The organism is Actinomycetospora chiangmaiensis DSM 45062 (assembly GCF_000379625.1).
GTDB classification, from domain to species: domain Bacteria; phylum Actinomycetota; class Actinomycetes; order Mycobacteriales; family Pseudonocardiaceae; genus Actinomycetospora; species Actinomycetospora chiangmaiensis.
This window is the reverse complement of sequence record NZ_KB903224.1, coordinates 56,972-106,974: the sequence shown is the minus strand read 5'-3', so window position 1 is coordinate 106,974 and position 50,003 is coordinate 56,972. Positions and strand designations below refer to the sequence as shown.

The window sequence follows — 50,003 nt, the reverse complement described above, 5'->3', positions numbered from 1 at the left end:
TGGGCTTTGGCCCAGCGGCGGGCGATGCGGCCGGCGCGGATGAAGCGCCCCGGCTGTGGTGGAGGCTCTGATCCCACGGGAAGGTGGGGGTCGTGCCGGCGCCGAGGAAGTTCACTGAGGAGATGCGGGAGCGGGCGAAGCGGATGGTCCGCGAGGCCCGCCAGCAGGAGCCGGGGTTGTCGGTCAACGCGGCGTGCAAGCGGATCGGGCCGCAGCTCGGTATCACCCCGGACACTTTGCGCGGCTGGTTCCGCCAAGCCCAGGTCGACGACGGTGAGGTCCCGGGGACGACGACCACGGAGTCCGAGGAGCTCCGCCGGTTGCGGCGGGAGAACGCCGAGCTCCGCCGGGCGAACGAGATCCTCAAGACCGCGTCGGCGTTTTTCGCGGCGGCGGAGCTCGACCGCCATATCCGCTGATCGTCGCCTACATCGANCAGCACAAGCACCGCTTCGGGGTCGAGCCGATCTGCCGTGTCCTGACCAGCGAGGACATCAAGGTCGCCCCGTCGGGCTACTACGCCCACAAGGCGCGCCTGCCCTCGCGGCGGGCGCTCTCGGACGCGGCGCTCGAGGAGATCATCGAGGCGACGTTCTTCGACCGGGACAAGGGACGCGGGGTCTACGGGGCCCGCAAGATGGCTGCTCAGCTGCGCCGCGACGGGGTCACCGGCGTGTCCGGCGGCCCGGTCGCGCGCTGCACCGTCGAGCGGCTGATGCGCTCCCGCGGGCTGCGCGGGGCGCGCCGCGGGCAGTCGGTGATCACGACCCGGTCGGATCGACAGTCTCAGCGGGCCCCGGACCTGGTCGACCGGGACTTCACCGCNCAGCGCCCGAACCAGCTCTGGGTCGTGGACATGACCTACGTCCCGACCTGGTCGGGCATGGTCTTCACCGCGTTCGTCTCCGACGTGTACTCGCGGCGCATCGTCGGCTGGCGCTGCGCGGCCCGGATGCCTACCGAGCTGCCCCTCGACGCCTTGGAGATGGCGCTGTGGACCCGGGAACGCGCTGGTCAGACGACTGATGGGCGGCTCGACGGGCTGATCCACCACTCCGATGCCGGGTCGCAGTACACCGCGATCCGCTACGGCGAACGGCTGCTCGAGGCCGGCGCCCTGGCCTCCATCGGGTCGATCGGCGACTCCTACGACAACGCCCTCGCGGAGTCGCTGATCGGGCTCTACAAGACCGAGTGCGTCACCCGCGACGGCCCGATCCGCACCGTCAACGACCTCGAACTGGTCACCGCGTCCTGGGCTCACTGGTTCAACACCAGCCGCCTGCACTCGAAGCTCGGACACGTTCCGCCGGTCGAGCACGAACAGAACTACTACGCTCACCAAGCAGCCCGAGAAGATCCACTCTCGGGAGAACCCAGCCTCCACTGAACCCGGGGCGCTTCACGGATGCCGTACTGGGCGCTGACGTGCACGGTGCGCACGGCTCGGTGGAGATTCCAGACGCCCCAAAACCGACCAGGGCCGGTGCCGGGTTCGGACCACTCGGGTGGGACGTCGTGCTGGTACTCCTTGGCCGCCATGAGGCCGTGCTTGGTGAAGTACGCCGCGACCCGGCGCGGGTCGGTGGCCCGTAGGCCCTCGGCGTAGTCCAGGGCGGTCCCGGCGCGCTCGTGGCGGAGGCGCTGCTCGGAGTCGGGATGGTCAACGACCTCGGCCCAGGACCGTGAGAGCCACACCGCGAACTGCTCGCCGGTGGTGCGCGCGAGGCCGTGCGGCGGGGTGCAGAGCATGTGGACATGGGGGGCTCCCCGGCGTTGAAACTCCAGCTTCCACACGCAGCGCCACTCCTCGCCCCAGGCGCGGGCGTAGCGCTTGCGGAGTGCCTTCATGTGTCGCTTCAAGTCGGCCCCGTTGGGGGCGACGGTGACCCAGTCGCCGGGGTAGGTCAGCGTGACCATCGCCGGCAACCGGCCCGAGGCGTACAGGGGTGTGTAGTCCAGCTCGCACAGCCGCTTGGTCATGTTCGCCCTGCTCTTGCGCGACCACGACGTGATCGCCGACCGAGGCGGTGGCGGAGCGGGCCACTCGCCGGTAGCGACGAACGCGGCCACCAAGGCGTCCACGTCCTTCACGCGTGCCGATCGGGCCCGCTCCTCAGTGCGCTCGCGGCGGGCCCAGTCCCGGCACGCGACCTGGAAGATGCCCGGTCCGACGGTCAGCTCCCATCGTGGCCCCTCGGCGAGCGTGCCGGGTTCCTCGCGAACGGCGGGCAGTATCGCGGCTGCGGCGTCGACCAGTTCGGGGGAGGGGAACGCCGGGGTCCACAGCCCAGCGGCGGTGTTCGGGACCTCGGTGCCAGCCGGGGTCTCGTCTAGGTCAGCGGTGGTGTCGGTGGGCTGGCGGCCCGATATGGCACATAGAACAAGCCCAGGCGCGCGGCCCTCCGCTGACGCCGGGGCAGCGGCCGGGTCGGACGCGGCCGGCTCCCGCCGGCCGCTCCTGTCTTCGACCCGGGCCGGCGGGCCGGCCACGCCTCCCCCGGCCGCCACCGACGAAGCCGAAGAGGCAGGCGCAGGGGTGTACGAGCGCCACGGATCAGGCAGAACAGCCCACGACGACCGCGCCGACCTGGACGAGGACGGGCTGGTCGCGTTGCTCGAGCTGGGGGAGTGGGACACGGCGGGACCTCTCGGGGAGGCCGTCTCGCCTGGCTGACCGGATGCGGACGCGCGGCATCGCCACAGGACCCGTCGGGGCCTTGCGGTGGGCGCGTCAGAAGGGCCGTCGTCTCGCGGCCCTGGCGGTCAGAGCAGCGAGACGGCGGCGAACGGGATCAGCGAGTCGAGGAACGGCCTTCGGCGACCAGGCGCTCCGCCCTGGACCAGGACACCGTTTTCAGGAGAGGGGGACCCGGCAGCGCGGCGGTCGGGAGTGCAGTGGTGGTCGGGACGGGGTCTCGCCCTCGTCGGCGCTTGCGGGGTCTGACAGCCCGCTCGCACCGCCGCAAGGGCCAGCTCGTGCAGGAGCCTTGAGGGGGTCGACGTGGTGGCCCTTGCCCCGGCACGATCGACCTGTCCGAGGCGACCCCGTGCCGCCGAGGCAGAGACCCCGAGCACGAGCCGTGCGGTGAGAGCCGTGTAGCAGTCGTGTAGCAGCCGCCTCGGGTTCACGGCCGTCTGCTGGTGTTCGTCCAGGACAGCGCCCCGAGTCAGACCGAGAGGATCGACTCCTCTAGACGAGCCGCGTGGCCCTTGTAAGCGAAAGGTCCGGGGTTCGATTCCCCGCGCCGGCTCCAGGTCCGCTCTTCCCGACGCCGAGTGTGGTTGCGCTGCTCAGGGCGGTCGCCCGCGTCCGCGGCGCAGCAAGATCGCGACTACGTGAGCGTGTCTCAGCACAGCTTGCGCGTGTCGGTCACGATCTTCCGATCATGGTCGTGAGGCCGGCGTTTGCGCGCCGCCACCCTCCCTACGCGCCGGCGGCCGCCGTGGAACGCACCTGACGGCGCAACGACGACACCTGGTTGCCGCATAACGAGATCCCCGGACAGCGCGACAGTCCAAGCAGTTCCGCCTCCGGACGGGTCGGGACACCGCCACGCTGGACCGAGACTGTCGGGGGACCCACGGATGACCGTCGCGCCTGATTCAACGCCCCGCCCGACGAGCGGGGGCCGGCACGCCACGCCGCCGCGAGGTCAGGCGCGGACCATGACGGCGTGGTCGCCGCAGCCGCCCGAGGCGTCGGCGGTCACCGACCGGCTCTACATCCCGGCGCAGTACCAGCAGCCGGCGGTGAGCCCGGCCGGCGGGCTCCCACAGCAGGTGCCGACGGGGCTCGCGATGAAGCGGCGCAACCCGGGCGGCGTCTGGCTCGGACTGCCGTTCATCACCTTCGGCGTCTACAGCTACGTCTGGTACTACAAGATCCACCGCGAGATGGCCGAGTTCGACCGCCGTCGGGTCGTCCCGGTCGCCGGGCCGATGCTGGTCCTGCTGTTCCTCGGCTGGACGGTCGTCGCGCCGCTCGTGTCGCTCTACAACACCGGGAACCGCATCGCCGCCGCGCAGCGCGCCGCCGGCCTCCGCCCCACGTGCAGCGCGGGGATCGGCCTGCTGCTCTGCTTCGCCTTCGGCCTGGTGTCGCTCTACTACCAGAGCGAGCTCAACAAGGTCGTCGACTCCTACCCCGGCGCCTGGGCGGGTTCGTCGGTGCCCCTCCGCGGCTGACGGACACCGCGGCGCCGCATCCCGCCGACGACGGGTGGCGCCGGCGTGCTCGTCCGAGGGTGGGATCATCCGGCGGGTCCTCGGCGTTGTGGACATTCCCGAACGCTCACGCCCGAGGAGCCATCCGTGCCCGAGATCGAGACCCTCGTCGACGCCACCCTGCGCGTGTTCAACGAGCGCGACCCGGACGCCCGGCTGCGAGTGATGGCCGAGGTCTACCGCGACGACATCGTCTTCACCGACGCCGAGGGCTCGTCGCGCGGGCACGAGGCGATCAGCGAAAAGGTGCAGGGCCTGCTCGACTCCGCACCCGGGTTCGTCTTCGCCCCGTCGGGCCCGGCGCACGTGCTCGACGACCTCATCCACGCGCCGTGGACGTTCGGCCCGCCCGACGGGGAGCCGGTGGTGCGCGGGGTCGACATGAGCCTCGTCGTCGACGGGAAGATCGCGCGGCTCTACACGGTCCTCGTGGGCCAGGACGGCTAGTTCCGACACCGGCCTGGATCCGTCACCGGAACACCTCTACGTTCCGATCACGTGACCCTGTGGGAGCTGGCTCAGGTCAACGTCGCGACCCCGTCGGCCCCGCTGACCTCACCGGAGCTCGCGTGGTTCACCGACGCGCTGGAGGCGGTCAACGCGGTCGCCGACGCCGCGCCGGGGTTCCGGTGGCGGCTGCAGACGGAGGACGGCGACGCGACCGCCCTCCGCGTCTTCGACGACGACGACGACGACATGATCATCAACATGTCCGTCTGGGCGTCGCTCGAGTCCCTCGGCGACTTCGTCTACCGCGACCCCACCCACGTCGCGGTTCTACGACAGCGGCGCCGGTCGTTCCCGCGGATGGCCGAGGCGCATCAGACGCTGTGGTGGGTGCCGGTCGGCTACCGCCCGACGGTCGCCGACGCGGAGGAGCGCCTGAGCCGGCTCCGTGACCTCGGGCCGACGGCGGATGCGTTCACCTTCCAGCAGCCGTTCCCCGCACCGGACGCGATCGACCCGGCCCTGATCGACACCGGCTGGTTGTGCCGCGCCTGACCCGCACCGACCTCGAACCCGTGGGGCCGGCAGCGCTCGCTCCGCTGATGAGAACGCGCGTCACGACGGTTCCTCCCCGGGCACGAAGCGCTGGAAGTGCTCGTCGAGGTCGTCGAACGCCAGCCGGGCGGTCTCCTCGAGCGCCTTCACGACGTCGGGTGGGAAGTCTCCGCGCACGACTGCGCCGCCGATGGTGTCGCCGACGAGCTGCAGTGCCGCCACGAGCGCGGCTGCGTGCACGTGCGCGAGTCCGGGATGCAGGCCCGGATCAGTGGCGGCGAGCGCGGCGCGGACCATCGCCACCTGCTCGTCGCGGACCGCCAACCCGAAGCGCCGGACGACGTGGCTGCTGACGCACAGCGCGAAGAACTGTCCGCGCTGCTCCGCGAGGTCGTCCGTCTGCGCGCGCTCGATGTCCTCGAACGCCACGACCTCCAGCGCCTTCGCCGGGCTGGTGTCCGGGGGCCGGTGGAGGACGAGGTCGTGCAGGCGCTGCCGAATCGCCTCGGCGCTATCGAGGACGAGGTCGGTCTTCGCGGGGAAGTAGTTGTAGACGGTCTGCTCGGAGACGTCGGCCGCCCGTGCGACGTCGGTCATCGCGACGTCGTCGAACCCGTGCTCGGCGAAGAGGTGTCCGGCGACGTCGGCGATCCGCTGCCGCGTCTCGGCCTTCTTGCGCTCACGAAGTCCCTGGTCGGTCACCGGCCTAGGGTAGCTCGAAAATTTGGGTAGCTCTAGTTGACGTCGAAGTCGTCCGCGATCGCCTCGTTGAGCTCGGCTGAATCCCAGGAGCTCGGGGGGCCGAGCTTCCCGGCCAGCGATCCGCGGGCGGTGCGTCGCGGCCCGGCGAGCCGACCGACCCCGGCGTAGAGCAGGGCGGGTTCCGTCCCGGGTTGCTCGGTCGGCCAGTCCACGACGTCCACCAGGCCAGGCGGGACCAGCTCGAACGTGCCGAACAGGGCCGCGATCTCACGTCGGTCCCGGAGGAACAGCGGCGTGCTGGTGTTGCGGTAGGCGTCGCGGGCGGCACGGACGCCGGCCGCGAGGGCCTCGTTCTCGTGGTCGTCCGTGCCGTGGCTCAGCGCGAAGACACTGCCCGGCGCCAGCCTGGCCTGGTACTCCGCGGTGATCCCGACGACGTCGTCGTCCACGAAGTGCAGCGCGGCCATGGCGAGCACGGCGATGGGGCGGGTGAAGTCGAACAGGCCGCCGACGCCGGGGGCGTCGAACACAGTCTGCGGCCGGCCGATGTCGGCCTGCGTGATGGTGATGAGGGGGTTCCCGAGCTCGTCGAGAATCTCGGCGGCGTGGGCCACGGCCACCGGCTCGATGTCGACGTACGCCACGCGGGCCGAGGGCGCGGACCGGAGAGCGACCTCGTGGACGTTGCCGACCGTCGGCACGTCCGACCCGAGGTCGAGGAACTGGTCGATGCCCTGCTCCAGGCACCATTGCACGACGCGCCGCAGGTAGGCGCGGTTGGCGCGGGCGATGTGGCGCATGGCGGGGTGCGCCAGCAGGGCGTCCTCCGCCCGCTCGCGGTCGACGGCGAAATTGCGGGAGCCGCCGAGCAGGTAGTCGTACATGCGGGAGACGTTCGCCCGCTCGGTGTCGGCGTCCATCGTTCGTCCGTCCCCCCCCTCGCCGTTCCACACCGCACGGCTAGCCCCGCCGGGAGAACGCGCCGATGTCGCCCGGAAGGCTGACACATCTCGAAATCGTCGCGCTTCGGTAACGGCAGGGTGGCGCTGTGCGAGAGAGGAGCAACAACCGCACGGAATTCGGGGGCACGGGAATGACGCAGGGAATTGCAGGTCCGCGGCACGGCCGTCACGTCGGACAGAGCGCGTCGTCGCCGTTCGACGACGCCCTGACGGCGCCGATTCGTCTGGCCCACCCGGCAGCTCCCGCAGCCCGCCCGCTGGTCCCGATGCAGCGCGGTGCCGCGCCGCAGCCGCCGGTCCCCGTGCCGCCGCAGGCGCCCGTGCCGCCGCTCCCGCCTGGGACGAACGGCCTGGCCACGGCCGGTCTCGTCGTCGGGATCATCGCCGCGGTGCTGTCCTTCATCCCGATCGTGGGCACCGTCTCCTGGGTGCTCGCGCCGATCGGGCTGGTGCTCTCGCTCGTCGGACTGCTGAAGTCACGCACGGCGCGCAGCGGGCGCGGGAAGTCGATCGCCGGCCTCGTGCTCGCTGTCGTGGCGCTGTTCATGTGCATCCTGTACACGGCGGTCCTCGTCGGGAGCGTCAATTCCGTCGCGCAGCAGAGTGCGGCGGTGCACCAGGTGACCTACGAGGTCACGACGGCCAGGAAGACGAATGTCGCGGTCACCTACAGCCAGTCGCAGAACGACAACCTCGCGATGGCGTCGGTCGCCGACGCGGCGGCGCCGTGGAGCGCCGACGCCCAGGTGTCCGGGCTGATCGGCCCGACCATGACGGCCACGCTGACCCCGGACCTCGACCACATGGGCCGCTCCGACACGATCACCTGCACCATCCGTGAGGACGGCGTCCAGGTCGCGCAGAACTCCGCCACGGGCCCGAACGCCACGGTGACCTGCGCGAAGTAGTCGGGCTGAGACGCCACGCGCGGGCCGCTCGTCACGGAGGACCGTGACGGGCGGCCTGTTCGTGCTGTGCGGACTCAGGTCCAGTACAGGACCCGGGCGTGCGGCAGGTGCTCGTCGATCTGGTCGGTGATCGTCGAGCGCAGGTGGTCCATCACGTCGTTCGGATACACGTGCTTCACCGACCCGAACTTCCCGCGCTTCTCCTTGCGCTGCTCGGGGTCCATCTCCAGCTTCGACGCCGGGTACCAGGTCTCGAGCGTCTCGCGGCTGCCCGGCGTGAAGCGGTGGGTGATGCACTCGATCGTCAGGTCCGCGTCGGCCGGCACGGCCGCGGCGACGTCGGCGAGCAGCGTCGAGTACGCGACCTCCCACCCGCCGTCGGGAATGATCGGCGCCAGCGTGACCCCGACCGGCCACCCGGCCGACGCCAGCGTCCCGAGCGCGGCGACGCGGGCGGCGACCGGATCGGTGCCGCCCTCGTAGCGCGGCCACGGCGAGAGGGAGAAGCGCAGGCGGGTGCGGCCGTGGTGGGGGAGGTCGAGCAGCGGGTCGACGTCCGCGAACTTCGTCGTCGCCCGCAGCTGCACGGGGCCGGGCCATTCGTGTGTGCCCACGTGCGCGATCGCCGCGGCGAGGGATCCGGTCGCCGGCTCGATGCCGAGCGGATCGGTGTAGCAGGACGCCTCGAACGTCGTGCCCTCGTGCGCGCGGGCCTGCGACCTCGAGGTCACGTGGCCCCGTCCGACGTAGCGGTCGAGGTTGGCGAGGATGCGGTCGAGGTCGGCGTAGACGCGGGTGATCGGCGGGCCGGTCAACGACCCGGCGAGGTAGCAGTACTGGCAGTGCGCCGGGCAGCCGCGCGCGAGGTCGACCCGCCAGTCCGCCGACGGCGGGATCGGGTCCAGTTTCCGCGCTGAATCCGGGCTCACGACGACGGCCAGCGTCGCCTTCGCCCGCGCGTACGTCTCGCGTTCGGTCTCGCCCTTCACACCGGTGATGCGGTCGACCTTCAGCAGCTCGATGTCGTCGCACCCCAGGGCCTCGCACCGGCGCACGATCTCGTCGGCGTGCGCGTGCTCCTGCGCGGCCCGGGTGACGCGCACGTGCTTCGGCACCCACGGCTTGTGCGGACGCGGCGTCGCGGGACGAGCGGGAGCGGCCATCCGGGCGGATACCCGGCGTCGGGTCGCTCGCCCCCTCTTTCCGGCCCACGCTGCTCGGGTGCGTCCCGCGCAGCGCGCCCGCCCCGCCGTCCTCGCGATCTTCCTGCTGCACGCGCTGCTGTTCGCGTCGTGGACCGCGCACATCCCCCAGGTCAAGGCCGGCCTGCACCTGTCCGACGCCGAGCTCGGGCTCGCCCTGCTCGGCGCGCCGCTGGGGTCGGTGTTGGCGATGGCCGCGACCGGCTGGCTGCTCCCGCGGTTCGGGAGCCGGCTGATGGTCCGGGCGACGCTCGTCGGCTACGCACTGACCGGGCTGCTCATCGGGGTCGCGCCGTCGTTGCCGTGGCTGTTCGCGGCACTGCTCGTGTGGGGCGGGTTCCAGGGCGCGCTGGACGTCGCGATGAACACGCAGGCGGTGACGGTCGAGCGGGCCCTCGGCACCCCGATCCTGTCCGGGCTGCACGGCGGCTGGAGCCTCGGCGGGTTCTGCGGGGCGCTGCTCGGGACGGCGGTCGCGGCGACCGGGACCGGGGTGACGCCGCAGTTCGCGGTGCTCGGACCGGTCGTGCTCCTGCTCGGCGGAGTCGCCTCGCGGCGGCTGGTCCCCGACCCGCCGGAGCCGACGACGGAGGCCGGGCACGACCCGACGTCGGGAAGGGTGCCCCTGCGACCCGTGGTGCTGGTCCTCGGCGGGATCGCGCTGGCGAGCATGCTGGCCGAGGGCGCGTCGGCGGACTGGTCGGCCGTGCACCTGCGCGACGACCTCGCCGCCGGGCCGGGCGTCGCGGGCCTCGCGTACGCGGCGTACTCCGCGGCGATGCTAACGCTCCGGCTCGCCGGCGACCGGCTGCTCGCCCGGTTCCCGGCGCACCGGCTGCTGCCCGGGCTGGCGCTGGTGGCGGCGGTCGGGTTCGGGGCCTCGCTGCTGGTCGGGCACCCGGCGGCGGGGATCGTCGGGTTCGGGCTGCTCGCGGTCGGGCTCGCGCTGGTGGTGCCGACCGCGTTCAGCGCCGCCGGCCGCCTGCCGGGCGTCCACCCGGGGCGGGCGATCGCGGCCGTGTCGGCGCTGGGGTGGGTGGGCTTCGTGGCGGGGCCGCCGGTGATCGGGCACCTCGCGTCGGGCGTGGGGCTGCCGGTCGCGCTGGGACTGCTGCCGCTGCTGGCGTTGGCCATCTCGGTCGGCGCGCGGCACCGGGCGCTCGACCGCCCGGCGGCGAAGGTCCCGTGACGAGGGGCTTTGCAGCGATTACGGTGTTGCGCGTGACGCCGACGCTCTTCGAGTGGGCCGGTGGGGCCGAGGCCTTCCGCCGGCTGATCGACGCGTTCTACGACCGGGTGGAGGGCGACGAGCTGCTCTCCCCGCTCTTCCCCGGGGGCGTGTCGGAGGAGCACCGCGCGCACGTGACGCTGTGGTGGATCGAGGTGTTCGGCGGCCCCGCGGACTACACGGAGCAGCTCGGCGGCTACGAGCGGATGCTCGCCCACCACCGGGAGCTGCACATCACCCCGGAGCAGCGCCGACGGTTCGCCGAGACGATGAGCCGGGCCGCGGACGACGCCGTGCTCCCGGACGACCCGGAGTTCCGCGCCGCCTTCGTCGGCTACGTGGAGTGGGGCACGCGCCTGGCGATGCACAACTCGCAGGAGGGCGCGGAGGTCGTCGAGCACGCGCCGGTCCCGCACTGGGGGTGGGCGTCGCCCCGCCCTACCAGCCGTCCTGAGCCCGTCGGGCGCGCGAGGCGGACGCGTCCGGGCGGGAGCCGCCGGGAGCGCCGACCGCATCGATGCGACGCGGTCTCCCCGCGGGGGACCGGCCCTGACCGCGTCGGTCGGACCGAGTCACCGCGACCCGGATGCGCCGCCGCGCTTCGGCCCGGTCCCGCCGCCGACCACGTCGGTCGGACCGAGTCACGGCGACTCGGATGCGCCGCCGCGCTTCGGCCGGGTCTCCTGTCGACCACGGGCGCCACACCGTGTCCGACGGGACCTGCTCGCCTCGAACCGCCGCGGTCGACGACGCAGGCTTGCCCCGACCCGTCGTCGGGAAGTCCGGGGCGTGGCGATCATGGAGAAGGACGACGTCCGCATCCGCTACGAGGAGCGCGGCGAGGGGTTCCCGGTGCTCGCGTTCGCGCCGGGTGGGCTGCGTTCGGCGATCGAGTGGTGGTCGGCGGCGCCATGGGACGTGCCGGACGCGCTCTCCGGCGACCATCGCGTGGTGCTGATGGACCAGCGCAACGCGGGGGAGTCGTGGGCGCCGGTGCGGGCGGACGACGGGTGGGACCGCTACACCGACGACCACCTCGCCCTCCTCGACCACCTCGGCATCGAGCGGTGCCACCTCGTCGGGATGTGCATCGGCGGGGCGTTCATCGCGAACCTGATCCACCGGGCGCCGGAGCGCGTGGCGGCCGCGGTCGTGCTGCAGCCGATCGGGCTGGAGGGCAACCGGGAGCTCTTCCACAGCACGTTCGCCGACTTCGCCGCGAAGCAGGCCGACGAGCACCCGGAGGCGACCGAGCAGGACTGGACGTCCTTCCGCGACAACCTCTACGGCGGCGACCACGTGCTCTGGAGCGTTCCCGACGAGGCCGTGGCCACGTTCGACGTCCCGCTGCTCGTGTTCGCCGGCGGCGACGAGCCGCACCCGGCCTCCGCGTCGGCGATGCTGGCGGACGTGGCGCCGAACGCGACCCTCGTCGAGCGCTGGAAGGCGCCCGAGTACACCGACGCCGCCCGCGAGTCGGTCGCCAACTTCTTCGCGCTGCACACGTCGTCCTGATCGGGTGAACGAAGGTGCTGTACACGGAACGTAGCTCTAACGTCACTCGACGTGAGTGTCATGACTGACGCGACCCGTATTCGGATGGTCGCTCGCACCGCCCTGGTCCAGATCGACACGCTGGTCGACGAAGGGCTGCAGGGCGACGCTCTCGACGCCCTCATCGATCACGCCGAGGCCCTCGCCGTCGCGCCGTACGCGCGCGTGCGCCGTGACCCCTTCCCGCACCTCTGCTGCCTCCGTGACGTGCTCGAGGGGCTGGTCGGGTGCACCTCGGACACGCTGCTGGTGACCCTCGACGACCTCATCCCGCGGTCGGTGTCGCTGCCCGTCTGAGTCTTGACGGTCACGACAGACTGTTTCGCATGACGGCCGTCGAGGACTTCACCACCCTGCTCGCCCGCACGCCCGTGACCACCGACGAGGCGCTGGCGTTGTTCGACTCGCTCGACCCGGTGTCGGTCGAGGAGATGTTCGGCCAGTGGTGGGGCTCGGAATTCCCGACCGGCCACCCCATGGACGGCCTCCTCGCCGCGACCGGCTGGGCGGGCAAGCGGTTCGACTCGGCCGACGAGGTCCACCCGCTCCTGTTCTGGAACGCCGACCGCACCGACGTGTTCGCCGTCGACCCCGCGCTCGTGCCCATGAACCTGCCGCTCCCGACGGCCGCGCGGAAGCCGTGGCTGCACAAGGTCATCACGCTCGGGCGTCCCGTGATGGGCACGTCGAAGTACACGGCCCGCCTGCGCATGACCGAGTACCGCGGCGTCTCCAGCGCGACGATGATCTACGACGCGCGCCCGATCAACGACGTGTTCCACCGCGTCGACGCGACGACGCTGCTCGGCTGCATGGACCTGCGGGACTCGCCGCCGTACTTCTTCGTGCTGCGCCGGTGAGGTGCTGTGCTCGTGAGCACTAAGTGGGGCTATAGGCCCACCTAGTGCTCACCTGGGCGCAGCCCACACCGCGGCGAGGCGAGCCGCCCACTGCGGCGCGGCGTAGGCCTGCGCGTCGATCCGCGCCCGGGCCCCGAGGGCGAGCCGGCGCTCGTCGTCGTCGAGCAGCGCCCCGAGCGTGCGGGCCAGCGCGGCCGGGTCGCCGACGGGGACCAGCGCCCCGTTGATCCCGTCCGCCACGAGCTCGGGCAGCGCGCCCACCGGCGTCACGACGGGCGCGACCCCGAACGCCATCGCCTCCAGCACCGCCATCGGCAGACCCTCGTGCGAGCTCGGCAGGACGAGCAGCTGGGCCCGGCGGAGCAGCTCGTCGCGCTCGGCGCGGTCGAGCCACTCGACGACCTCGACCACGTCGTCGACGCCCGCACGCGCCACCGCCCCGCGCACCTGCTCGACCTCGCCGTCGCCCGCCGCGACGAGCCGCAACCGGGACCGCTGCGCGAGGGTGAGCCGCGCGCAGGCCTCGACGAGGTCGTAGATGCCCTTGCGGGCGCCGAAGCGGCCGAGGAAGAGCGCCGTCACCGTCCCGTTCCCGACGGCGGGTGGGGCGGGCTCGGTGGGCCACTCCACCGGGTTGGGGAGGGCGACGACGTTCTCGGCAGGCACGCCGAGCCGCTCGCGGTAGGGCGTGCGCAGGGTCTCGGAGAGGACGACGAGCCGGTGCGGCCGCAGCAGGCCCCGGACGACGGCGCGGGCCGGCCGGGGGAGGGCGTCGAACCAGTCGAGGAACTGCGAGCCGTGCAGGTGCATCACGACGCGCGCGCCCGCTCGGCGGGCCACGACGCCGAGCAGGCCCTTGCGCAGCACCGACGCCCGCTGGGAGACGTGCAGGTGGACGACGTCGGGTCGGTCCCGCCGGATCCGCCGGGCCGCGTCGAGCGTGCCGCGCAACATCGTGGCGAGCCGGTCGGGCCCGTCGGAGTGGGTGGCGACGACGTCGAGCTCGGCGTGGGCGGGAAGGTGCCGCTCCAGGACGTGCTGCACGCTCCCGATGCCCCCGCGGGCCTGCGCCCGCGGCCCGACGACGAGGGCGCGGGGTCGCGCCGCCGTCGCGGGATCCTCGGTGGGGCTCGACAGCACGTCCGTCACCGTTCGGTCTCCTCGCGTCGCTCGTCCCCCGGTTCCCGTAGATGATCGTCTTCACGTGTCGTTCACGTGTCGGCGAGGTACGGGACGGATGTCGGACGCCCACCGGTCAGCACCACACGCCGATCGGTTGTGCGCCAGGGCCGGAGGTCGCAAGATCGGTGGTCGTGACGTCCCTCCTCGAATCCGGTGACCCCACCGGCGAGGTGGGCACGGGTCGCCCCCGTGCCACCCCCGCCATCGACCTCCTCGAGGGGCGGCGCTCGCTGCGCCCCCTGCAGGGCGACGGGCCGGAGCGGTGTCGTTACGAGGGCTTCGCACTGACGCCGGTAGGGGTGGCGCTCGGCGCCGAGGTCCGCGGGGTGGACCTGGCGCGGCCGATCGACTTCGAGCTGCGCCTCGAGCTCAACCGCGCCCTGCTCGACTGGAAGGTGCTGTTCTTCCCCGATCAGCACATCTCGTCGGCCGAGCAGCGGGCGTTCGCCCAGCAGTGGGGCGAGCTCGAGACCAACCCGCTGCTCGAGGCGGGCGAGGACCCGAGCGTCGTGCGCTTCGCCAAGGGCGGCGACGGCCCGCAGACCTACGAGAACATCTGGCACGTCGACACGTCGTTCCGCCGCGCACCCGCCATGGGGGCGGTGCTGCGGATGATCACCACGCCGCCGTACGGCGGGGACACGATGTGGGTCGACATGGCCGCCGCGTACGACAACCTCTCCGACGAGGTCCGGGCGCGGATCGACGACGCGGTCGCTGTGCACGACATGGTGCCCGGGTTCGCGCGGTTCCTCGACGGGGCGAAGCTCCGCACGCTCGAGGAGGCCTTCCCGCCCGTGACCCACCCCGTCGTCCGGATCCACCCGGAGACCGGGCGGCGCACGCTGTTCGTCAACGGCGCCTTCACCACGCGGATCCTGGGGATGGACCGGGCCGAGTCCGACGCGCTGCTGCGCCACCTGTTCGCGACGGCGCACACCCCGGAGTACCAGGTCCGCTACCGCTGGGCCGAGGGCACCGTCGCGTTCTGGGACAACCGGGCCACCCAGCACTACGCGGTGGGCGACTACGGCTCCCACACCCGGATCGCCGAGCGCGTGGCGATCGTGGGCGGCAAGCCGTTCTGAGGCCCACCCCCTGACCTGACGAACGGGTCGTTCGTGCGCACAGAGCGCACGAACGACCCGTTCGTCAGGTTCCGGGCGGCCGGGCTCAGAGCAGCCCGGAGCGCTTCCAGACGTACTCGGACGGCCCGCCGATCATCCCGACCTCGTCGAGGAAGGCGAGCACCTTCTCCGTCATGAACCGCCTGGTCTCGCGGTGCCGCTCGTTGGCGAGCGCGGCGCGGCGTCCGGTGCGCCCGGAGAGGCCGACGCTGCGGTAGAGGCGGGCCTGCCAGAGCGAGTTGACCACCTCGGTGGACACGAGCGCCGTCGTCCAGCGCTCCTTCTCGAGCTCGGCGCGCGACAGCGTCGGGACGAGGCGGGCCAGTTCCTCGCGGGCGAACCGGACGTGGCGGGCCTCCTCGACGACGTGCACCCGGGCGACCGCGCGCATGAGCGGGAGGACGCGCTCGTCGTGCATCGACTCGCGTTGGAGCCGGTCCGTGGCCTCCTCCGCGACGAGCACCGAGGCGAACATGGAGGCGCCGGCGCCGATGTGCCCGTAGACCCCGCCGAGGCGGTGCAGCCGGCCGTGCGGCCGGTAGTCCGGGCAGCCGAGCGCGTCGACGGCGCGGGCGAACATCACCGAGTGCCGCGTCTCGTCGCCGACCTCGGTGAGGGCGTACTGGGAGTGCGGGCGGCGCAGGTCGAGGTCGTAGGCGTGGCGCACCAGCATCTGCATGAGGATCACCTCGAACCACAGGCCCACCGAGAGCAGGCTCGCGGCCTCGTGGCGGGCGAGGGTGCGCCGCCGGTCGTCGTCCAGGTCGTCCCAGAGCGGTGTCCCGTACAGCGAGACGCGCTCCGGTGGCACCGCCCAGCCCGCGGGGTCGACCGGAGCGTCCCAGTCGACCTCGATGGTCGGGTCGAGGGTGTGCCGGGCGCTGGCGCTCAGCAGGCGGGTCGCGGTGGCGTCCCGGTCCAGGATCGTCATGCTGACGAACTGTACCCCGTACACGGTGTTCCGCATAGTTGTCGTTACTCGCGAGTCGGCGGCACCCTGGGCGAATCATGGATGGCAGGACCCGACGCTGGGCGGGGCATCGGGAGGCGCGACGCCTCGAGCTGGTCGACGCTGCCGTGGTCGCGATCGAGGAGCACGGGCCCGACGTGACCACCGAGCAGATCGCCGCCCAGGCCGGCGTGTCCCGGCCCGGCCTGTACCGGCACTTCGACGGCAAGGACGACCTCCAGGCGGCCATCGCGGCGCGGTCCGTGGAGCGGCTCGTCACCGAGCTCGAACCGGTGTGGCGGCCGTCGGGTCGGCCCCGCGAGATGCTGGAGCGGGCGCTCGCGGCGCACCTGCGCTGGCTCTCCGAGCACGCGAACGTCTACCTCTACCTCAAGCGCAACTCGCTGCCGTCGGGCGGCGACTCGGTGGAGTCGGCGAGCACGAACGTCCGCAGCGTCGTGTCCGCGCACGTCGCGCAGATGCTCTGCGACGGCTCGCTCGGCGCGGAGACCTCACCCGCGATCGCCCACCCGCTGGCCTACGGCCTCGTCGGGATGGTGGACGCCGCGGCGGCGCACTGGCTCGACGAGCCGCACGGTGCCACCGTGGAGGCGCTCGGCTCGCAGCTGACGGAGGCGTGCTGGGCGGTCATCCGCGTGACGGTGGGTTCCCAGGTGATCGACGCGCTCGGCTCGGTGGGGGCGGACACGGCCTGATCGGCTCGATCACCCATGATGGGGGCGGACCACCCGCTCGCCAGGAGGGCTGCCGATGGCGCTGCGCCGCGCGTTCCCGACGATCCTCTCCGACCGCCTGCCCGAGACCCGCGACTTCTACGTCCGCCTGCTCGGCTTCGAGGTCGCGTTCGACAGCGACTTCTACGTCGCGCTGCGCACCCCCGAGGACGACGACGGGGCGGTCTGCGAGCTCGGGGTCTGGGCCGTCGGGCACGAGATGGTGCCCCCGCCCTACCGGGCCGACCCGGCGGGCATCGTCCTGACGTTCGTGGTCGACGACGTCGACGCGCTGCACGTCGAGGCCCGCCGCCAGCAGATTCCCGTGGTGGCCCCGCCCCGCGACCAGTTCTACGGCCGCCGCCGGATGCTCCTCACCGACCCGAACGGCCTGCTCGTCGACGTCTCCTCGCCGTCGACACCCTCGCCGGAGTTCCGCTCGATGGGCGCGGGGGTCCTGCGGGACTGAGGTCTGCCTAAGCTGGGACGGTGCTGCGCCACCGGGACGACCCGCTCCGGGAGATCCTCGCCGCCTCCGGGCGAGGCGTCGTCGACGCGGTGCTGCCCTCCGCGGCCTTCGTCGTCGTGTGGCTGGGCGCGTCCGCGCTGGGCTGGTGGGAGCCGATCCTGCTCGGCGGGCTCGCGTCCGTGCTGGTGGCGCTCGTGGTCGCCGTGCTGCGCTGGCGCGGCGGGGAACGGCCGCGGGCGGCGGCGATGGGCCTGCTGATCGCGGTCGGCGCGACCCTGATCGCCCTCTACACCGGGCGTGCCGAGGACTTCTTCCTGCCACGGATCGTGGCCAACGCCGGGTCGCTCGCTGCGTGGCTGGTGTCGATCGCCGTCCGCTGGCCGCTCCTGGGCCTCGTCGTCGGGGCGGCGCTCGGGAAGCCGAAGGCGTGGCGCGCGGACCCCGACCTCGTCCGCGGCTACTGCCGCGCGAGCTGGCTCTGGGCCGCGCAGTACGCGCTCCGCCTCGTGGTCCTCCTGCCGCTGTGGGCCGCGGGCGCCACGGTGGCCCTCGGGATCGCGCAGGTCGCCCTCACCTGGCCGCTCGTGCTCCTCTGCGTCCTCGGGTCCTGGCCGCTGGTGCGCTCCGCGCTCCCGCCCGGTCACCCCGGCCCGCGGCACCCGGTCCCCCGTCCCGACGACGGGTCACGCGAGTAGCCCGACCGGCGGTGGTGAGCCGGGTCACGGCCCGCGTAGCGTCGGCGTTACCCCATTCGAGTGACGCGTCGGGAGGCGTGTCCCGACGAGAGGCCCCGCGCCATGCACATCGGCCGGCCCGTCCGTGAGCTCATCGCCGAACCCGTCGTCGACCCGGTCCCCGCCGTCGACCCGGCGGACGAGTCCGTCGCGGTCCGGCTCGACCACGGGGCGTTCGGCCCGGTCGGTGGCCCCGACGACCCCGGGGCCGCGTCACCGGCCCGGCTGTGACCGAGGACCCGGACCTGGCCCCCGACCCGACCCCGGACCTCGCGGAGCCGGTGGCCGGGTGGCGGGTGTGGCGCGTCCACACGGGCGCCGGTGGGCCGGAGATCGTGTCGCCGGTCCGCCCGGTCGGGTGGCCGGCGCGGCGGCGGATGACCGCGGCGTGCGACCGGGGGTGCGCCACCGTCCCGACCCCGACGTGCGGGTGCGGGCTCTACGCCCTCGCCGACCCGGTGGGTCTGCCGCCGAACACCGCCGGTCAGGGGCGCGTCGTGGGCTGCACGGCGCTCTGGGGCCGGACGATCGAGCACACCGGGGGGTTCCGCGCGGAACACGGCTATCCGCTCGTGCTCCTCGTGCGGACGGATCTGCGCAGCATGTTCCGGGGGCGCGCCCGTCTCCGGGAGGGCGTGCTGAGCGGCTCGGCGGGCCGGCAGTCGTCCGGGGGTCTGTTGGCCCGGGACCTCGCGTCCCGCTACGGCGTGCCGGTGGGCGTGATCCCGGACCACGCCGCCCTGCCCGGCCGCATCGACGTCCCGGGGGCGCGTGTGGTCGCCCTCGAGGCGACCCGGGGACTCGCCGCCCGCCGGGCCGGGGACCTCGGGGCGCACGAGCGGCTCGCCGCCGCGGCACGCGAGGTGTTCGGTCACGGCGACTGGTTCGCCCCCGCCGCCTGACCCGGCGACGCACCCGACGTCGAGCAGGCTCAGCGGACCGGGGACGGCTCCGGGCGCTTCGGCGGCCGGCCGTCGCCGGTGGACCGGCCCTGCAGCCGCCGGCCCACCCACGGCACGAGGTGCCCGCGCACCCAGCGGAGGTCCTCCTCGCGGCGACGCACCCAGGGCGTCGGGGCGACCGGCGGCCACGGCTCGCGCCAGTCCTCGCCGGTGGGGACCCCGAGGACCTCGCACACCCGCACCGCGACACGGCGGTGGCCCTCGGCGTTGAGGTGCAGCCGGTCCTCGGCGCGGGCCCGCGGGTCGGCCAGCGTGTCCATCGTCCAGAGGTCGACGAGCCTCGCACCGCGGCGCGCCGCGATCTCACGGATGTGCTCGTTCATGGTGGCCAGCCGACGGCCGACGAGGTCGACGACGGGCGTCGACCGGGTGTCGAACCCGGTGAACACCAGGACGTCGGCGCCGGACCCGACCAGCCGGCCGACCGCGGCGTCGAGGCGCTCGGCGAGCTCGGCGGGGCGGGCGGTCGGGCGCAGCAGGTCGTTGCCCGCGGCGCAGATGCTGACGAGGTCGGGCGACATCGCGAGGGCCGGGTCGACCTGCTCGCGGACGATCTGCTCGAGCAGCTGCCCGCGGACGGCGAGGTTGGCGTAGCGCAGGTCGGGGTTCTGCCGCGCCAGGTGCTCGGCGACGCGATCGGCCCAGCCGCGTTCGCTGCCCGTGGTCTGGTCGACGTCGCCGACGCCCTCGGTGAAGCTGTCGCCCACGGCGACGAAGGTGCTCCAGGACATGCCCGCATTCTCGCGTGTGCCGGACGCGCCGTCGGCGCAGGCCCGTCCGGCCCAATCGGTGCATCCCCTCGCGGGGGTGGCCCGGCGACGGGGTGAACGTTCTCACCCCACGACCACGCTGGCATCGTGGTCCACGTCCTGCGACGTGGGTGAACCTGGAAGGGGTCACCTCAGCCCTGCACCCCCGACGTACCGCGAGCCCTGGGAGCCATGCCCGACGCGACGACCCGAACCAGCGCCGCCGAGCCGGAGACCACGACGAAGGCCTCCGCGACCGGACTGACACTGCCGCAGATCATCGCCGGAGCCCTCGCCGCCGCCACCGCGGCGATCCTGGGGTCCTTCCTCGGTGTGATCGGCACGATCGGAGGGGCGGCGGCCGCGTCGGTGATCTCGACCGTCGGGTCGGCGCTCTACCAGAAGTCACTCGAGCGCACCCGTGACGCGGTGAAGTCGCGGCTCGTGGTGAACCCGATGTCCGGGACCAGGGTCGCGCAGGCGGCGGGTCCTGCTGGCCAGAGCGGCGCGGCCGCTCGGGCCGGTGGTCCGCCGCAGGCTGGTCGTCCGGGGCCGAACGGACCCCGGCCGGGCGTGGCGCCACGCCCCGGCGTGCCGGGACAGGGGGGTCCGATGATGTCCCCGCCCTACGGCGCGCCGATCCCGCCGGGCGTCCCCACCCGCCGCCTGGCCAACGGGGCCGTGGTCCCGGTCGCCGCCGCGCAGCAGCTCCGGGCCGGCGGCCGCACGGTCGCCACCCGGCTCGACGCCGCCGGCCGCCCGACCGCCGAGCCCGCCGACCCGACCCGGCGCATCCCGAACAGCCGCACCCCGGGCGGCGGCAACCCGACGCAGGTCGTGCCGCCGCTGGGTCCCGACGGTCGCCCGCTCGCGGGCCCGACCCGGCAGATGCCGATGGGCGGGCCGTTCCCGCCCTCCGCGGCCCAGCCGACCGCGCACCTCGTGCACGGACCCGGCGGGGACGACCCGACGGCCTTCGCGCCGGCGGTCGAGGAGCGGACGCCGTTCTACCGCCGGTTCGGCTGGAAGACCTGGGTGACCCTCGGCGGGGTCGCGGCCAGCGTCTTCGCCATCGGACTGCTCGCGAGCTTCGCGGTCGAGTCGGCCACCGGCCACCCGCTCTCCGGCGGCACGTCCGGCACCTCGGTCGGCTCGATCTTCGGGCAGAACACCCAGGCGCCCGCGACGACCCAGTCCTCCACCACGCAGGACCCGGGCAGCTCCGACGCCACGACCACGACGTCCTCGGACCAGGGGTCGGGCCAGGACGGGGCGGGGGCGACCACGACGACCCGCGCGCCGTCGACCACCACCTCCCAGGCCCCGCAGGACCCGCTGTCGAGCCTGGTCCCGCGCTTCAACGACCAGGGCGGCTCGACGGGGAACTGACCCCACCACCGACCGGACGGCACTCCCGCGCGCGCTGCGGGGTGTCGTCCGTCGTGTCAGGGGAGGGTCGCCGCGAACTCCCGGACCCGCGCCGCGAAGCGCTGCGGCGCGCGCAGGTGCGGGTGGTGCCCGAGGTCGGCGCCGTCGTCGTCGGTCCAGTGCTCCACGGTCGCGGTGGGGATGCGGGCGGTCAGCCAGTCCGCGTAGTCCGGGCCCGGGTCGAGCCCGTGTAGCGAGAGGACGGGGACCGTCACCGCGGCCGCGGTGCGTTCGACGAACGCCGCGAGGTCCTCGGGAGAGCCGTCGAGCAGCGGCGACCAGATGCCGGTGACGACGTCCTGCCGCGGCCGCCGCCGGGTGGCCAGCGCGGCGGCCTCGTCGTCGGGGGTGCTGCCCTTCATCGACTCGAACAGGCCGGCCATGAATGCCTCGAACTGCTCGGTGGTGCCCCGCAGCAGCGGGGCGGCCTGCTGCACGCCGGCCTGCAGGCCCGCCAGTGCGAGCGGCTGGTCGACGTCGATCACGCCGCGGGCGGGGTGCCGCGCGGCGAACACCACGGCCAGCAGCCCGCCCAGGGAGTGCCCGACGACGAGCGGGGGCTCGTCGACCCCGATCGCCGCGGCCACGTCGTCGGCCATCGCGTCGAGGTCGTAGTCGTCGCCGTCGGGGGAGGCGCCGTGCCCGCGGAGGTCGACGGAGATCACGGTGGCCCACGAGCTCAGCAGCGGGACCACCGGTGTCCAGAAGGAGGCGTCCTCGGTGATGCCGTGGAGCAGGACGAGCGGCGGGCCGGACCCCTCGACGGTCGTAGCGAGTTCGATCACGGTCCGATCGTGCCCGACCGGTGGTCGGCCGGGCTACGGCCGGAGCGCCGAGGCCAGCGACCGGGCGGCCGCCTCCGGGTCGTCCGCCTCGGTGATGGCCCGGACGACGACGACCCGCGTCGCGCCGGCTCCGAGCACCTCGGGGAGCCGGTCGTGGTCGATGCCGCCGATGGCGAACCACGGCCGGTCGGTCCCGGAGGCGGCGGTGTCGCGCACCAGGTCCAGGCCGGGGGCGGGACGGCCGGGCTTGGTCGGGGTGGGCCAGCACGGGCCGGTGCAGAAGTAGTCGACGCCGGGCTCGACCGCCCCGGCCCGGGCCTGCTCGACGTCGTGCGTGGAGCGCCCGATCACCACCTCGTCGCCGACGATGCGGCGGGCCCACGAGACCGGGAGGTCGTCCTGGCCCAGGTGCAGCACGTCGGCGCCGGCGGCCAGGGCCACGTCCGCGCGGTCGTTCACGGCGAACAACGCGCCGTGCCGCCGGGCGGCGTCGGCGAGGACCTCGAGGGCGGCGAGCTCGTCGGCGGCCTCCAGGCCCTTCTCGCGGAGCTGGATGACGTCGACCCCGCCGCGCAGGGCCGCGTCGGCGAACGCCGCGAGGTCGCCGCGCGCCGCTCGGGAGTCGGTGCAGAGGTAGAGCCGGGCGTCCGCCAGCCGTGCGCGCGTGTCCATCGGGGCCCGACGCTAGCGCGTAGGGTGAAGACGCAAGGAACCACGGGAGCCCGGACACGGGCTGAGAGGGGACCGCACGAGGGTCCCGACCGTCGAACCTGATCCGGGTCATGCCGGCGCAGGGAGGGGTTGTCGGTGGAGCGCATCGTCGTCGTCGGAGCCGGGGTCGTCGGCACCACGGCGGCCTGGGTCGCGGCGCGCGACCACGTCGCCGCGGAGGTCGTGCTCATCGACCCGGTGTCCGGCTCCGGGGCCTCCTGGGTCGCGGGCGGTATGCTCGCGCCGATCACCGAGGCGTGGCCCGGTGAGCGCGAGGTGCTCGAGCTCGGCGCCGCCTCGCTCGCCCGCTGGCCCGCCTTCGCCGCGGACGTCGAACGGGCGTCCCGACGACGGGTCGGGCTGCGCACCGAGGGCACGCTCGCCGTGGTCGTCGACGCCGCGGACCGGGAGGACCTCGACCGTGTCGTCGCCCACCTGCGCGACTGGGGACGCGACGCCGAGCGCCTGACCGGCCGCGAGACCCGTCGTCGGGAACCCGCGTTGGGGCCGGCGGTGCGCGCGGGGATCGCGGTGCCGGACGACCTCGCCGTCGACAACCGGATGCTGCTCGCCGCGCTCCGCGAGGCCGCGCGGAACGCGGGCGTGATTGAGCGCGCGGAGACGGTGCACGCGGTGGTCGACGGGGGCGTGGAGCTGGCCTCGGGGACGTTCGTGGCCGACCGCGTCGTGGTGGCGGCCGGGGCGTGGTCGGCGACGCTGCACCCGGCGCTGGCGGACCTGGTGCGACCGGTGAAGGGCGAGATCCTGCGGCTGCGGGCGCGGCCCGGGTCGCTGCCGCCGCCGCGGCACACGGTGCGGGCGCAGGTGTCGGGCCGTGCCGTCTACGCCGTGCCGCGCGACGACGACCGGCTGGTGCTGGGCGCGACGCAGTACGAGGTCGGGTTCGACCCTGACGTGACCGTCGCGGGCGTGCGCGACCTGCTGACCGACGCCGAGCGTGTGCTCCCGGGGATCGGGGACTACGCGCTGGAGGAGTCGGCCGCGTCGTTCCGGCCGGGGACGGCCGACAACCTGCCGGTGTTCGGGCCGGTGCCGGGCGGTCCGTCGGGACTCGTCGCGTGCTTCGGGCACGGGCGCAACGGCATCCTGCTGACCGCCCTGACGGCGGACGTGATGGCGGCGGTGCTGGCTGACCGTCCGGTACCGGACGACATCCGGGCCCTCGTGGAGGTGACGACGTGAACGTGCTGGTCAACGGGGACGTGACCGAGGTGGGGCCGGGCGCCACGCTCGCCGACGTGCTCGCCGCCCGTGGGGTGCCCGAGCGCGGGGTCGCGGTCGCGGTCGCGGGCGAGGTGGTGCCGCGGGCGGCGTGGCGGTCGACGACCCTGCGCGACGGCAGCGTCGTCGAGGTGCTCACCGCAGTGCAGGGAGGCTGAGATGGACGATCTGGTGATTGCCGGACGCAAGTTCGGCTCGCGCCTGATCATGGGCACCGGGGGTGCGGCGAACCTGGCCGTGCTCGAGCGCGCGCTCGTGGCGTCGGGGACGGCGCTGACGACCGTCGCCATGCGGCGGCTCGACGCCGGCGGCGGCCCGGGAGTGCTCGCGCTGCTCGAGCGGCTCGGGATCGAGGCGCTGCCGAACACGGCCGGCTGCCACACCGCGGCCGAGGCCGTGCTCACCGCGCGACTGGCCCGCGAGGCGCTGGAGACCGATCTCGTCAAGCTCGAGGTCGTCGCCGACGACCGCACCCTGCTGCCCGACCCCATCGAGCTCCTCGACGCCGCCGAGCAGCTCGTCGACGACGGCTTCACCGTGCTGCCGTACACCAACGACGACCCGGTGCTGGCCCAGAAGCTCGCCGACGCCGGGTGTGCCGCGGTCATGCCGCTGGGCTCGCCGATCGGCACCGGGCTGGGCATCCGCAACCCGCACAACATCGAGATGATCGTCGCCGCCGCGTCGGTGCCGGTCGTGCTCGACGCCGGGATCGGGACCGCCTCGGAGGCGGCGCAGGCGATGGAACTCGGCTGCGACGCCGTCCTGCTGGCCACCGCCGTCACCCGCGCGTCCGACCCGGAGGCGATGGCGACGGCGATGCGCCTGGCCGTGGAGTCGGGCCGGCTCGCCCGCGGGGCCGGTCGGATCCCGCGCCGGTACTGGGCGCACGCGTCGTCGCCGGCGGTGGACTGACGTTCCCTCGGTGGCAGCGAAGCCCTATCGGCGTGCTCGTCCTACTGCTGTCAGATCCAGTGGCAGGAAAGCCACATCGTCGGACCGGGCTGTTGGCGAGACGTCACGAGTGCTGCTCGGGTAGGCGCTGCTAAGGGCCGGGTGAGGAGGAAGACCACCGCCGCCTCATAGTCGTTCCACGCGCGGCGGGGGAGGCCGTCGATCTGGTCGGCGACGTGGGGGAGATGCTCCTCGAGCTCGTACACCTCGAGCGACAGATGTGGGCCTTGGCCCGGGTCACCTCGAGGGGCTCGTCCTCCGGAGAGGGAACGCCGGTGATGCGCTCGGCGATCTGCCGCGCGAGTCGCCGGAACCGCGGACGGTCCGCCTGGAGCACCGCGATACCGCGCCAGCGCTCGACGCAGGTCCAGAGCCGCTCCTCGTCGCCGGTCGCGCGAGCGTCGATCAGCGCGGCGTCGAAGCGCTCGCGGTCCTCGGGGAGGAGACACCCGCGGATGACCTCGGGCTTCGCGCCCGGCGCGAGGGACTGGAGGTCAGGCTCTCGCTCGTCGTGCAGGCTGTCGCTGGCGACCACGCGCCGACCGTACCCCGGGTCACCGACAGCAGAGTCCCGATCCCGACGACCAGGTCGCGATGGCAGGAAAGCGTCGTTGCTGTCATCCAGTGGCAGCAACGACGCTTTCCTGCCACAAGGGGGGCGGTCAGTCCGCCAGGTGGTCCTCGATCAACGGCACCACGACGTCGGCGCGGTGCATGAGCTGGTTGTGGGTCGCCCGGGGCACGACGGCGAGTGTGGCGTCGGGCAGCAGGTCGCGGGAGAGCTCGGCGTGCGTGACGGTCACGAAGTCGTGGTCGCCGATCATCACGAGGACGCTCGCCGTGACCCGGCGCAGGTCGTCGTCGGGCCAGCCCGCGGCGTTCATGACGACGGGTCCGAGCTTCGCCATGACGTCGTCGAGGTCGGCCGCGCCGTCCGGGGCGAGCCGCTCGTGCTCGCGCCGCATGGCCGCGAAGTCCGCCTCGGTGGGCATGCGGGTGGAGGTGGCCCAGCGGTCGGGGTCGGTGATGTCGGGGTGGTAGCCGCCGGCGCGGACGAACCCGGAGGCGAACACGAGGCGCCGCACCCGGTGAGGGTGGCGGATCGCCAGCTCCAGCGAGGAGAGCGCGCCGAGCGAGAAGCCGCAGACGTCGACCTGCTCCAGCCCGAGGTGGTCGAGCAGACCCAGCAGGTCGCCCGCGAGCGCGTCGATCGTCGGCTCCCGGTCCACGTCGGCCGTGCGGCCGTGACCCTGCTGCTCGACCGCCACCACCCGTCGTCGGGAAGCCAGCGGGGCCAGCACCGACGAGAACGAGAGGTCGATCGTGTGGTGCCCGCCCGGCACCAGCAGGAGCGGCACGCCGCCGGAGCCGTGCTCCTCGTAGTAGAGGTCCACGGGCCCGAGCGGCGCGAAGGGCATCGTCAGGAACGCCCTTCCAGGGAGGCCTTGAGGCGGGGGAGGGTCTTCTCGATGGCGCGGGTGTTCGCGGCCGGGTAGCGCAGCAGCTCCAGCACCACCGGGGCCCGCGACTCCGACCAGTCGAAGGTCTCGGTCACCTTCGTGCCGCCGTCGACGGGCGTCAGCTCGTAGCGCCAGCGGTGGTGGCCGACGTGGCGCCAGGCGATGCGGCGGTCCTGCTCGAACTCCACGACCGTGTTGCTGATCGTGTAGGGCACCCCGAGCTTCATGCTCATGCCGAATGTCGACCCGAGGGAGAGCCGGTCCGGGCCCTTGATCGCGGAGCGCACGGTGCCGGAGCCGTCGAACTCGCCGTGCCGGCGGGGGTCGGCGAGGAGGTCGAAGACCGCCGACGGCGGGGCGTCGATGACGATGTCGCGGCTGACCTGGCGGGTGCTCACGGGCGCGCAGCCTAGTGAGGATGTGGCTTTCCTGCCGCTGGATGCCGGCAACGACGCTTCGCTGCCACGGGCTAGTGCAGCGACACCGGCAGCGCATCCACCCCGTAGACGATCGACGTCCCGCGCAGCGGCAGGGTCCGCTCGTCGGTGGCCATCGTGAGGGCGGGGAAGCGGCGGAGCAGGGCCGGGTAGGCGGTGCGCAGCTCCATGCGGGCGAGCTCGGCGCCGATGCAGCGGTGGATGCCGTGCCCGAACGCGAGGTGCGGCGTCGGTGGGCGGCGGGGGTCGAAGACCTCGGGGTCCGCCGTGAGGCGCGGGTCGCGGTCGGCGGCCGAGAGGGAGACGAGGATGCCGTCGCCCTCGGCGATGTCGACGCCGCCGATCGTCATGGGCTCGGTCGCGAACCGGGGGAACGCGATCTGCACGACCGTGAGGTAGCGCAGCAGCTCCTCGACGAACCCGTGGACGGAGTCGGGCTCGTCGCGGACCATCGCGGCGACCGCCGGGTCGCGCAGCAGGATGACGCCGCCGAGCGCGAGCATGGACGCGGAGGTCTCCAGCCCGCCGGTCAGCAGACCGTCGGCGAGCTCGGCCAGCTCGTCGGTGCCGAGCTCGTCGCCGTGCTCGCGGATGAGCATCCCGAGCAGGCCGTCGCCGGGCTCGGCGCGCTGCCGCTCGACCACCCCACGGAGGTAGACCAGCGACTCGGAGATCTTGTCGAACGCGGCGGTGGCGCCCGCGAGCAGGTCGAACCGGGCGGTCGAGAGCGCCTGGAACTCGTCGCGCTCGTCATAGGGGATGCCCAGGAGCTCGCAGATCGTGAGCGAGGGGATGGGCGTCGCGAAGTCGCGGACCAGGTCCACCTCCTCGCCGCGCGCCGCCAGGTCCGCCATCGCGTCGAGCCGGCCGTCGACGATCTCGGTGATCCGCGGGCCGAGCCGGGAGAGCCGTCGTCCGGTGAACTCCGGGGTGAGCAGCCGACGCAGGCGCGTGTGGTCGGGCGGGTCGGTGAAGCCGAGGCCGCCGGGGTTCTGGCCGCTGCCGATGCCGGCCCGGCCGACGAGGTTCCCGAAGTCGGTCGACAGCCCGTGCGTGCGGCCGAGGACCTCGCGGGCCTCCTCGTGCCCCGTGACCAGCCACGCCTTCACCCCGAAGGGCAGCGGGAAGTCGCGCACCGGGTGGTCCTCGCGAGCCTCGCGGAGGTCGGACACCGGGTCCAGCCCCTCGCGGCGCAGCGGCATCAACGCGTAGTCCGGGATCAGCGACATCGGGTCGAGACCGCGGCGGGAGCGCCAGGCGAGGTAGTGCCGGGCGACGAACCCGGTGGCCCGCGAGCGCACCGCGTCCAGGCCGCGCGCGAGCACGGTCCCCGTCCTGTTCACGGTCACCACGCCCCCTACCTTCCCGTACGGACCGGTCCGACCTGGACGTCGGGGTGCAGGGTAGGACGTTCCGGCGTGTCGGTCGGGTGAGGGTGGCGTGTCACTGGTCTCGTCCGTGATCCGGGGGCGGTCCCGAGGTCACCGACGTGGCTCCGCGCAGCCCCATCCGCGCCAGTTCGACGTCGGCCAGTCGGATCAGCACCGGCAGCTCACCACGCCGCCAGGCGCCCGCCGCGTCCCCGGACGGCCCGGCGGCCCGCCGGATCCGGCCCGGTGAGCCCCGTGTCAGCGCCCGCAGCGCCAGCAGGTCGACGTCGAGGGCCCGCGCGGCCACCGCGTGCCGGGCCCGGAGGATCCACCGCAGTCGCAACCAGAACCACGTCGTCACCACGGGCAGGGCCGCCACCACGACGACGAGCCACGCCAGCCCCGTGGCGATCGCCGCCACCGCCTCGACCTGGGCGCGGCCCGCGTCGGCGAGCGAGGTCCCCGCGTCGGTGCCCGGGGAGAACGCGCCCGCCAGCCGGTCGCCCACGAACGGGACCCCGCCCGCGGCCTCGGCCGCCCCGCTGAACACCCCACTGACCCGCTCGCCCGCGTCGGTCAGCCCGCGGCCCGGCGCCTGCAGCGTGAGCACCAGGTCGTGCAGGGCGAGCGCGGCCGACACCACGAGCGCGGCCCAGACGAGGACCGCGATGTCCGCGAGGACCTGCAGCATCCGTCGTCGGGGCCGTTCGGCGTAGAACAGCAGGGACCGGCGGGGCGGCGGGAACAGGCTCACGTCCCGGTGTGTGCCCTCCCCGACGGGGGCATACGCGACCATGAAGGTCGCGCTGCTCGACGACTACCAGCGGTCCGCCCGGTCGATGGCCCAGTGGGAGCGGCTGGAGGGCGCGGAGATCACCGCGTTCGACCACCACCTCGGCGGGCCGGACGACGTCGTCGCCGCGCTGGAGCCCTTCGACGTCCTCGTCGCCATGCGCGAGCGCACGGCCTTCCCGGCCGACGTCCTCGACCGCCTGCCGAACCTCCGGCTCCTCGTGACGACGGGCCCCGCGAACGCCGCGATCGACATGGACGCCGCCGCCGCGCGCGGCGTCACGGTCGCCGGCACCGGCGGGGTGTCCGACAACGCCCCGACCGTCGAGATGACCTGGGCGCTCATCCTCGCCGTCGTCCGCCACCTCCCCGAGGAGGAACGGCGGGTCCGCGACGGCCACTGGCAGCAGACCCTCGGGCGCGACCTCAAGGGGCGCCGGCTCGGCGTCGTCGGGCTCGGCGGGATCGGGAAGCCGGTCGCGGCGGTCGGGCAGGCGTTCGGGATGGACGTCGTCGCCTGGAGCCGCCACCTCGACCCCGACGACGCGCGGTCGGTCGGCGTCACCCCGGTGTCGAAGGAGGAGCTCTTCGCGACGGCGGACGTGGTCACGATCCACATGAAGCTCTCGGCGGGCAGCCGCGGCCTGATCGGGCGCGCCGAGCTCGACCTCATGACGGAGAACGCGGTGCTCGTGAACACCTCACGCGGCCCGATCGTCGACGAGGACGCGCTGCTGGCGGCGCTGCAGGAGGGCCGGATCGGCGGTGCGGGCCTCGACGTGTTCGGTGTCGAGCCGCTGCCGGTCGACTCGCCGTGGCGCTCCGCCCCGCGCACGGTGCTCACCCCGCACCTCGGCTACGTCACCGCCGCGACGTACGCCGCGATGTACGCCGACGCCCTGGAGGACATCGAGGAGTGGGCGGCCGGGCGGCCGGTGCCGCGGGTGATCGCAGGTGGCTCCGCCAGGTGAGCACTCAGTGGGCCTATAGCGCCAGTTAGTGCTCACCTGGGACGGAGTCCCACGCCGCGATCGCCCACAGCGGGGAGACCGGGCCGGTCCCGGCGCCCAGCGGGTAGGACGCCGCGACGGCGCGGCGGATGTAGCGCTCGGCGTAGGCGACGGCGTCGGGCATCGCCAGGCCACGGGCGAGCCCGGCGCAGATCGCGCTGGCCAGGGCGTCCCCGGCGCCGTGGACGTCCGGGGTGTCGATGCGCGGCCCGGTGAACTCCCAGGTGTCGGTGCCGTCGGAGAGCAGGTCGACAACGTCCGGTGACCCGTGCAGGTGCCCGCCCTTGACGAGGGCCCAGCGGGCGCCCAGGTCGTGCAGGGCGTCGGCAGCCTTCCGGGCAGTGTCCCGGTCGGTGACGGTGACGCCCGCGAGCAGGCGGATCTCGTCGAGGTTCGGGGTGGCCAGCGCCGCGCGCGGGAAGAGCAGCGTGCGGATGGCCTCCATCGCGTCGTCGGCGAGGAGCGGCTCGCCGTACATCGAGGCGGCGACCGGGTCGAGGACGAACGGGGTGGTCTCCCGGCCGATCCCCACCTCGTCGATCACGCCGGCGATCGCCGTGATGATGTCCGCCGTCGCGAGCATCCCGGTCTTGGCGGCCCCGACGCCGATGTCCGTGACGACCGCCCGGACCTGCGCCGCGACCGTCTCCGGCGGGACGAGGTGCACGCCGCTCACCCCGAGCGAGTTCTGCACGGTCACGGCCGTCATCGCCACGCAGCCGTGCACCCCGCACGCGGTCATCGCCCGCAGGTCGGCCTCGATCCCGGCGGCGCCGCCGGAGTCGGAGCCGCCGATCGTCAGCACGCGGGGTGGGGTCTCGGCCATGGGACGCAGTGTGGCCTACGCGCTGCACGGGGGCATATTCGCGTGTACATGGTTGACATGAAATGCAAGATGGCCGCCAATGGGCTCCGTGGTGAGGACCTACCGGCAGGGCGCGCGCGCCGACGCCACCGCGCGCACCCGGCGCCGCATCCTCGACGCGGTCGGGGACCTGGCCGAGGAGCGGCGATCGCTCGAGATCGTGCTGGCCGACGTCGCCCGGCGCGCCGAGGTCAGCGTGCAGACCGTGCTCCGGCACTTCGGCACGAAGGATGCGCTGTTCCTCGCGGCGCGCGACCACCGCCTCGACGCCGCCCGCGCCGAACGGGCGGCCACACCCGGCGACGTCGAGGGCGCCGTGACCGCCCTCGTCGACTTCTACGAACACCACGGCGACTGGAGCCTGCACATGATCAGCCGGGAACACACCGATCCGGTGGTCGCGGACGTCGTCGGACGGGGCCGCGTCCTGCACCGCGAATGGGTGGCCGAGGTGTTCGCGCCGGCGCTGTCCGACGACGACGGGACCCGCCTCGACCTGCTCGTCGTCAGCACCGACGTCCACGTCTGGAAGGTGCTGCGCCGCGAGATGGGGCACGACCCCGCGACCACCGGGGCGCGCATGCTCGCCCTCGTCCGGGGAGTGCTGCCGTGAGCCGGGTCCTGGCGGTCACCTGGGACGGCGGCGGGAACGTGCCGCCACTGCTGGGGATCGTGGCGGAGCTCGTCGGGCGGGGCGACGAGGTCCGGGTGCTCGGGCACCCCCGGCAGGAGGAGGTCGCGACCGCGGCCGGGGCGGACTTCCACGCCTACCGCCACGCGCGGGCCTTCTCCCCGCTCGTCCCCCGCGGCACCGTCCGCTTCGCCGCCGACTACCTCGCGACGTTCACCGACCCCGGCCCCGGCCGCGACGTCGCCGACCACGCCGGGTGGGCCGACGCCGTGCTCGTCGACGCGCTGCTCCCGGCCGCGGTCCACGCCGCCGTCCGGTCCGGCGTCCCGACCGCCGTGCTCGCCCACACCTTCGTCGCCTACCTGCAGCGCTGGGCCCGGGGGCCCGTCGGGATCGCCGCGGCCCTGCGCGGCCGGAACCCGGCGCGCGGGTGGTCCGCGGCCGACGTCGTCCTCGCCGCGACCGACCGCGAGCTCGACCCGGCCCGGTCGACCCCCGCGAACGTCCGGTACACCGGCGTCGTCGGGCCGGGGGCGCGGCCCGCGTGCCCGGGCGAACCGCTCGTGCTCGTCAGCCTCTCGACCATCGACTTCGCCGGGCAGCAGGCCGCCGTGCAGGCCGTCCTCGACGCGCTCGACGGCCTCGGGGTCCGGGGCTTCCTGACGACGGGTCCCGCCGTCGACCCGGTCGGGCTCCGCGTCCCGGCGGCCGTCGAGGTGCACCGGTTCGCGCCGCACGCGGACGTGATGCGCCGCGCCTCCGTCGTGGTCGGACACGGCGGCCACGGCACGACGATGCTCGCGCTCGCCCACGACCTCCCGGTCCTGGTGCTCCCGCTCCACCCCCAGCTCGACCAGCCGCTGGTCGGGCGGGCGGTCGCCGACGCCGGAGCGGGCCGGGTACTGCGGCCCACGGCGGGGGCGGGGGCGATCCGGGCCGCCCTCGTCGAGCTCCTCGCCGACGGCCCGCATCGACGGGCGGCCGCCACCGTCGGCGCGCGGCTCCGGGAGAGGTCCGGGGCCGCGGCCGCGGCGGACGTGATCGGTGGCCTCCGGCCTCGTGAGCAGAAAAGGTCGTGATAGCGACCATTTCTGCTCACAAGGGCGCCGCCCACAGACTCGACACCGGACCGTGCCCCGCGCCCAGCGGGTACGAGTCCTCGACGGCCCGGGTGATGTAGCGCTTCCCCAACGCCACGGCGTCGACCAGCGACATCCCGCGCGCGAGCCCGGCCGTGATCGACGAGGCCAGGGAGTCGCCCCCGCCGTGGGTGTGCGGCCGGTCGAGGCGCGGCGAGCGGAACTCGTGCTCCTCACCGGACGCCAGCGACAGCAGGTCCACGCAGTCGGCCTGCCGACGACCGGACACCGCCTCCAGGTGCCCGCCCTTGACCAGCACCGCCTGCGCGCCGAGCGCGTGCAGCGCCCGTGCCGCCTCCCGGGCGGACGCGTCGTCGACCACCTTCACGTCCACGAGCAGCGCGATCTCGTCGAGGTTGGGGGTCACGAGCGTCGCCCGCGGCAGCAGCTGCGTGCGCACGGCGTCGAGGGCGTCGTCGGCCAGCAGCGACGACCCGTGCATCGACGCCGCCACCGGGTCGACCACGAACGGGATGCCGCCCGAGCCGATCCCCACCTCGTCGCACACCGCCGCGATCGCCGCGATGATCTCGGCGGTCGCGAGCATCCCGGTCTTCGCGGCGTCCACGCCCATGTCGCCTGCGACGGTGCGGATCTGGTCGGCGACGACGTCCGGCGGAATCGGGTGGAACCCGCTCACCCCGAGCGAGTTCTGCACCGTCACCGCCGTGACCGCCACGGCGCCGTGGACGCCGCACGCGGCGAACGCGCGCACGTCCGCCGTCATACCGGCGCCGCCGCCGGAGTCGGTGCCCGCGATCGAGAGCGCGACCGGCGGGCTGTTCCGACGACGGGTCGGGTCGGCTTCGGTTGGGTGCTGCGGTGGTGAGGTGCTCATGACTCCCTACGCCGGCATTACCCGGTCAGGTTCGGCGGTCGGCGGCGCCTGACCCCGGGTCAAGCCGCCCTCTCAGCCCGCTCCTGGTGCGAGCTCCCGCGTGTGCAGTTGTGGTTCCGCCGCCCGACGGTGCCATCCGCCCGGTCCCGTCGCAAGGGATCGGGCACAGCTCATGATCACCGGTCCCCGGTCGGGCCCGCGCGGGTCCCGCGAACCCGCTGAGGGTCCTCTCGTCGGGGGTGTCAGCCGGTGAGCTCGGCCGGCACGGCGAGGACGTCGACCATCGCGTCACCGCGGAGGACGGTCACGGGCAGCGTCCGGCCGATGGCGTCGGCGAACAGGCGGCGCTGCAGGTCGCGAGCCTGGGTGACCGGCTCGCGGTCGGCGTCGACGATGAGGTCGCCGGGCTTGAGACCGGCCTTCGCGGCGGGGCTCTCGCGCACCACCTCGGCCACCCGCAGGCCCTGGCGCCGGCCGAGGCGCAGGGCCACGTCGACCGGCAGCGGGGCCGGGGCGCCGACGACGCCCAGGTAGCCCCGGCGGACCCGACCGTCGCGGCGCAGGCTCGCGACGATGGCCCGGGTCGTCGAGTTCCACGGCACGGCGAGGCCCAGCCCGACGCCCGCCACCGCGGTGTTGATCCCGACGACGTGCCCGCGCGCGTCCGCCAGGGCGCCGCCGGAGTTGCCGGGGTTGAGGGCGGCGTCGGTCTGGATGACGTCCTCCACGACGCGGCCGTCCTTCGTCGGCAGGCTGCGCCCCAGACCGCTGACGACACCCGCCGTCACGCTGCCCGCGAGCCCGAACGGGTTGCCGACGGCGACGACGAGCTGGCCCACGCGCAGGGCGCTCGCGTCGCCGAGGGTCACGGGGGCCGGGGTCGCCGCGTCGGGGTGCACGGCGAGCACCGCGAGGTCGGAGAGCGGGTCGGTGCCGAGGACGCGGACGTCGGCGTGGCTGCCGTCGGCGAACGTGGCCCGGCCGCCCCGGGCGCGGTCGACGACGTGCGCGTTGGTGACCAGCACCGTGCCGGGGCCGGCCGGGTCGTCGATCACGACCGCGCTCCCGGCACCCCGGGGCCGCTCGGGATCGCCCACGGCGAGGGCAGCCACGGCCGGACCGAGGGTCTCGGCGACGGTGACGACGGTGCGGGAGTAGGAGTCGAGCTCGTCCACACCGTCGTGCTTACACCGTTGCAATGCCTACGGAGATCGTGTTCGTCGTGGGCGGATCCGCCCCGCCCATGACAGGGAAGCGTCGTTGCTGTCACCCGGTGACAGCAACGACGCTTTCCTGCCACAGGAGGCCGTCAGTGGCCGAACGGGTCCGGGTCGACGCCGGGCAGCCACGAGTGGCCGGGGACGCCCCAGCCGTGGTTGCGGACGGCCCGCTTGGCCGCGCGCTTGTTCCGGCCGATGAGCCGGTCGGTGTAGACGAGGCCGTCGAGGTGGTCGGTCTCGTGCTGCAGGCAGCGCGCGAAGAAGCCGCGGCCCTCGACGCTGACCGCCCCGCCCTCGACGTCGCGCCCGGTGACGCGCGCCCAGTCGGCCCGGCCGGTCGGGAAGTTCTCGCCGGGCACCGACAGGCAGCCCTCGGCGTCGTCGTCCTCGTCGGGCATCGTCTCCGGGACCTCGCTCGTCTCGAGGACGGGGTTGACCACCACCCCGCGACGACGCTCGCCCTCCAGCTCGGGGTCCGGGCAGTCGAACACGAACACGCGCCGGCCGACCCCGACCTGGTTGGCGGCCAGTCCCACCCCGTGGGCGGCGTCCATGGTCTCGAAGAGGTCCTCGACGAGGGTGCGCAGGGCGTCGGAGCCGAACTCGTCGTCGGCGAACGGGGTCGTCGGGGCGTGCAGCACGGGCTCGCCGGTCACGACGATCGGGCGGACGGTCACGGCGGGCGAGCCTAGACGGCGGTTCCGTCGCAGGTGGGCGCTGGTGACGACGTGCGTTGCCGGGGTGTTGTCAGAGGGTCGTGGTTGAATGGAGGGCACGCGAATGACACCCGTGTCATTCGTCGCGACGGTTCCCGTGGGGGCCGACGGAACGACTCCGAGGAGCGTGATGGACGCACCTGCAGCAGTGACCGGCCCGGCCCCGTCCGCCGGTCGCCACGCCTCGGCGCCCGACGACGGACTCACCCGCCGGGACCGCGAGATCCTCGCGTTCGAGCGGCAGTGGTGGAAGTACGCCGGCGCGAAGGAGCAGGCGATCCGCGAGCTGTTCGACATGTCCGCGACGCGCTACTACCAGGTCCTCAACGCGCTCGTGGACCGTCCGGAGGCCCACGCCGCCGACCCGATGCTCGTCAAGCGGCTGCGGCGGTTGCGGCAGACACGACAGCGAGCCCGTGCGGCGCGTCGCCTGGGTGTGGAGCCGACGTAGTGGTCTCCTGATCCCTCGAACGGTTATCGCCGGAAGGGGAGCAGGGTCATGACGGGTCCCGGGGAGTCCGGCGCCTCCCGCTTGCGCATCGCGGGGGTCGCGCTGCTCGGCGTGGCCGCCATCGCCGCCGTCGTGGGCCTCATCAGCCTCGGCGGCCAGGGCACGTCCAGTGCGCCGGCCGCCTCTCCGACGTCGACCGTCGCGCCCGCTCCGGGCGACACCGCGGCTCCGGGTGCGTCGGGCGTGCCGGGTGGGCCGGGGGCGGTCCCGTCCGGTGCGCCGGGCGCCGACGGTGCGGGTCAGCCGGGCCAGCCCGGAGCGCCGGGTGCCCTGGCGCCCGGTGCCGCGCCGCCGGTCACCGAGGCCCTGCCGCCCGTCGCGGCGGCGCCGCCGATCGTGCCGGGCGACGGCTCCGGATCGGGGTCGGGTGGGGGCGCCGGGGGCGGAGCCGCGAGCTTCGCGACCGTCCCGGTGCGGGTCTACAACAACTCGACGATCCGCGGGCTCGCCGAGACGGCGGCCGGGCAGATCAAGGGCCGCGGCTTCGACGTGGTCGAGACCGGTAACTACGCCCAGGGCGTCATCCCGGTCAGCACCGCCTACTACCGGCCCGGCAGTGGGGAGCAGGGCGCCGCCGAGGCGCTCGCCGCGTCGTTCGGCATCCGTGCCGAGCCCCGCTTCCCCGGCATCGAGGGCGCGTCGCCCGGCGTCATCGTGATCGCGACGAACAACTGGGGCCAGAACGCGCAGAAGGGTTCCTGACCCCGAGCGTGGCGACCTGCTGACACCCGGTGTCAGCCGTGTGCCACCGCTGACACCGCGGCCCCTCACCCCCGGTTCGCGTAGGCCTCCAGCTCGGCCAGCTGCCGCGGGTCCAGGGACGGCCGCACCACCCGGCGGGCCGCCTCGAAGTGGGCGGCGGTGACCTCGGTGGAGTCCAGCGACTCCCGCATCGCCGTGAGGGCCGCCTCCCGGACGAGTGCGGCGCAGTCGGCCGCTGAGTAGCCCTCGAGCGAGGCACCGAGGGCGTCGAGGTCGACGTCGTCGGCCAGCGGGGTGGATTTCGATGCCGCGCGCAACACGGCCGCGCGGGCCTCCGCGTCCGGTGGGGGCACGTAGATCTGGCGCTCGAGCCGGCCGGGCCGCAGCAGGGCCGGGTCGATGAGCTCCGGGCGGTTCGTGGCGCCCAGCACCACGACGTCGCGCAGCGGGGTGGCGCCGTCGAGCTCGGTGAGCAGCGCGGCGACGACCCGGTCGGCCACTCCGGCGTCGGACGACCCGCCGCGGCGGGGGGCGAGCGCGTCGACCTCGTCGAGGAACACCAGGGCGGGCGCCGCGTCGGCGGCGCGGCGGAACAGCTCGCGCACCGCCCGCTCGGACTCGCCGACGTACTTGTCGAGCAGCTCCGCGCCCTTCACCACGAACACGTTGAGCTGCCCGGTCCCCGCGAGCGCGCGCATGAGGAACGTCTTGCCTCCGCCGGGCGGCCCGTACAGCAGCACCCCGCGGGGCGGGTCGACGCCGAGCCGGGCGAAGGAGTCGGGGTAGGTCAGCGGCCACAGTACGGTCTCGGTGAGCGCCTGCTTGGTGTCGACCATGTCGCCGACGTCGTCGAGGGTCAGCCCGCCGGAGTGCAGCGTCTGCGACCCCGAGGACGACAGGGACACCGGCCGGACCGACGTCACCGCGTCGAGCAGGTCGGACTGCTCGAGCACCAGGTCGTCCCCGGCATCCCCGCGCAGCGCCGCCCGCACGGCCGCCTCGCGACGGAGCGCCACGAGGTCGGCCGCGACGAAGCCCGGCGTCCGGAGCCCGACGGCCCCGAGGTCGACGTCCGTGCCCAGCGGCACCTCGCGCAGCAGCACCCGCAGCAGCTCCGCCCGGTCGCGGTCGCCCGGGGCGGGCAGGCCCAGTCCCCGGTCGACGAGGTCCGGGGCGCGCAGCCGCGGGTCGACCGCCTCGCCGCCCTGCGCCGTGGCCACGAGGGCGACCCCGTCCGCGACGACCGCGCGGAGCTCGTCGAGCACGACGGTCGCGAGCGGCGGCGGGTCGGACGCGGGCAGGAGGGTCTCGACGTCGGGCACGAGCAGCACGGTCGGCCCGCCCGCCGTGCGGGCGCGGGAGCACGCCGCCCGGACCCGCTCGACCGCGGCCCCCGCCTCCAGCGCGGCCGCCGCCGGCGCGTCGAGCACGACCACGCCCACCCCGGCCTCGGCGGCGACCGCCCGGACGAAGGTCGTGCGCCCGACGCCCTCCGGGCCGGTCACGAGCACCCCGAGCCGGGCGGCGGCACCGAGGCGCGTGAGCAGCTCCGGGCGCGTGAAGACGAGGTCCAGCCACTCCCGCAGCCGCCGCGCGGGGTCCTGCTGCCCGACGAGGTCGGTCACGGCGACGGCCGGCTCGGCCGCCGGCTCGGGTGCGGACGGCGCGGGCGTCCCGATCGACGCGGCGGCGAGCCCCGGGCCGGGCGCGGCGGGTCCGGTGGTGCGGGGCGCCGACGCGAAGAACCCCGACGGCGCGAACGTGCTCGACCCGTCGTCGGGAAGGCTCCGGGCACCCGTCCGCGGGCCGTCCCGCCAGCCGACGACCGTGCTCGGCGCGACGACGAACGCGCCCGGGCCGGCCGGGTCGACGTCGACGACGGTGACGAGCTCGGTGGTCCACGTGCCGCCGAGCTCGCGGGCCAGGCGGGTCCGGGTACCCACCGCGTCGGCGCCGGGCACGGGCGCGAGGTCCTGCGGCAGCAGCGAGACGGTGTCGCCGGGGGAGAGCACCTTGCCCGTCAGCGCCAGGCGCAGGGTCTCCGGGGCGACGGCACCGGCCGCGAGCTGCGAGCCGGACACGGTGACGGTGCGGGCCGCGGTCACGGTGACCGGCTCGACGGCCACGGGCGTCCCGGCGACGATCCCGGCGTTGACCATCGCGGTCTCGTCGAGGGTGGCGGTGCCCGGGGCGGTCATCCCGACGGCGGGTGCGGCGAGGGCCACCGTCGCGCGGGTGCCGACGAGGCGCACGGCGTCCCAGGCGGAGAGCCCCAGGGCGGAGAACACCTCGCCGTGCAGCCGGACGACGCCGCGCCGGGCGTCCACCGCGGAGGTGGAGAGCTGGGCGGTGAGGGTGACCTGCGGGCTGCTCACGACCGGTCCTGCCGGCGGCGGCGCGCGCCGAGCCGCTGCGGTCCGGGCCGGTCGCGGTTGATGGTCCGGCGGCCGGCGCGGGCCGCGGCACCTGCGACGCGGCGGGGCAGCGGGCGGCGCGGCGGCAGCAGGCCGAGCCGGCGGTGGGCGCGGCGGACGGCACGGCGCTGCCGCGGCGGCACGTGCCACACCTCGGGGTGCCGGTCCAGCCAGCGGTAGCGGTAGACCGCGTACGGGATGTGGGCCAGGTAGGCGAGGATCGCGACCGGGTAGAGCAGGAACGGCACCGCGACGATGGCCGCCGCCACGAGGCCCACCAGGACGAGGGCCGGGGCGATCGCCGTCGGCGGCACGCGGACGCTCTTCAACGAGGCCGTCGGGATCCGCGAGATCATCAGCGCGGCGGAGAGCACCGTCCAGATCGCGACCGTCACCGGCGCCGACCACCAGCCGGGCCCCAGCAGCAGCTCGGTGGCCAGCGGCGTCAGCGCGACGAGGGCGCCCGCGGGGGCCGGCACGCCGACGAAGAACTCCCCGGCGAACGGCTTGGCCTCGGTGTCGTCGGCCAGCGTGTTGAAGCGGGCCAGGCGCAGCGCGGCCGAGACGACGAGGACGAGGGCGACGACCCAGCCGATCCGCAGGTCGTGGAGCGACCACAGGAACAGGATCAGCGCGGGTGAGACGCCGAACGAGATGCAGTCCGACAGCGAGTCGAGCTCCGCGCCGATGCGGCTGGACGCGTCGAGGAGGCGGGCCAGGCGCCCGTCGAGTGCGTCGAACACCCCGGCGAGCGCGATCGCCGCGATCGCCCCGACCTCGTTCCCGGTGAGCATGAACTGCACGCCGGACAGGCCAGAGCACAGCGCGAGGACCGTGACGGCGTTGGGGAGCAGGCGGACGCCGGGGGCGGCGCGGACGTTCGGTGCGGTCGGCACGGGCACTAGGGCGCCTTCACGAGGTCGGCCAGCACCGTCTCGGCCCCCACGGTGCGCTGGCCGACGTGCACCCCGATCTCCGCCCCGGGCGGGAGCAGCAGGTCGACCCGTGAGCCGAAGCGGATGAGGCCGTAGGTCTCGCCGGCGACCACCTCGTCGCCAGGCTTCGCGTCGCACACGATGCGCCGCGCGACGAGCCCCGCGATCTGCACGACGGCGAGGTCACGGCCCGCCGTGTCGCGCAGCCACATCGCGGTGCGCGAGTTGGCCTCGCTCGCCTCGGGCAGGTCGGCGGAGACGAACGTGCCGGGGCGGTGCTCGACGGCCAGTACCTGGCCGTCGACCGGGATGCGCTGGACGTGCACGTCGTAGACCGAGAGGAAGGTGCTCACCCGCGGACGGGGACCGCTGGGGAACCCCTTGGCGATCAGTTCGGGCGGGGCCTCGGCATCGCCGATGACGCTGACCGTGCCGTCGGCGGGCGCCACCGCGATGTCGGCCCGCTGCGGCGTCGCCCGGTGCGGGGCCCGGAAGAACGCGGCGACCGCCGCCGTCGTCAGGACCGCGCCGAGGGTGCCGCGGCCGCGCAGGGCGCGCAGGGCGAGGGCGCCGGCGGCCACCGTGCCGATCACCGGCGCCCCGCCCGGGTGCAGCGGCGGCATCGTCTCGCGGACGAGGTCGACGGCGTGGAGGACCGGGTTGCGACGGGGGGCGGGGAGTTCCTCCCGCGCGGTCGCCGCGGGGTCGCCAGGTGCGGGGGAGCGATCGGGCACGGCCATCCCTTTGTCGACGACGGGTGCGAATCGAATCTATCGGGACGCTCCGGGTGGGGCCGGGGCCGCCATCCCCCGAGACGGCGACCCCGGCGAGAACCGCTCGTCCGCTCCCCAGCGACAAGCGGTTGGTCGATGCTGATCGGCGTGGCGTGCACGGCGATCGGCCATCGGGCGACCCGGGGGTGACCTCATCCGGCGAGTACGCCGAGTGAGTTCTCACACATGGTGCCCGATCTCGGGGGCGGTGCCAAACCGTTTTCGCGCCGATGGCCCAGCCGGGCCACTCGAACGGCGGCTTCCGCGCAGGTCCGCAGGGCCGGACCGATCCAGAGGGTCACGCGGTCACCGGGCGCGTCGTCAGCTCTCGAGCAGCCAGACCTCCACCTCGCTGCCGGCCGCCACCTCGGTGACCTCGGCGTCCACCACGAGCAGGCAGTCCGCGTGGGCGAGCGCGGCGAGCAGGTGCGAGCCCGCCCCGCCGACCGGGGACACCGTCCCGTCGACGGCGTCCAGGCGTCCCCGGCGGAACTGGCGACGGCCCGCGGGGGAGTGCAGGTCCTCCGCGACCCGGGCGCGCACGCGGGCCCGGTCGGGGTGCGGGTGCCCGGCGGCGCGGCGCAGGGCCGGGCGCACGAAGACCTCGAACGACACCAGCGAGCTCACCGGGTTGCCGGGCAGGGTCACGACGGCGACGCGATCGTCGTAGCGCCCCGCCCCCTGCGGCATGCCGGGCTGCATCGCGACCTTGGTGAACGCGATGCCGCGGGTGGTGAACGCGTCCTTGACCACCTCGTAGGCCCCCGCGCTCACGCCGCCGGAGGTGATGACGAGGTCGGTCGGCTCCGCGAGGGCCGCGTCCAGCGTCGTCAGGAACTCCTCGACGTCGTCGGGGACGAAGCGCAGCAGGCGTGCCTCGCCGCCCGCGTCCTCCACGGCCGCCGCGAGCATGGGGCCGTTGGACTCGTGGATCTGCCCGTGGCGCAGCGGCTCGCCGGGCGCGACGAGCTCCGATCCGGTGGACAGCACGAGCACGCGGGGCCGCCGGTGCACGGTCAGCTCCGGTGCGCCGACCGCGGCGGCGAGCCCGATCTGCGCGGCGCCCAGCACGGTGCCGGCCCGCAGCACGACCTGCCCGGCGGTGACGTCGTCCCCGGCGGTCCGCACGCTCTGCCCGGGGTCGACGGGACGCTCGATCGTCACCGTGGCACCGGGCAGCCCGCCGTCGGTCCACTCCACCTGCACCACCGCGTCGGCACCCGCGGGCACCGGGGCGCCGGTCATGATCCGGTGGGCCGTGCCGGCGGCGAGCGGCGGGCCGTCGACCCGCCCGGCCGGGACGTCCTCGGCCACCGGCAGCGTCACCGGCGTCGTGGCGAGATCCGCCGTACGGACCGCATAGCCGTCCATCGCGGAGTTGTCGAAGGGCGGCAGGGACACCGGCGACGACAGGTCCGCCGCGAGCACCCGGCCGCGGGCGGCGGCGAGCGGGACCGTCTCGGTGCCGGTGTCCGCGATCAGCGCCGCCACGGTCGCGGCGTGCGCCTCGACGGGCCGCATCGCCGCGGGGTCGCCGTGATCGTGTCCGTGCCCGTGTCCGCCCACGGCTGGACATCGTGCCCCGCCCGCGCCGACCTGGGGTGACGGGGGAGCGCGATCACGCCCGCCACCGACCGCCCGGCCTCTACCCTCGTCGCCGTGACGCGGACCGGGGGCGAGGCGGCGCGCAGCGCAGCGGAGCCGACGCGCGGGACGCCGGATACTGCGGCGCGCAGCGCAGCGGAGCCGACGCGCGGGACGCCGGATACTGCGGCGCGCAGCGCAGCGGAGCCGACGCGCGGGACGCCGGATACTGCGGCGCGNAGCGCAGCGGAGCCGACGCGCGGGACGCCGGATACTGCGGCGCGCAGCGCAGCGGAGCCGACGCGCGGGACGCCGGATACGGCGGCGCGCAGCGCAGCGGAGCCGACGCGCGGGACGCCGGTTACCGAGGACCTGACCGAATCTTCGCTCGGCCGCTACCGGGTCGAGGGCGTCATCGGCCGTGGTGGCATGAGCACCGTCTACCGGGCCACCGACACCCGGCTCGGCCGGGTCGTCGCCCTCAAGGTCATCGACCCCGCCCTCGCGGGGGACGAGGAGTTCCGCGAGCGGTTCCGCGACGAGGCCCGGAACACCTCCGCGGTCGACCACCCGCACGTCGTGCCGCTGTACGACGTCGACGCCGTGGACGACTGCCTCTTCATCGCGATGCGGTTCGTCGAGGGCCCGGACCTCGCCACCCTGATCGGTGGCCGGCCCCTCGCCCCGGACCGTGCGCTGCGGCTGCTCGACCAGGTCGCCGACGGGCTCGACGCGGTGCACGCCCACGGCCTGGTCCACCTCGACGTCAAGCCGGCCAACGTGCTCGTCGGCAGGACCTCGGCGGGGGCCGACCACGCGTACCTCGCCGACTTCGGCCTCACCCACCGCGGCGCCACCGGCCACCGCACCCGCGCCGGCGACTTCCTCGGCTCCCCGACCTTCGCCGCACCCGAGCACCTGCGCGGCGAGCCGGTCGACGCCCGCACCGACCTGTACTCGCTCGGGTGCGTGCTCTACGCCTGCCTGACCGGCCGCGCCCCCTACCGCGGCTCGGTCACCGAGGTCATCGACGCGCACTTCGCCGGGGACGTGCCGGCCGTGTCCCTCGGCGCCGAGGTCGACGCCCTGCTGCGCCGGGCCCTGTCCGTCGATCCCGACCGGCGCCCCGCGAGCGCCCGGGAACTCGTCACCGGCGCACGGTCCGCGCTCGCCCGGCGGCCACCCGTGGCCGGCCCCGGCTCCCGCCCGTGTGAGGGGAACCCTCGGGCCACAAGAGCGCTCGCATCCTCCCCTCACGGCGACGCATCGAGCCCGGCGCGCACACCGAGGCCGCCGCGCACACCGACCCCGCCGGCCCCACCCGGGCACCCGTCGGCGCGCCCGCCCGGGCCGCCGCGCCCACCCGGGGCAGGACCCGCCGTCGGGAACGGGATGCCGGTGCGGGCGCCGCTCCCGCCGCGGACCGCGCCGCCACCACGGCGCACCCAGGACCCCGCGACGCCCACCGACCTCGGCGCGTTCGGCGGCGGCCGTACGCCCGGGCGGCCGGTCGTGGCGCTCGTCGTCGGGGGAGTGGTCCTGGTGGTGCTGGTCGTCGTCCTCGTCCTGCTGCCGGGCTGACCCCGACGGGCCGGGTCGCTTGCACTCACCCCACCCGAGTGCCAGACTCGCGGCTGGCACTCGGTAGTGTCGAGTGCCAGGTCGGGTCGGTGAGACCGGCGCAATGGAGCCGGTCGTCCGTCGCGGGCACCCCCTGGCCGAGCACACGTGTCTCTCATCGGAGGACCACCCAGCATGGCCAAGATGATCGCGTTCGACGAGGAGGCCCGTCGCGGCCTCGAGCGGGGCATGAACAGCCTCGCGGACGCCGTCAAGGTGACCCTCGGCCCGCGCGGCCGGAACGTCGTCCTGGAGAAGAAGTGGGGCGCCCCCACGATCACCAACGACGGCGTCTCGATCGCGAAGGAGATCGAGCTCGAGGACCCCTGGGAGAAGATCGGGGCCGAGCTCGTCAAGGAGGTCGCGAAGAAGACCGACGACGTCGCCGGTGACGGCACGACGACGGCGACCGTCCTCGCCCAGGCACTCGTCCGCGAGGGCCTCCGCAACGTCGCCGCCGGTGCGAACCCGATGGCCCTGAAGAAGGGCATCGAGAAGGCCACCGAAGCCGTCTCCCAGGCGCTCCTGAAGTCCGCCAAGGAGGTCGAGACCAAGGAGCAGATCGCGGCCACGGCCTCGATCTCGGCCGCCGACGCGCAGATCGGCGAGCTCATCGCCGAGGCGATGGACAAGGTCGGCAAGGAAGGCGTCATCACCGTCGAGGAGTCGCAGACCTTCGGGCTCGAGCTCGAGCTCACCGAGGGCATGCGCTTCGACAAGGGCTACATCTCGCCCTACTTCGTCACCGACCAGGACCGGATGGAGGCGGAGCTGGACGACCCGTACGTCCTGCTCATGTCCTCGAAGATCTCGTCGGTGAAGGACCTGCTCCCGCTGCTGGAGAAGGTCATGCAGTCCGGCAAGCCGCTGGCGATCATCGCCGAGGACGTCGAGGGCGAGGCCCTGGCCACGCTCGTCGTCAACAAGATCCGCGGGACGTTCAAGTCGGTCGCCGTCAAGGCCCCCGGCTTCGGTGACCGCCGCAAGGCGATGCTCGCCGACATGGCGATCCTGACCGGCGGTGAGGTCATCTCCGAGGAGGTCGGCCTCAAGCTCGAGTCGGCGGACCTCTCGCTGCTCGGCCGCGCCCGCAAGGTCACGGTCTCCAAGGACGAGACCACGATCGTGGACGGTGCCGGCGACGCCGAGCAGATCGCGGGTCGCGTGACCCAGATCCGCTCGGAGATCGAGCGCTCGGACTCCGACTACGACCGCGAGAAGCTCCAGGAGCGGCTCGCCAAGCTGGCCGGCGGCGTCGCGGTCATCCGCGCCGGTGCGGCCACGGAGGTCGAGCTCAAGGAGCGGAAGCACCGCATCGAGGACGCGGTCCGCAACGCCAAGGCCGCGGTCGAGGAGGGCATCGTCGCCGGCGGCGGCGTCGCCCTGCTGCAGGCCTCGGCCGGCGACGTCTTCACCGGCCTCGGGCTGGACGGGGACGAGGCCACCGGCGCCAACATCGTGCGCACCGCGCTCGAGGCGCCGCTGAAGCAGATCGCGCACAACGCCGGCCTCGAGCCCGGCGTCGTGGCCGAGAAGGTCCGTGGACTCAACACCGGTGAGGGCCTCGACGCCGCCACCGGCGAGTACAAGGACCTGATCAAGGCCGGCATCATCGACCCGGCCAAGGTCACCCGCTCGGCGCTGCAGAACGCCGCGTCGATCGCCGCGCTGTTCCTCACCACCGAGGCCGTCGTGGCCGACAAGCCCGAGAAGGCGGGCGCCGGTGCCGGCGCCGACCCGACGGGCGGCATGGGCGGCATGGACTTCTAGTCCACGCGCTCTTCCTGACGACGGGCCGTACCCCCACCGGGGGTGCGGCCCGTTCGTCGTCTCCGGCCCCTCGTGGCAGCGAAGCGTCGTTGCTGTCGTCCAGTGGCGGCGACGACGCTCCGCTGTCACCAGACGGTTCCGCTGGCTGCGACGTCGCCTGGTCGATTCCGGACGAATCACCTACCGTGCGTGCCCGACGGACCATGGTGAGGGAGCGCACATGAGCCAGGTGACCGACCAGGCGTCGACCGAGGGTCATCGGTTGCCGGTACGGACGCTCGTCGCGGCAAGCATCGGCAACGCCGTCGAGTGGTTCGACTGGACGATCTACGCGACGTTCGCGGTCTACTTCTCGTCGCAGTTCTTCGACAAGTCGAACCCGACGCTCGCGCTCATCGGCACCACGTCGACCTACGCCCTCGCCTTCTTCTTCCGCCCGCTCGGCGGGGTTCTCCTCGGGCGCCTGGCCGACCTGCGGGGCCGCCGGTTCGCGATGCTGATCACGATCCTGCTGATGGCCGGCGGGTCGCTGCTGATCGCCGTGCTGCCGACCTACTCCGCCGTCGGCTGGCTCGCCCCGATCCTGCTGCTGCTCGCGCGGATCGCGCAGGGCCTCTCGCTCGGCGGCGAGGTGTCCAACGCGAGCGCGTACCTCGCCGAGATCGCGCCCCCGAACCGCCGCGGCCGTTACTCCAGCTTCTTCTACATCTCCACCGGCGTCGCGCTGCTCGCCGCGTCGCTGCTCGGTCTGCTGTTGACCTCGACGCTCTCGCGGCCGGACCTCGAGTCCTACGGCTGGCGCATCGCCTTCGTGGCCGGCGGCGTGCTCGGCCTGGTCGGGCTCTGGCTGCGCCGCACGCTCGCCGAGACCGAGCAGTTCGAGGAGAACGTCGAGAAGGCCAGGGCCACGAGGAACCCGTTGCTGCGCACCCTGACCCACTTCCCGAAGTCGGTGCTGCAGCTCTTCGGCTTCACGCTGCTCTCGACGCTCTGCTACTACACGTTCTTCAGCGCGCTGACCCCCTATGCGGTGCAGTTCCGCGGCGCCGAGGGCAGTGAGGTCTTCCTCGCGCTGTCGATCGGCACGGTCGTGTTCATCGCGCTGCAGTACCCGATGGGCGCGTGCGCCGACCGGTTCGGCCGCAAGCCGCAGATGCTGATCTGGTCGGCGGCGTTCGCGGTGCTCACGGTCCCCCTCAGCCTGCTCATCACCGACCGGCCGCCACTGCTCAACCTGATCGTCGTCTTCGCCGTCGGCCTCGGGCTGTACGCGGTGTTCTCCTCGATCGCGCCCGCGATCATGAGCGAGATCTTCCCGACGGAGCTCCGCGCCCTCGGGATCGGCGCCTGGTACAACCTGACGGTCGCGCTGTTCGGCGGCACCGCGCCGCTGCTCATCGCGGCGCTGTCCGGAGTGGGACAGCCGCAGCTGTTCTTCTGGTACGTCTCCGGCGCGGCGGTCATCGCGTTCCTGATCATCCTGACGCTGCCCGAGACGAAGGGCCGCGTGCTGGACTGAACCGGTCGACCGCGCCGCGAGGGCGACGGGGAGGCAGGTCCGGAGTCCGCGGATCCTGCGTGGTGTGACCGTCGCTCGCGGCGGGAGGGCCATCGGGCCCGATCCGCACCGACCCGACGTCGGGAAAATAGTTCCCGGCGTGCTCAGGGAGCTCTCAGTGGATCCGGGCATGCTGAGCACATGGAAGGTCTGCGGGTCGTGCTGAACCTCGTCTGGCTGGTGCTGGCCGGGGTGTGGATGGCGATCGGCTACGTCATCGCCGGCATCATCTGCTGCGTGCTGATCGTGACGATCCCGTGGGGGATCGCCTCGTTCCGCATCGCGCTGTTCGCGCTGTGGCCGTTCGGGCAGCGGCTCGAGCGCCGTCCCGACCACGGCGTCGGGTCGACGCTGGGCAACATCGTCTGGTTCGTCGTCGCGGGCTGGTGGCTCGCCCTCGGCCACGTGTTCACCGCGATCGCCCTGGCCGTGACGATCATCGGCATCCCGTTCGCCTGGGCGAACCTCAAGCTGATCCCCGTCTCGCTGACGCCGCTGGGACGCCGCATCGTCGACGTGGACGACCCGCGGACCTTCGGGGTGGGGCCGTCGCCGGCCACCACCCCGCCGCCGGGCATCCGCGGCGGCGAGGTGCCCTGGTACGGCCGCTAGTCGGCGTCGACCTCCGGCACGGGCGGCCCGAGGAGGTCGTCGGCGTCGACGATCCGGTAGGCGTACCCCTGCTCGGCGAGGAAGCGCTGGCGGTGGGCTGCGTAGTCGGCGTCCACCGAGTCGCGCGAGACGACCGAGTAGAAGTGCGCCTGCCGACCGTCGGCCTTCGGACGCAGCAGGCGGCCGAGTCGCTGGGCCTCCTCCTGCCGTGACCCGAAGGTCCCCGAGATCTGCACGGCGACCGAGGCCTCGGGCAGGTCGATGGAGAAGTTCGCGACCTTCGACACGACGAGCCGCGGCAGCTCACCGCGTCGGAAGGCGTCGAAGAGCTTCTCCCGCTCCTTGTTCGACGTCGAGCCCTGGATGACCGGGCAGTCGAGCGCCTCGCCCATCTCCTCGAGCTGGTCGATGTAGGCGCCGATGACGAGGGCCGGCTCGTCGGGGTGCTTGTCCAGGATGGAGCGCACCACCGGGATCTTCGTCCGGGCGCAGGCGCACATCCGGTACCGCTCGTCGGCCTCGCTCGTGGCGTAGATGATCCGCTCGTTGTCGGTCATCGTCACGCGGACCTCGACGCAGTCCGCCGGGGCGACCCAGCCCTGGGCCTCGATGTCCTTCCACGGCGCGTCGTAGCGCTTCGGGCCGATGAGGGAGAAGACGTCACCCTCGCGGTTGTCCTCGCGGACGAGGGTGGCGGTGAGGCCGAGGCGACGGCGGGACTGCAGGTCGGAGGTCATCCGGAAGACGGGTGCGGGCAGCAGGTGCACCTCGTCGTAGATGATCAGCCCCCAGTCCTTGGAGTCGAAGAGCTCGAGCGCGCGGTGCACGCCCTTGGTCTTGCGCGTCATCACCTGGTAGGTGGCGATGGTGACCGGGCGGATCTCCTTGCGCTCCCCGGAGTACTCGCCGATCTCGTCCTCGGTGAGCGACGTGCGTGCGACGAGCTCGCGCTTCCACTGCCGACCGGCGACGGTGTTCGTCACCAGGATCAGCGTCGTCGCCTTCGCCTTCGCCATGGCGGCCGCGCCGACCAGGGTCTTGCCGGCGCCGCAGGGCAGGACGACGACGCCGGAGCCACCCGCCCAGAAGCCCTCGACGGCCTCCGCCTGGTAGTCCCGCAGCTCCCAGTCGTCCTCGGCGAGCTCGATCGGGTGCGCCTCGCCGTCGACGTAGCCCGCGAGGTCCTCGGCGGGCCAGCCGACCTTCAGCAGCATCTGCTTGAGCAGGCCGCGCTGCGACGGGTGCACGATCACCGTGTCGTCGTCGATCTGCTCGCCCAGGAGCGGGGAGATCTTCTTGTTGCGCTTCACCTCCGCGAGCACGGCGCGGTCGAACGAGACCATGACGAGGCCGTGCGCGGGGTGGTTGGTGAGCTGCAGCCGGCCGTAGCGCCCCATGGTCTCGACGACGTCCATGAGGAGGTTCTGCGGCACGGCGAAGCGGGAGTGGCTGACGAGGGCGTCGACGACCTGCTCGGCGTCGTGGCCCGCCGCCCGGGCGTTCCACAGGGCGAGCGGCGTGACGCGGTAGGTGTGCACGTGCTCCGGCGCGCGCTCGAGCTCGGCGAACGGTGCGATCGCGGTCCGGGCCGCGGCGGCGCTCTCGTGGTCGACCTCGAGCAGCAGCGTCTTGTCGGACTGGACGATCAGCGGTCCGGTCCCGGGGGTGCTCACGCGTCCGGCCTCCAGGGGTCTCGCGGGGGTTTCTCGACGACGGGGAGTCCCTCGCCATTGTCCTCTCAACGCCACGGCGGTCCCGGGCCGTCCCGTCCGGGCCCGTGACCTGCCACATCCCGTGATCGTCGCCGCTCGGAGGGGGTGCGACGAGAACGGGGAGATGATCTCGTCAGGGGGTCGGTCTACACTCCGGCATCACCGAAGCTGCTCCGAGGAGTGACCCACCACCCGACGGGGCCGTCACGAGCCGACACCACGTGCCCGTGCACGGCCGATCTGCCCACTGCCCCGCGTCGGGGCGCACCGTCCCGCCCCCGGCGGGGCCCGGTGACCGCTCCGACCTCGACGTGACGGACCGACCATGCGACCGACTGCCGCGCTCCGTGCACTGCTCGTGCACGGGTGCTCGCCGATCGGGGTGACCGCGTCACCCCCGGCGGGTCGTCCTGGCCGATCCGTCGGCAGTGTAGCCCATGAACAACTACACAGGGTGCAGCAGGCGTCCGTTCGAGGGGGCGTGTCCGTGACAGGCGACCGACCGACCGGTGCAAGGGGAAGGACCAGCACGTGACCGCTCCCGTCCGTCGAACCGACGCGCGAGGCGAGGCTCGTGGCGGTGTCGCCGACCCGCAGGCCCGTCCGCCCCTCGGGGAGCGGCTCGCCCTGCGCAACTGGAGCCTGCCGGTCAAGCTCGCCGCG

51 protein-coding genes, 2 pseudogenes, 1 riboswitch and 1 other annotated feature (1 of these 55 cut by a window edge) are annotated in these 50,003 nt (G+C 73.9%); of the genes and pseudogenes, 30 read left to right on the top strand and 23 right to left on the bottom strand.

Features of this window, described 5'->3' with window-relative positions; genetic code table 11:
• Nucleotides 1-122: 122 nt before the first annotated feature.
• Nucleotides 123-1,390 (top strand): IS3 family transposase gene (locus tag A3CO_RS0111660; protein ID WP_425393410.1). Its coding sequence is split into 2 segments (ribosomal slippage): nt 123-389 and nt 392-1,390, totalling 1,266 coding nucleotides; the frame shifts between segments, so codons are not numbered across the junction.
• Nucleotides 377-508, top strand: a sequence feature (AL1L pseudoknot). Its footprint overlaps the gene before it by 132 nt.
• Here the strand turns inward: A3CO_RS0111660 and A3CO_RS35720 are convergent.
• Nucleotides 1,339-2,493: a rolling circle replication-associated protein gene (locus A3CO_RS35720; RefSeq protein WP_018332426.1), complete on the bottom strand. Its 1,155-nt coding sequence runs from the start codon at nt 2,491-2,493 to the stop codon at nt 1,339-1,341. The two genes, A3CO_RS0111660 and A3CO_RS35720, sit on opposite strands and share 52 nt — an antisense overlap.
• A gap of 1,176 nt (nt 2,494-3,669) precedes the next feature.
• On the opposite strand from A3CO_RS35720, the gene A3CO_RS31630 reads away from it, so the two are divergent.
• The 3 genes from A3CO_RS31630 to A3CO_RS0111640 all read left to right on the top strand — a co-directional run bounded on the left by A3CO_RS31630 (nt 3,670) and on the right by A3CO_RS0111640 (nt 5,229).
• On the top strand, nt 3,670-4,188 hold the full coding sequence (locus A3CO_RS31630) for a DUF4234 domain-containing protein (RefSeq protein WP_018332424.1): 519 nt from the start codon (nt 3,670-3,672) through the stop codon (nt 4,186-4,188).
• Between the two features lie 126 nt (nt 4,189-4,314).
• Entirely contained in the window at nt 4,315-4,674 is a 360-nt protein-coding gene (locus A3CO_RS0111645) for a nuclear transport factor 2 family protein (RefSeq protein ID WP_018332423.1), read from the top strand.
• Between the two features lie 51 nt (nt 4,675-4,725).
• Complete coding sequence (locus A3CO_RS0111640) at nt 4,726-5,229, top strand: DUF3291 domain-containing protein (RefSeq protein ID WP_018332422.1); 504 nt, start codon at nt 4,726-4,728, stop codon at nt 5,227-5,229.
• 60 nt (nt 5,230-5,289) lie between these two features.
• Here the strand turns inward: A3CO_RS0111640 and A3CO_RS35715 are convergent, their stop codons facing one another.
• Complete coding sequence (locus A3CO_RS35715; RefSeq protein ID WP_018332421.1) at nt 5,290-5,931, bottom strand: TetR/AcrR family transcriptional regulator; 642 nt, start codon at nt 5,929-5,931, stop codon at nt 5,290-5,292.
• A gap of 32 nt (nt 5,932-5,963) precedes the next feature.
• Entirely contained in the window at nt 5,964-6,851 is an 888-nt protein-coding gene (locus A3CO_RS31620) for an SAM-dependent methyltransferase (RefSeq protein WP_018332420.1), read from the bottom strand.
• Between the two features lie 308 nt (nt 6,852-7,159).
• Here A3CO_RS31620 and A3CO_RS0111625 point away from each other — a divergent pair, with 308 nt between their 5' ends.
• Complete coding sequence (locus A3CO_RS0111625) at nt 7,160-7,801, top strand: MmpS family transport accessory protein (RefSeq protein ID WP_018332419.1); 642 nt, start codon at nt 7,160-7,162, stop codon at nt 7,799-7,801.
• A 74-nt stretch (nt 7,802-7,875) separates the two neighbouring features.
• Here the strand turns inward: A3CO_RS0111625 and A3CO_RS0111620 are convergent, their stop codons facing one another.
• Complete coding sequence (locus A3CO_RS0111620; RefSeq protein ID WP_018332418.1) at nt 7,876-8,916, bottom strand: SPL family radical SAM protein; 1,041 nt, start codon at nt 8,914-8,916, stop codon at nt 7,876-7,878.
• Nucleotides 8,917-9,022: 106 nt separating this feature from the next.
• Between A3CO_RS0111620 and A3CO_RS0111615 the strand changes: the two genes are divergently transcribed.
• From A3CO_RS0111615 to A3CO_RS0111600, 5 genes and pseudogenes are all read left to right on the top strand, one after another.
• Entirely contained in the window at nt 9,023-10,192 is a 1,170-nt protein-coding gene (locus A3CO_RS0111615) for an MFS transporter (RefSeq protein ID WP_018332417.1), read from the top strand.
• Nucleotides 10,189-10,521 (top strand): annotated as a pseudogene (locus A3CO_RS39460) (group II truncated hemoglobin); the annotation flags it as partial. The gene A3CO_RS0111615 and the pseudogene A3CO_RS39460, both read left to right, overlap by 4 nt.
• A gap of 508 nt (nt 10,522-11,029) precedes the next feature.
• Complete coding sequence (locus A3CO_RS0111610) at nt 11,030-11,746, top strand: alpha/beta fold hydrolase (protein WP_245561487.1); 717 nt, start codon at nt 11,030-11,032, stop codon at nt 11,744-11,746.
• Between the two features lie 60 nt (nt 11,747-11,806).
• Complete coding sequence (locus A3CO_RS0111605; RefSeq protein WP_169510937.1) at nt 11,807-12,082, top strand: hypothetical protein; 276 nt, start codon at nt 11,807-11,809, stop codon at nt 12,080-12,082.
• Nucleotides 12,083-12,111: 29 nt separating this feature from the next.
• Complete coding sequence (locus A3CO_RS0111600) at nt 12,112-12,645, top strand: DUF4334 domain-containing protein (RefSeq protein ID WP_018332414.1); 534 nt, start codon at nt 12,112-12,114, stop codon at nt 12,643-12,645.
• A 48-nt stretch (nt 12,646-12,693) separates the two neighbouring features.
• Here the strand turns inward: A3CO_RS0111600 and A3CO_RS0111595 are convergent, their stop codons facing one another.
• Nucleotides 12,694-13,794, bottom strand: coding sequence for a glycosyltransferase family 4 protein (locus A3CO_RS0111595; protein ID WP_018332413.1), 1,101 nt, complete (start codon nt 13,792-13,794; stop codon nt 12,694-12,696).
• Nucleotides 13,795-13,952: 158 nt separating this feature from the next.
• Between A3CO_RS0111595 and A3CO_RS0111590 the strand changes: the two genes are divergently transcribed.
• Entirely contained in the window at nt 13,953-14,915 is a 963-nt protein-coding gene (locus tag A3CO_RS0111590; protein ID WP_018332412.1) for a TauD/TfdA dioxygenase family protein, read from the top strand.
• 85 nt (nt 14,916-15,000) lie between these two features.
• On the opposite strand, the gene A3CO_RS0111585 is transcribed toward A3CO_RS0111590, so the two are convergent.
• Nucleotides 15,001-15,885: an AurF N-oxygenase family protein gene (locus tag A3CO_RS0111585; protein ID WP_026204515.1), complete on the bottom strand. Its 885-nt coding sequence runs from the start codon at nt 15,883-15,885 to the stop codon at nt 15,001-15,003.
• Nucleotides 15,886-15,962: 77 nt separating this feature from the next.
• On the opposite strand from A3CO_RS0111585, the gene A3CO_RS0111580 reads away from it, so the two are divergent.
• Genes A3CO_RS0111580 through A3CO_RS0111560 form a run of 5 tightly spaced genes read left to right on the top strand, consistent with a single transcriptional unit; the run spans nt 15,963 to nt 18,742 of the window.
• Entirely contained in the window at nt 15,963-16,619 is a 657-nt protein-coding gene (locus A3CO_RS0111580; protein ID WP_033414294.1) for a TetR/AcrR family transcriptional regulator, read from the top strand.
• A 55-nt stretch (nt 16,620-16,674) separates the two neighbouring features.
• Nucleotides 16,675-17,106: a VOC family protein gene (locus tag A3CO_RS0111575; RefSeq protein ID WP_018332409.1), complete on the top strand. Its 432-nt coding sequence runs from the start codon at nt 16,675-16,677 to the stop codon at nt 17,104-17,106.
• Between the two features lie 20 nt (nt 17,107-17,126).
• Nucleotides 17,127-17,801 (top strand): DUF3159 domain-containing protein, encoded by a 675-nt coding sequence (locus A3CO_RS0111570; RefSeq protein WP_018332408.1) that lies wholly within the window; start codon nt 17,127-17,129, stop codon nt 17,799-17,801.
• Nucleotides 17,802-17,861: 60 nt separating this feature from the next.
• A complete protein-coding gene (locus A3CO_RS38030; protein ID WP_157647436.1) occupies nt 17,862-18,071 on the top strand; it encodes a hypothetical protein in 210 nt (69 codons plus the stop codon).
• Nucleotides 18,068-18,742: a hypothetical protein gene (locus A3CO_RS0111560; protein ID WP_018332406.1), complete on the top strand. Its 675-nt coding sequence runs from the start codon at nt 18,068-18,070 to the stop codon at nt 18,740-18,742. The genes A3CO_RS38030 and A3CO_RS0111560 overlap by 4 nt, the downstream gene beginning before the upstream one ends.
• 29 nt (nt 18,743-18,771) lie before the next feature.
• Here A3CO_RS0111560 and A3CO_RS0111555 read toward each other — a convergent pair whose 3' ends face one another.
• Nucleotides 18,772-19,533 (bottom strand): SGNH/GDSL hydrolase family protein, encoded by a 762-nt coding sequence (locus A3CO_RS0111555; protein ID WP_018332405.1) that lies wholly within the window; start codon nt 19,531-19,533, stop codon nt 18,772-18,774.
• Between the two features lie 210 nt (nt 19,534-19,743).
• On the opposite strand from A3CO_RS0111555, the gene A3CO_RS0111550 reads away from it, so the two are divergent.
• Nucleotides 19,744-20,940: a hypothetical protein gene (locus A3CO_RS0111550; RefSeq protein ID WP_018332404.1), complete on the top strand. Its 1,197-nt coding sequence runs from the start codon at nt 19,744-19,746 to the stop codon at nt 20,938-20,940.
• Nucleotides 20,941-20,996: 56 nt separating this feature from the next.
• On the opposite strand, the gene A3CO_RS0111545 is transcribed toward A3CO_RS0111550, so the two are convergent.
• Nucleotides 20,997-21,764, bottom strand: coding sequence for an alpha/beta fold hydrolase (locus tag A3CO_RS0111545; RefSeq protein ID WP_018332403.1), 768 nt, complete (start codon nt 21,762-21,764; stop codon nt 20,997-20,999).
• 33 nt (nt 21,765-21,797) lie between these two features.
• Entirely contained in the window at nt 21,798-22,436 is a 639-nt protein-coding gene (gene thiE, locus A3CO_RS0111540) for a thiamine phosphate synthase (RefSeq protein WP_018332402.1), read from the bottom strand.
• Nucleotides 22,437-22,468: 32 nt separating this feature from the next.
• A riboswitch (TPP riboswitch) is annotated at nt 22,469-22,578 on the top strand.
• On the opposite strand from thiE, the gene thiO reads away from it, so the two are divergent.
• The 3 genes from thiO (at nt 22,572) to thiG (ending at nt 24,632) form a co-directional block, all read left to right on the top strand.
• Nucleotides 22,572-23,678, top strand: a complete 1,107-nt coding sequence (gene thiO, locus A3CO_RS0111535; RefSeq protein ID WP_018332401.1) for a glycine oxidase ThiO — start codon at nt 22,572-22,574, stop codon at nt 23,676-23,678. It overlaps the preceding riboswitch by 7 nt.
• Nucleotides 23,675-23,875 carry a sulfur carrier protein ThiS gene (gene thiS, locus A3CO_RS0111530; protein WP_018332400.1) on the top strand — a complete coding sequence of 67 codons (201 nt, stop codon included), beginning with the start codon at nt 23,675-23,677 and terminating at the stop codon, nt 23,873-23,875. The genes thiO and thiS overlap by 4 nt, the downstream gene beginning before the upstream one ends.
• Before the next feature lies 1 nt (nt 23,876).
• Complete coding sequence (gene thiG / locus A3CO_RS0111525; protein WP_018332399.1) at nt 23,877-24,632, top strand: thiazole synthase; 756 nt, start codon at nt 23,877-23,879, stop codon at nt 24,630-24,632.
• A gap of 130 nt (nt 24,633-24,762) precedes the next feature.
• On the opposite strand, the gene A3CO_RS31615 is transcribed toward thiG, so the two are convergent.
• From A3CO_RS31615 to A3CO_RS31610, 5 genes are all read right to left on the bottom strand, one after another.
• Nucleotides 24,763-25,206, bottom strand: coding sequence for a DUF6247 family protein (locus A3CO_RS31615; protein ID WP_018332398.1), 444 nt, complete (start codon nt 25,204-25,206; stop codon nt 24,763-24,765).
• A gap of 127 nt (nt 25,207-25,333) precedes the next feature.
• Nucleotides 25,334-26,089: an alpha/beta fold hydrolase gene (locus A3CO_RS0111515; protein ID WP_033414293.1), complete on the bottom strand. Its 756-nt coding sequence runs from the start codon at nt 26,087-26,089 to the stop codon at nt 25,334-25,336.
• A gap of 2 nt (nt 26,090-26,091) precedes the next feature.
• Nucleotides 26,092-26,529 (bottom strand): SRPBCC family protein, encoded by a 438-nt coding sequence (locus A3CO_RS0111510; protein WP_018332396.1) that lies wholly within the window; start codon nt 26,527-26,529, stop codon nt 26,092-26,094.
• 71 nt (nt 26,530-26,600) lie between these two features.
• Nucleotides 26,601-27,920 carry a cytochrome P450 gene (locus A3CO_RS0111505; RefSeq protein ID WP_018332395.1) on the bottom strand — a complete coding sequence of 440 codons (1,320 nt, stop codon included), beginning with the start codon at nt 27,918-27,920 and terminating at the stop codon, nt 26,601-26,603.
• A 91-nt stretch (nt 27,921-28,011) separates the two neighbouring features.
• Nucleotides 28,012-28,692, bottom strand: coding sequence for a hypothetical protein (locus tag A3CO_RS31610; protein ID WP_157647434.1), 681 nt, complete (start codon nt 28,690-28,692; stop codon nt 28,012-28,014).
• A gap of 40 nt (nt 28,693-28,732) precedes the next feature.
• On the opposite strand from A3CO_RS31610, the gene A3CO_RS0111495 reads away from it, so the two are divergent.
• Nucleotides 28,733-29,701, top strand: coding sequence for a D-2-hydroxyacid dehydrogenase family protein (locus tag A3CO_RS0111495; protein ID WP_018332393.1), 969 nt, complete (start codon nt 28,733-28,735; stop codon nt 29,699-29,701).
• Between the two features lie 25 nt (nt 29,702-29,726).
• Here A3CO_RS0111495 and thiD (A3CO_RS0111490) read toward each other — a convergent pair whose 3' ends face one another.
• Entirely contained in the window at nt 29,727-30,566 is an 840-nt protein-coding gene (thiD, locus tag A3CO_RS0111490) for a bifunctional hydroxymethylpyrimidine kinase/phosphomethylpyrimidine kinase (RefSeq protein WP_018332392.1), read from the bottom strand.
• A gap of 79 nt (nt 30,567-30,645) precedes the next feature.
• On the opposite strand from thiD (A3CO_RS0111490), the gene A3CO_RS35710 reads away from it, so the two are divergent.
• Complete coding sequence (locus tag A3CO_RS35710) at nt 30,646-31,218, top strand: TetR/AcrR family transcriptional regulator (RefSeq protein WP_018332391.1); 573 nt, start codon at nt 30,646-30,648, stop codon at nt 31,216-31,218.
• Nucleotides 31,215-32,315 (top strand): glycosyltransferase, encoded by a 1,101-nt coding sequence (locus tag A3CO_RS0111480; RefSeq protein ID WP_018332390.1) that lies wholly within the window; start codon nt 31,215-31,217, stop codon nt 32,313-32,315. The genes A3CO_RS35710 and A3CO_RS0111480 overlap by 4 nt, the downstream gene beginning before the upstream one ends.
• Nucleotides 32,316-32,331: 16 nt before the next feature.
• On the opposite strand, the gene thiD (A3CO_RS0111475) is transcribed toward A3CO_RS0111480, so the two are convergent.
• The 3 genes from thiD (A3CO_RS0111475) to A3CO_RS0111465 all read right to left on the bottom strand — a co-directional run bounded on the left by thiD (A3CO_RS0111475) (nt 32,332) and on the right by A3CO_RS0111465 (nt 35,110).
• On the bottom strand, nt 32,332-33,213 hold the full coding sequence (thiD, locus tag A3CO_RS0111475) for a bifunctional hydroxymethylpyrimidine kinase/phosphomethylpyrimidine kinase (protein WP_051085922.1): 882 nt from the start codon (nt 33,211-33,213) through the stop codon (nt 32,332-32,334).
• A 242-nt stretch (nt 33,214-33,455) separates the two neighbouring features.
• Nucleotides 33,456-34,388: a S1C family serine protease gene (locus A3CO_RS0111470; protein ID WP_018332388.1), complete on the bottom strand. Its 933-nt coding sequence runs from the start codon at nt 34,386-34,388 to the stop codon at nt 33,456-33,458.
• A gap of 134 nt (nt 34,389-34,522) precedes the next feature.
• The gene (locus tag A3CO_RS0111465; RefSeq protein WP_018332387.1) at nt 34,523-35,110 is read right to left on the bottom strand and encodes a peptide deformylase; all 588 of its coding nucleotides are present in this window, start codon (nt 35,108-35,110) and stop codon (nt 34,523-34,525) included.
• 169 nt (nt 35,111-35,279) lie between these two features.
• On the opposite strand from A3CO_RS0111465, the gene napA reads away from it, so the two are divergent.
• Complete coding sequence (gene napA, locus A3CO_RS0111460) at nt 35,280-35,600, top strand: nucleoid-associated protein NapA (RefSeq protein WP_026204508.1); 321 nt, start codon at nt 35,280-35,282, stop codon at nt 35,598-35,600.
• A 48-nt stretch (nt 35,601-35,648) separates the two neighbouring features.
• Nucleotides 35,649-36,362: a LytR C-terminal domain-containing protein gene (locus A3CO_RS0111455; protein ID WP_018332385.1), complete on the top strand. Its 714-nt coding sequence runs from the start codon at nt 35,649-35,651 to the stop codon at nt 36,360-36,362.
• Nucleotides 36,363-36,427: 65 nt separating this feature from the next.
• Here the strand turns inward: A3CO_RS0111455 and A3CO_RS0111450 are convergent, their stop codons facing one another.
• From A3CO_RS0111450 to moeA, 4 genes are all read right to left on the bottom strand, one after another.
• Nucleotides 36,428-38,737, bottom strand: coding sequence for an AAA family ATPase (locus A3CO_RS0111450; protein WP_018332384.1), 2,310 nt, complete (start codon nt 38,735-38,737; stop codon nt 36,428-36,430).
• Nucleotides 38,734-39,678: a CDP-alcohol phosphatidyltransferase family protein gene (locus tag A3CO_RS0111445; protein ID WP_018332383.1), complete on the bottom strand. Its 945-nt coding sequence runs from the start codon at nt 39,676-39,678 to the stop codon at nt 38,734-38,736. The genes A3CO_RS0111450 and A3CO_RS0111445 overlap by 4 nt, the downstream gene beginning before the upstream one ends.
• Nucleotides 39,678-40,451: a phosphatidylserine decarboxylase gene (locus A3CO_RS0111440; RefSeq protein ID WP_018332382.1), complete on the bottom strand. Its 774-nt coding sequence runs from the start codon at nt 40,449-40,451 to the stop codon at nt 39,678-39,680. Before A3CO_RS0111440 ends, A3CO_RS0111445 begins: the two co-directional genes overlap by 1 nt.
• A 354-nt stretch (nt 40,452-40,805) precedes the next feature.
• Nucleotides 40,806-42,005 carry a molybdopterin molybdotransferase MoeA gene (moeA, locus tag A3CO_RS0111435; RefSeq protein ID WP_026204506.1) on the bottom strand — a complete coding sequence of 400 codons (1,200 nt, stop codon included), beginning with the start codon at nt 42,003-42,005 and terminating at the stop codon, nt 40,806-40,808.
• 492 nt (nt 42,006-42,497) lie between these two features.
• Between moeA and A3CO_RS31600 the strand changes: the two genes are divergently transcribed.
• The 4 genes and pseudogenes from A3CO_RS31600 to A3CO_RS31595 all read left to right on the top strand — a co-directional run.
• Entirely contained in the window at nt 42,498-43,649 is a 1,152-nt protein-coding gene (locus A3CO_RS31600; protein ID WP_018332380.1) for a serine/threonine-protein kinase, read from the top strand.
• A 174-nt stretch (nt 43,650-43,823) separates the two neighbouring features.
• Complete coding sequence (gene groL, locus A3CO_RS0111425; RefSeq protein WP_018332379.1) at nt 43,824-45,458, top strand: chaperonin GroEL; 1,635 nt, start codon at nt 43,824-43,826, stop codon at nt 45,456-45,458.
• Between the two features lie 220 nt (nt 45,459-45,678).
• Complete coding sequence (locus A3CO_RS0111420) at nt 45,679-46,977, top strand: MFS transporter (protein ID WP_018332378.1); 1,299 nt, start codon at nt 45,679-45,681, stop codon at nt 46,975-46,977.
• Nucleotides 46,978-47,166: 189 nt separating this feature from the next.
• Nucleotides 47,167-47,535: pseudogene (locus tag A3CO_RS31595) on the top strand (YccF domain-containing protein); the annotation flags it as partial.
• An 89-nt stretch (nt 47,536-47,624) separates the two neighbouring features.
• Here A3CO_RS31595 and A3CO_RS0111410 read toward each other — a convergent pair.
• On the bottom strand, nt 47,625-49,301 hold the full coding sequence (locus A3CO_RS0111410; protein WP_018332376.1) for a DNA repair helicase XPB: 1,677 nt from the start codon (nt 49,299-49,301) through the stop codon (nt 47,625-47,627).
• 570 nt (nt 49,302-49,871) lie between these two features.
• Between A3CO_RS0111410 and A3CO_RS35705 the strand changes: the two genes are divergently transcribed.
• Nucleotides 49,872-50,003: the beginning of a nitrate- and nitrite sensing domain-containing protein gene (locus tag A3CO_RS35705; RefSeq protein ID WP_051085921.1), read on the top strand. The gene runs 4,245 nt beyond the window's last position; 132 of the gene's 4,377 nt are visible here — the first part of the coding sequence; its start codon is at nt 49,872-49,874; the stop codon falls past the right edge of the window.

Excerpts from the sequence above, each read along its gene's own strand:
- thiG (WP_018332399.1), top strand. The coding sequence starts at position 23,877 with ATGGACGATCTGGTGATTGCCGGACGCAAGTTCGGCTCGCGCCTGATC.
- moeA (WP_026204506.1), bottom strand. The coding sequence starts at position 42,005 with ATGCGGCCCGTCGAGGCGCACGCCGCGACCGTGGCGGCGCTGATCGCG.
- thiE (WP_018332402.1), bottom strand. The coding sequence starts at position 22,436 with ATGGACACGCGCGCACGGCTGGCGGACGCCCGGCTCTACCTCTGCACC.
- A3CO_RS0111580 (WP_033414294.1), top strand. The coding sequence starts at position 15,963 with ATGGATGGCAGGACCCGACGCTGGGCGGGGCATCGGGAGGCGCGACGC.
- A3CO_RS0111420 (WP_018332378.1), top strand. The coding sequence starts at position 45,679 with ATGAGCCAGGTGACCGACCAGGCGTCGACCGAGGGTCATCGGTTGCCG.
- A3CO_RS0111555 (WP_018332405.1), bottom strand. The coding sequence starts at position 19,533 with ATGTCCTGGAGCACCTTCGTCGCCGTGGGCGACAGCTTCACCGAGGGC.
- A3CO_RS0111600 (WP_018332414.1), top strand. The coding sequence starts at position 12,112 with ATGACGGCCGTCGAGGACTTCACCACCCTGCTCGCCCGCACGCCCGTG.
- A3CO_RS0111495 (WP_018332393.1), top strand. The coding sequence starts at position 28,733 with ATGAAGGTCGCGCTGCTCGACGACTACCAGCGGTCCGCCCGGTCGATG.
- A3CO_RS31620 (WP_018332420.1), bottom strand. The coding sequence starts at position 6,851 with ATGGACGCCGACACCGAGCGGGCGAACGTCTCCCGCATGTACGACTAC.
- A3CO_RS0111575 (WP_018332409.1), top strand. The coding sequence starts at position 16,675 with ATGGCGCTGCGCCGCGCGTTCCCGACGATCCTCTCCGACCGCCTGCCC.
- A3CO_RS0111625 (WP_018332419.1), top strand. The coding sequence starts at position 7,160 with ATGCAGCGCGGTGCCGCGCCGCAGCCGCCGGTCCCCGTGCCGCCGCAG.
- A3CO_RS0111515 (WP_033414293.1), bottom strand. The coding sequence starts at position 26,089 with ATGCCCTTCGCGCCGCTCGGGCCCGTGGACCTCTACTACGAGGAGCAC.
- groL (WP_018332379.1), top strand. The coding sequence starts at position 43,824 with ATGGCCAAGATGATCGCGTTCGACGAGGAGGCCCGTCGCGGCCTCGAG.
- A3CO_RS0111585 (WP_026204515.1), bottom strand. The coding sequence starts at position 15,885 with ATGACGATCCTGGACCGGGACGCCACCGCGACCCGCCTGCTGAGCGCC.
- A3CO_RS35710 (WP_018332391.1), top strand. The coding sequence starts at position 30,646 with ATGGGCTCCGTGGTGAGGACCTACCGGCAGGGCGCGCGCGCCGACGCC.
- thiD (WP_051085922.1), bottom strand. The coding sequence starts at position 33,213 with ATGAGCACCTCACCACCGCAGCACCCAACCGAAGCCGACCCGACCCGT.
- A3CO_RS0111610 (WP_245561487.1), top strand. The coding sequence starts at position 11,030 with ATGGAGAAGGACGACGTCCGCATCCGCTACGAGGAGCGCGGCGAGGGG.
- thiD (WP_018332392.1), bottom strand. The coding sequence starts at position 30,566 with ATGGCCGAGACCCCACCCCGCGTGCTGACGATCGGCGGCTCCGACTCC.
- A3CO_RS0111455 (WP_018332385.1), top strand. The coding sequence starts at position 35,649 with ATGACGGGTCCCGGGGAGTCCGGCGCCTCCCGCTTGCGCATCGCGGGG.
- A3CO_RS0111550 (WP_018332404.1), top strand. The coding sequence starts at position 19,744 with ATGCCCGACGCGACGACCCGAACCAGCGCCGCCGAGCCGGAGACCACG.
- A3CO_RS0111605 (WP_169510937.1), top strand. The coding sequence starts at position 11,807 with ATGACTGACGCGACCCGTATTCGGATGGTCGCTCGCACCGCCCTGGTC.
- A3CO_RS0111440 (WP_018332382.1), bottom strand. The coding sequence starts at position 40,451 with ATGGCCGTGCCCGATCGCTCCCCCGCACCTGGCGACCCCGCGGCGACC.
- napA (WP_026204508.1), top strand. The coding sequence starts at position 35,280 with ATGGACGCACCTGCAGCAGTGACCGGCCCGGCCCCGTCCGCCGGTCGC.
- A3CO_RS31600 (WP_018332380.1), top strand. The coding sequence starts at position 42,498 with ATGAGCACCGTCTACCGGGCCACCGACACCCGGCTCGGCCGGGTCGTC.
- A3CO_RS31630 (WP_018332424.1), top strand. The coding sequence starts at position 3,670 with ATGACGGCGTGGTCGCCGCAGCCGCCCGAGGCGTCGGCGGTCACCGAC.